The organism is Fusobacterium perfoetens (assembly GCF_021531595.1).
Classification (GTDB): Bacteria; Fusobacteriota; Fusobacteriia; order Fusobacteriales; family Fusobacteriaceae; genus Fusobacterium_B.
In genome coordinates, this window is the sequence record NZ_JADYUD010000001.1 from 173,015 (window position 1) to 230,685 (window position 57,671).

The following is a 57,671-nucleotide window of genomic DNA, read 5'->3' on the forward strand; positions in this document are numbered from 1 at the left end:
AAGGATAAAATTGTTTTTCTTTTTCTGTAATAACACCTTCTGCCAAAATACTTAGTGAATCACTTTTTTTAAAAAAAGTAATATTATCTTTTGTTTTTTGTTTTGTAAAAAGGCTTTCTCCTTTTTCCCATGTTTTAAAAAATGCACGGGTTTTAAATTTTTTTATAATGTCATTTTTTTTATCAGTAGTTCTTTGTTGCATAATTAATAACCTCACAAAAATTTTTTACATTGTATTGTACCATAAATTATGTAATGATAAAATTATTTCAAAAAAAATTATTTCATTTTAAACAATGCATTAATTAAAAATTCATTCTAAAAAAATTATTTTAAAGAAAATAAAAAATATAAATATATATGATTTTGTTTCTGCATTAAAAAGTCAGAAAAAGTTATTGATTAATTAAAGAATATATGATATTCTTCATGAGTAACTATGAGTATTAGAAATAAAAAAAGCGCCAGAACTTAAAATATTAAGTTGACGAGGACTGAAGACATTCGAAAATTCGGCGGGTACTTCAGAGGGAGTTACACCCTGAGAAACTTTACAAAACCATGGAGCAATCTGTGGGACAAAAGAGTTTAAGTAACAATTCTCATAGTAAACACATGAACATTAAAAAAATAATATCAGGAGGTTTATTATGTGTGGAATTGTAGGTTATGTAGGTCATGGAGATACAAAAGAAATAATTTTACAGGGACTGAGAACTTTAGAATACAGAGGATATGACTCATCAGGAATGGCTCTTATGTCAGATGGCGAAATAATTGTAGAAAAAAAAGAAGGAAGAATACAAAATCTTGCTGACAGTCTAAAAGGAAAAGTTTTTTCTTCGGAAATAGGTATAGGACACACAAGATGGGCAACGCATGGAGTTCCTTCAGACAGAAACTCACACCCTCATTATAGTATGGATAAATCAGTAGCTGTAGTTCATAATGGAATTATAGAAAATTATCAGGTACTAAAAAAAGAGCTTGAAGAAAAAGGGTATGTTTTTTCTTCTGAAACAGATACAGAAGTAATTTCTCAATTGATACAGGATATGTATAATGGAGATATTTTAGATACAGTTATAAAAGTTCAGAAGAGATTAGAAGGAAGTTATGCTATAGGTGTTCTTCATAAAAATCATCCAGATGAGTTAGTTTGTGCAAGAGAACATAGTCCGCTAGTAATAGGAATAGGAGAAAAAGAAAATTTTATAGCTTCAGATGTATCAGCACTTTTAAAATATACAAAAGATGTTTATTATCTAGAAGATGGAGATACAGCAGTATTAAAATCAGGAGAAATAAAAATTTTTGATAAAAATGAAAATCTTGTACAGAGAGAAAAGAAATATATAGAATGGAATCTTGAACAGGCAACAAAATGTGGTTATCCTCATTTTATGCTAAAAGAAATTTTTGAACAGCCTCAGGCAGTTAAAGAAACTTTTAATAAAAGAGTTCATAATGGAAAAGCAGATTTTTCAGATGTTTTAAATTATAAAGATATAGAAAAGATAAATAAAATATATATAATTGCTTGTGGAACTGCTTATCATGCAGGTCTTCAAGGGCAATTTGCTCTTCAGAAAATAGCAAAACTTGATTCAGCTGCTGATATAGCCTCAGAATTTCGTTATAGTGATCCTTTTATAGATGATAAAACAATGGTAATTTTTGTAAGTCAGTCTGGAGAAACTTCAGATACTCTTGCAGCATTAAAAGAGGCTAAGAGTAAAGGAGCTCTTACAATAGCAATAACAAATGTTGTAGGATCAACAATATCAAGAGAGGCAGATAAAGTTATATATACAATGGCAGGTCCTGAAATTGCTGTAGCTTCAACAAAAGCATATACAACACAGGTTGCAATATTTTATCTTCTTGCTCTTTATATAGCAGAGCTTAGAGGTGTTATTTCTGAAGAAAAATATAAAGAGTATATTTCTGAAATAAAAGATATGCCTGAAAAGATTCAAAAAATATTAGATGACTGTGAAAAAATAAAACCAGCAGCAGAGTATTTTAAAAATAGAATAAATGGTTTTTATATAGGAAGAGGGCTTGATTATAAAGTTGCTGTTGAAGGTTCTTTGAAAATCAAAGAAGTTTCATATATTCATACTGAAGCATTTGCATCAGGAGAACTTAAGCATGGAACAATAGCACTTATAGAAGAAGGAACACCAGTAATTGTAATAGCAACGCAAAGAAATCTTATTGATAAATCTGTTTCAAATATTAAAGAGGTAAAAGCAAGAGGAGCATATATTATTACAATAGGATTTAAAAATGAAGAGAATTTAAAAAATGTTTCAGATATTTTTATAGGAATACCTGAATGCAATGATTTATTTGCAGGATTTTTATCAATAATTCCTCTTCAGCTTCTTGCATATTATACATCAGAGGCTAAAGGAATAGATGTGGATAAACCAAGAAACCTTGCAAAATCAGTAACTGTTGAATAAATTAAATAGTAATAAATAAAATGGGGATTTTATAAGATCCCCATTTTAATATAATTATTTTTTACAATATTAAAGTAAAATTTTACTTTACAGATTTTTTACTGCTATGTCTTTTGTGCTTTTTTTCTTCTTCTTTATGATTATGTCTTTTTGCTCTTTCAGCTTTTAGAGTTTCATATTCAAGATTTCTTTCAAGTTTTTTTCTAAGGCAAAGATATGAACCACCTATAAGCATATATCCTAAAGAGACAGCATAAACAGATTCTCTTCCATGAAAATCATACATTATTTTGCTTGCAACACCACCGAAGAAAAATGAAAATAAACTTAGAGTATAATAGAATATTTTCCATGTATCAAATTGTTTTCCTCTTAAAAGATAGCCTATATAAACTCCAAGGTCACTTATTGCTCCTGTAAGATGTGATGTTCTTACAAGTATTCCTTTATAAGTTATGAAAAGACCATTTTGAATTCCAACAGCAATAGAAAGAAGATAAGCAAAAGATTTGTCTCCATGTGCTAAATGGAAAAGAATAGCAATAAGAGTTCCAAGAATAATAAAAATCATTCCATATCTTTTTCTGAAAGAGAAATGTCTTTCTCCTATAAAAAGTCCAGCTAAAATATTTCCAAGTATAAAGAAAAATAATGCAACTGCCAATTGAAAGACTTCTTTATCAATTCTTATTTCCCAACCTTCCATTGCCAGTTTTGCCACACTTCCTGTAAAATGTGTCAGGGGAAATGCAACAGTTATTAAACCATATACATCAACATAACCCCCTATAAAAGAAAGCATACAAATCCAGATAAGCATTATCCTGCTGCCCATTATTTTTTCTCACCTCTAAAGTTTAATTATATTTCTTTTACAATAGTTCCAGATATTCCTACTTTTGCAGGAGTAACCATAAGTTTTCTTGTTACTCTATTTTTAATTTCCTCAACATGGGTAATAATTCCTACAGTCATTCCCTCTGCTCTTAAATTTTCCAGTACACTGAAAACTATTTCTAAAAGCTCTGAATCTAAAGTTCCAAATCCTTCATCTAAAAAGAAAAATTCAAGTTTTGATTTTCCTCTAAGCTGAATTTGATTTGCAAGAGCAAGAGCAAGACATAAAGAAACCATAAATGTTTCTCCCCCTGATAAAGATTGAGGTTTTCTTATTGCACTGTTAAAATTATCTATAATAGAGAAATCTGATTTCTCATCAACATTTATTCTGTAGCGTCCATTTGTTATTTTTTGAAGAGTGTCAGATGCAATTCTAGTAATGCTTTGAAGTTTTCCGGCTGAAAGAAAGTCTAAGAATTTGCGTCCTTTTAAAAGTTCTACCATTTCTTTTGCAGGGTCAAGTTTTTTTTCTGTGTTTTCTTTTTCTTTTAAAATTTCTTCAGCTCTTTTTTTATTAGCGTTGAAAATTTCAATACTTTTTGTAACTTCCCCTATTGCCTTAATGTTTAGCTCTAAGGACACATCTACTATTTTACCACATTCTGATAAATTTTCAAACTTTTCTTTTGAAAAACTTCTGTTTCCAAGTTGCTCTTTATAATCAAGAATCATATTTAATATAGAGATGCTGTTATTTTTATATTTCTCTATTTCATCTTTCATTTCTTCTATTTTATTTATTGAATTTTCAATAATATTTATATATTGAAGGTCTGAAATTTTATTTTCTAAAAGTACATTATTTATCTCTTCAGAAAGTTTAAGATGTTCTGAAGCAATATTTTTATATGTTTCTTTTTTTTGTATAAGCTTAGTTTCAAAAATTTTAATTTTCTCTGTCCAAACAGTTATTTTTTCGTCGTATATTTCTTTTTTTCTCTTTCTTATTTCATTTAACTTTTTATCAGCAGCAGAAGATTTTTCACTGGCTATTTTTAAAGCTTCAAGATTTTTCTGAAGTTCTTCTAAAGAAAAAGGAGATATAGAAATAGATTCTAAGCTTTTTTTAAGTTCGTTTAAAGAAAGATTTTTAATAGAAACTTCACTTTCATTTTTTCCATAAGAAACTTCGTATTTACTTAAAATAGAACTTTTTTCTTTTAATTCTTTTTCAAAATAAGATACCTGTGACTTGTTTTTTTGATTTAATTTATTTAAATTTTCTTTTTTATCTTTCAGAATATTAATTTCATTTTTTATTTGGTTTATTGAAGAAATTTCAGCTGAAATATTTTTTAAATCAGTATTATAATTTTTAATTTTTTCTTCTGAAATTTCAAGGCTGCTTTTTAAAGTTCTTATGTTTTTTTGAATGTTTTCAAACTCTTCTTCATTAAAAGATATATTTTCTGTAAAAGAATTATGTCTGTGGTAAATCCCATTACAAACAGGGCATTTATCTCCTTCGTGAAGTTCTTTTTCAAGTTCATGTATAAAATAATTTTTTCTATCAGCAGTATAAGTTTTTTCAGCATTTTCAAGTTCATAAAGTTTTTCTTTTTTTTCAGCAATAGAGTTGTTTAAAAGTTTTATATCTGAAGTAATTTTTTCCCATTCTTTTTTTCTTAATTCAAGATTTTTTAATATATTTTCTTTTTCAATAAGACTTTTTTCTATATTTATAATTTCATCTTGAGAAATTTCTTTTATTGATTCTTTTTCTGATTCTAATTTTTTTATAATAATTTTAAGTTCTTCTGTTTTATCTGAAATATTTTTTTTATCTTTATTTAAAATTTCTAGTTCAGAATTTAAAGTATTAATTTTTTCATTAAGTTCTTTTCTCCTCAAAGAATTTCTATATTCATCAGAAACTTTTAGTATCTCTTCTTGAGAAATATGATTTTCTTCTTTTTCTTTTTCAAGAATAGATTCCTCTTTTTCAAGATTAGAATACAGAATTTTTTCTTTTTCAAGCATCATTTTTCCTTGCTCAAATTTATTATTATCTTCACTTATTTCATCATTAAGAATTTTTAGATTTTCTTCATAATCATTTTTTTTATGAATTTTTTCTATAACAGGGATAAATTTTTCAGCCATATTTTTTTTGATTTCAAGATTTTTAATATATTCAGCTTGGTTATCAAGTTTATTTTTTTGTATATTTAATTCAGAAAGTTTTATTTCAAGTCTTTTAGTTTCTTCCATATCCTGAAGACTAGCTTTTATCGTTTTTTCTTCTTGTTTTAATTTAATATTCTCTTTTTTTAAGTTTTCAAGTTCTATAGTTTTATTTTTAAGTTCATCTTGATTAAAACCTATGGCAGTTAGTTCAATATTTAAATTTTTTAATTTTGCTTCAAGCTCATATTTATGGGCATTTGCTTTTTTTGAGAGCATTTCTCCGTATTTTTCAAGATTAAAGATTCTTTCAAGCATATCTCTTTTTTCATTTCCACTTAATTTTAAAAATTGGCTGAAATTTCCTTGAGGAAGGACAACTGATCTTGTAAAATCTTCAAGTGTAAGTCCAAGAATATTTTCTTTAACTTCACGATATATATCTTTATAATTCTCTGCCAGTTTAATTTCTTGATTGTTATCTATTTTAAATAAAATGGCAGTTTTTGTGACTTTTCCACTTTTTTTCCCTATCTTATAGTTTCTTTCAACTCTGTAAATATTTTCTCCCACTTTAAATTTAAAATTTACTTTTGCTTGATCAGAATTTTTATTTATAGCTTCTGCATCAAAAAAATCTCTGTTTTCATTGTCTTTATTTGTTTTAAATCTTATTATATTTCCATAAAGTGCAAGAGTCATTCCATCAATTATTGTAGATTTTCCACTTCCAGTAGGTCCGAAAATCCCAAATAATCCGTCTCTTCCTATTTTTTCAAAATCTATTTCTTGTTTTTCCTGAAAACTTTGAAGTCCTTCTATGCTTAAAAATAAAGGTTTCATTATACTTCTTCTCCTTTAGTATTTTCTTCTTCTGTAATAAGTTTTTCAAAAAGATTAAGAATTTCTTTGCTTGGTTCTATTTCAGCATTATTCTTTGAAAATTTATAGTATTTTATAAATGCTTCTTCTATATTTTTTTCCATAGAGTCATCAAGAATTTCTTCTGATTCATAGGAGCTTCCTTTAAGTTTAAGATAAATATCTACAACATTTTTATTTTCCTTTATTTTTTTTACTTCTCCTGCCACAAGAGTTTTATCAGATTCAATTTCAAGATAAATCCATTCGTTGCTTTTTGATTTTTGCTGAGACAACTCAATAGCCTCTTCAATACTTTTGCAAATATATCTGTTTATCGGCTTATAATTAGTGATGTCAATTTCGTTAAATTTTAAATTTTCTCTTTCTACATCTGCAATTATTATTTTTTTGCTGTATCTATTTTCTGAAACACGGTATTCTATAGGAGAGCCACTGTAAAAAGCATTGTATTTTAAAAATTTCATAGGTTTATGAATGTGTCCAAGAGCGGTATAGTCGCTATTTGGTAAATCTGAAAGTTTCACTGTGTAAGCTCCTCCAAATTCAAGTCCATTTTCGCTTTCGTCAACCTCATTGTTTGATACAAAAATATGTCCCAAAGCAATATATGGAATTTTTTTGTTCCAATTTTTTTCTTTAAATTTATAAATATATTTTATTTTTTCACTGTATGTCATAGAAGTAATATCAATTTCTTCATTATTGTTTTCTGAAAAGTTTTTTACTATAGTTTCAGCTTCAATTTCACTTATGTAAGGAAGAAAAGAAATAAAAGCTTTTTTCCCATTTGTTTCAATTTCAAAACTTCCCTCATAAGAATTTGAAATAATGGCAGTTCCATATTGTCCCTGATCTAAAATTTCAGATGGAGACTCAAGAATTATAACCCCATAATCTCTTTCAATATTTCTTGTAACAGTAAGTCTTTTTCCACTGTCGTGATTTCCTGCTATAAAAATAGCAGTACATTTGTTTAAATTTCCAAGTTTTTTAATGAAGTCATAGTAAAGTCTTTCAGCTTCAATTGGAGGATTTGGACTGTCGTAAATATCTCCTGCTGTTATAAGCAGATCAATATTATTATTTTCTATTATATTTAATAAGTCAGAAAGAAATTTTCTTTGTTCGTCAATTCTTTCATAACCATCAAGTTTTTTTCCAAGATGCCAGTCTGATGTATGAAGTATTTTCATATTATATTCTCCTAAAAAATTATTGATAATATTATTATATCATGTTTTTTTACCCTTAAACAGTTGCGAATTTTTAATAAACACTATTGCTTATAAAAATTATTTATGCTATATTTATATTACAAATGTATATTGTTTGGCTGCTAGGGGAGCTTTTTGCTGAGATTTTACCCTTAGAACCTGCTTCTGGATAATACCAGCGAAGGGAAGTGGCAAAAAGTTGTTTTTTTTATGTCATTTTCGTTTTAGAAAATGACTTTTTTTTATTCTTGAAATAATTGTATTAATACAATTATCTTTTAAAAGCTTTGAAAATTTTCTACAGGATAGTATACTTATATTGTGGAAAGGCAAAAATAAAAGCTTAAAGATAAACTGTATGATATGATTTTTCTAAGATACTTAAGGAGGAATTTATATGTTTACAGATGAACTTTACGAAAGTGTAAAGGATCTTTGGACAAGTTTTTATTCTCATCCATTTGTAGATGGTATAGGAAGTGGAAAACTTGACAAAGAAAAATTTAAGTTTTACATGATTCAAGACTATCTTTATCTGCTTGATTATGCTAAGGTTTATTCTCTTGGTGTTGTAAAAAGTACAGATGAAGAAACAATGGCAAAATTTTCAAGCCTTGCTGATGGGATCTTAAATACTGAGATGTCTATTCACAGAAATTATATGAAAAAACTGGGAATAACAAATGAAGAAATAGAAAATACAAAGATGTCTCTTCATAATGCTTCATACACTCATTATATGCTTGCAGTTTCTTATGCAGGTGGAGTTCCTGAAATTGCAGTTTCTTTACTTTCATGTTTATGGAGCTATGAGTTTATAGGAAAACATCTTTACAACAAATATGGAATACAAGACAATTTCTATGCTGACTGGATTAAAGGATACATTTCTGAAGAGTATCATGAAATGAATGAATGGCTTCTAGAACTTGTAAACAAATATTCAGAAAATCTTTCAAAAAGAGAGAAAGAAAAACTTACAGAAATTTTTGTAAATACAAGCAGATATGAGGGATTGTTCTGGGATATGGCTTATAAAGGAGAAATGTAGATGAAAGTTTTGGAACTGGAAGATATTTCTTTTTCATATGATGGAGGAATTCCTCTTTTAAAAGATATATCTTTCTCATTGGAAAAAAATGAATTTCTGTCAATAGTCGGAAGCAGCGGCTGTGGGAAATCAACTATTATAAAACTTATAGCAGGAATAGAGAAGGCTGACAAAGGAATAATCAAAGGACTTTCAACAGGATATATGCCTCAAAGAGACCTGCTTCTTCCATGGAGAACAGTTCTTGAAAATATTATGCTTCCTGTTGAACTTAATAAAAAAAACAGAGAAGAAGGGAAAAAGAAAGCAGTAACTTACTTAAAAAAACTTCATCTTGATGAATATCAGGATAAGCTTCCTCAGGAACTTTCAGGGGGAATGAGACAGAGAGTTTCTTTTTTAAGAACTCTTCTTACAGAAGCTGATATTCTTCTTCTTGATGAACCTTTCAGTGCTCTTGATGCAATAACAAAAGAGTATCTTCAAAAATGGCTTCTTGATACTCTTAAAGAGTTTGACAAAAGTATAATATTTATAACACATGATATAAATGAAGCTCTCTTCCTTTCAGATAGGATTCTTGTCTGCAAAGATAAACCTCTTGATTCTTTTGCTGAATTTGTAGTTCCAAAAGATAAAGAAAATAATGTTGAAAAAATAGCAGAAATGAAAAAAGAGATTTTACATATTATAAGAGGTGACAACTAATGAAGAGACCTTCCCCAGCTTTAATGTCAACAATTATATTTTTTCTGATTTGGGAAATCGGAGCAAGATATTTAGGAATGCTTTTTATACTTCCATGGCCTACAGCTATTTTGAAAAAGATATGGGATTTAAGAGTACCTCTTTTTAAATATCATCTTCCAGCTACACTGGAAATAGCAGTAATTTCAATCCTTCTTTCTTTAATATTGGGAGCTTTTCTTGCAATTATTATGGACAGAAGCCAATATATAGAAGAATGTATTTATCCTATTATAGTAACAACACAGACTATACCAATAACAGCACTTGCACCTATATTTATTTTGTGGTTTGGATATACAATATGGAGTAAAATTTTAGTTTCAGTTATAATAGCTTTTTTCCCTGTGACAATAACTCTTCACGACGGATTAAAGGCTACAAAGCAGGATTACATAGAACTTTTTAAAAGTATGAATGCTTCAGACTGGGATATTTTTATGAAATTAAAAGTACCTTCAAGCATACCTTATTTTTTCTCTTCTTTAAAAATAGCAATTCCTCTTGTACTTATAGGAGCAGCTATAGGAGAATGGCTTGGAGCAAATGCAGGGCTTGGATATTTCAGCAAAAGAATGATGACACAGCTTGACGGAGCAGGTGTATTTGCACCTATAGTTCTTATCTCTGTTATTGCCATTATTTTTGTACAGCTGATTACTATCATAGAAAAGAAAATACTTGTGTGGAGGAAGGATTAATTATGGAAAGACTTATGAGATTGAAAGTTCTGTTTGTATCACTTTTAGCTTTTGTTTTCTTAGTAGGATGTACATCTGAAAAAGAGCCAGTAAAAGAAGAGAAACCTCTTGAGACTGTAGATGTTGTTCTTGATTGGTATCCAAATGCTCTTTACAGTTTTATTTATGTTGCTATGGAAAAAGGATATTTTGAAGAAGAAGGAATAAAAGTAAATATACATTTTCCTGCAAATGCTTCAGATCCATTAGCTCTTACAGCAGCTAAAAAAGCTGACATAGGATTTTATTTCCTTCATCATCTTGTAATGGCAAGAGCAAATGAGAATATTCCTGTAAAAGCAATAGGGGTTGTAGTAAAAAAACCACTTACAGTTGTTATGTCTCTTAAAGAAAACAATATTACAAGACCAAAAGATTTAGAAGGAAAACTTGTAGGATATTCAGGAGGACCTTTAACAGAAGGGACTTTGGATACAATGGTTTTAAAAGATGGAGGAGATCCTTCTAAAGTTGAAGTTTTAGATATAGGATTTGAACTTCTTACTGGAATGATAACTAAAAAGGTTGATGCAACAATAGGAGGACTTATCAATCACGAAGTCCCTGTAATGCTTGAAAAAGGATTTGAAATTAATTATTTCTATCCAAGTGAGTATGGAGTTCCTGATTATTATGAAAATCTTCTTGTTGCCAATGATGAGCTTATAGAAGAAAGAAAAGATGTTTATACAAAATTTTTAAAAGCCTGTGCAAGAGGAGCAGAGGATATGAAAAACAATCCTGAAGAATCTCTTGATATACTTCTTTCAAAACAGGCAGCAGAACAGTTCCCTTTAAGCAGAAGTGTAGAAAAACAAAGTACAGATATACTTTTATCTTTTATGTTTAACGGAGACACTCCTTTCTTGTATCAAGAGAAGGAAGTGTGGGAAAAAAATATAGACTGGCTTTATGACCAGAAAATTATAAAAAGAAAAATAGATGCAGAGGAGATGTTTGTAAATCTTTTGCCTCTTAATGAGTGAGAAAACGGAGGAAATAATAAAAAATGACTTTTAAAAAAATAAAATATGCAGTGCTTATGCTTTTAATGTTAATCATTGTAGGTTGTGGTGGAACAAAAGAAAAAGCTGAGAAAAAACTTGATACAGTAGATGTTGTTCTTGACTGGTATCCAAATGCAATTCATTGTTTCTTATATAATGCTATTGAAAAAGGATATTTTGAAGAAGAGGGAATAAAAGTAAATATACATTTTCCATCAAATGCTTCAGATCCAATGGCTCTTCCAGCAGCTAAAAAAGCTGATATAGGTATATATTATCTTCATCATCTTGTAATGGCAAGAGCAAATGAAAATATTCCTATAACTTCAATAGGAGCTATTACTCAGAAACCTTTAAATGTTATTATTGCTCTTAAAGAAAATAATATTAAAAGAGCTAAAGATTTAGAAAGAAAAACTATAGGATATTCTGGTGGACCTCTTAGTGAAGAAAGTTTAAAAGCTATGGTTGAATATGACGGAGGAGATGCATCTAAAGTAAAAGTAATAGATGTAGGATTTGAACTTCTTACTTCAATGATAACTAAACAGGTTGATGCAACAATAGGAGGACTTGTAAATCACGAAGTTCCTGTTATGGAAGAGAAAGGACTTCCTGTAGATTATTTTTATTGTACAGAATATGGAATGCCTAACTACTATGAAGAACTTTTTGTTGCTAATGATGATTTAATAAAAGAAAGAAAAGATGTATATGTAAGATTTTTAAAAGCAGCTAATAAAGGATTTAATGATATGATGAATAATCCTGAAGAATCTTTAGATATCCTTCTTGCAAAACAAGAAGCAGATCAGTTCCCTTTAAGTAGAAATGTTGAAACACAAAGTATAAATATTCTTCTTCCTATAATGAAAGAAGAGGGAGTACCATTCTTACATCAAGATGCAGAAGTGTGGCAAGAAAATATAAATTGGTTATACGATCATAAAATTATAGATAAAAAAGTAGATGCTAATGAGATGTTTATAAATCTTTATGAAGAAAAATAAAAAATAATTTTTAAGTAAAAATGAGCAGGAAATAATTCTTTAAAAAAGTATTGTTTCCTGTTTTTTTATTTTTATATATTTTTCAGAAATAATACAAAATCACGAAAATATCCTTTTGGGAATGAAAATAGTTAGGCAGTTTACTATTTTTTTGGTAAAATATGAAGATGAATATTAAATATTTATTTTACATTTTGGAGAGAACGGAGGAAATAAAATAATGTTGGACAACAAAACAAAGGGAATAATTTTTATGCTTATATCGTCGTTAGGATTTAGTTTTATGGCAGTAAGCATTAAATATGTAGGTGATATTCCCCTTTTTGAAAAAATATTTTTCAGAAATTTAGTAAGTCTTTTTGTTGCCCTTTGGGGTTTAAGAAAAGTTGGAAATTTTAGTGTGCTTTTGGGACAGAAAGGAAACAGAGGCTATCTTATAGGAAGAGCAGTAGCAGGTCTTTTAGGGGTGGTGGCAAATTTTTATGCAATAGCCTATCTTCCTCTTGCAAATGCAAATATTCTTAATAAACTTTCACCATTTGTAGTACTTTTTTTATCTGCATATTTTTTAAAAGAAAAACTTAGAAAAATACAAATAGCAGGATTTTTTATTAGTTTTTTTGGTGTTATTCTTATAATAAAACCTACTATGGACTTTAATATTCTTCCAAGTCTTTCAGCACTTGCTTCAGCTGTATTTGCTGGAATAGCTTATACAATTGTAAGAGTACTTGGGAATAGAAAAGAAAATCCTAATACTATAGTATTTGTATTTTCACTTATTTCTGTTTTAGGGATTTTTCCATTTATGATGATGGATTATGTACAGCCTTCTTTTAAAGAACTTATGATTTTATTGAGCATAGGAGTTTTTGCTACTTTTGGACAATTTGGACTTACTTATGCTTATAAATATTCAAAGGCATCAGAAGTATCAATTTATACATATTCAAGTATAATTTTTACTGTTATTTTAGGATTCTTTTTCTTTGGAGAAATACCAGATGTGCTTACAGTAATAGGTGGTATAATTGTAACAGCAGTTGCTGTGAAATTATATTTTGTTTTTAAAGAAAAAGAATAATTAAAAAATGTTCGCCTGTAGAGAACAAAAAGCTAAAAATTGTGTAATATTCTTTACAAATGAAGGGTAATATACTATAATTATTGAAAAGAAAGTATTAAAAATTTGGTTGTACAAAGGAAATAAAATGAAACTTAAAAAGAAGAAAAGAACCCTTATAGGGTGGGTTTATATAATAGTAGTCGCAGCAGCAGTGATTTTCCTTATGAAAGGTTTACTGCTTTTTGGTATGAAAAAATTAAATGTTTTAATTCTTCCTGTACAGAGCAAAATTTATATGACAACACAAGGTATCAGAGAAAATTTTAATACTATTTTAAAATATAAAGATTTCTTTTATGAAAATAGAGAATTAAAATCTAAAATAACTTCTCAGGAATATAAAGATGAGCTTATAGCTGATCTTACAGATGAAAATATAAGACTTAGAAAACTTTTGGACCTGAAAGGGCAGATGGAATATAAAACAAAAGTTGTAAAAGTAAGTTTTCAGCATGTTCAGGATACTTATGAAGATTTTATAATAAAAGCTGGATCTGTAGATGGAATGGAGATTAATATGCCTGTACTTTCAGGAAGACAGCTTATAGGAAAGATAACAGATGTCTATGAAAATTATTCTGTTGTAAAAATGATAACAGGTGAAAATAGTTATGTGAGTGTTTTATGTAAAGATGTTATAGGGATAGTAAGTGGAGAACGGGAAAAAGACTTATATTTTAGACCTACTTCTTCTCTTGAAGAAGAAATAAAAATAGGAGAAGAACTTTATACATCAGGAATAAGTGATGTGTATCCTAAAGGACTTTATGTAGGAAAAGTTTCAGAAATTGTATCAGCAGATAATAAGCTTGAAAAAATATACAGGGTAAAGATAGATACAAATATTTATGATTTCCAGGAAGCAATAGTACTGATGGGAGATGTATAATTATGAAAAAAATTATATTAGCTATATTCTTTGCATTATGTTCATTTAGTTTTGCTGAGGTAAAAAATATAAGTGAAATAAAAAGTTTGGACCTTATTGTAATGGAAAAAACTTTTATAAATAAAAGAAGCGAAGAAAAAGTATACAATATAAAATATGTTGTGCCTAATCTTTTAAGAAAAGAGATGCTTGAACCACAGTCTCACAGAGGAGAAGTTTTTGTTTATGCAGATGATACAAAAAAAACTTATCTTCCTGTTTTTGACGAGGTAACAGAAGACAAAGCTGTTCCAGAAGAAAATCTTGTAATTGATACAATAGTTCTTCTGCAGAATAAAGATAGAAAAGATGAAAAATTTAGAAAACTTTATAACAGTGGAAAACTTGTTCGGATAAGGAATGATAATGTTATAATAGAGCCTCAAAAAATGGAACTTATAGATAATTATTATATACCTGTTTTTATAAAAATTTTTGATGGAGATATTCTTGTTGCTGAACTAAAAATAGAAGATGTAAAAATTAATTCAGAAATCAGCAGAAAAGAGTTTGAGTTATAATGACAAATCTTTTAAAAGTTGAAGGTATAATAATAAATAAAAAGGATATAGGCGATTTTGATAGAATTGTCACTATGTTTACAGGAAGTTTTGGAAAAATAGATGTTCTTATTAAAGGCATTAGGAAAAGTAAAAAAAGAGATAAGATAGGAGCAGATATTCTTTCTTTTTCTAGAATGGTAGTGTACAAAAAAGAAAACAGTTATATTGGAACAACTGTTGAATCTGTAAAAAATTATAATAATATAAGAGAAGATATGAAAAAAATCGGAATAGTCCTTTATATGTTCCATGTACTTAACAATATTCTGACTGAAAATGAAAGAAAAAGTATTCTTTATGATTTGACTTTAAAAAGTCTTGATTATATTGAAAAAGAAAAAAATAGTATGAATTATACCATTTTATTGGTATACTATTTACATAAGATAATTATAGAAGAAGGATTAAAATATACAGTCAAAAATGGAAGGAATTTTTCTATAAAATCCTCTGTAATATCTGAAGAGTTTTTACAAGACAGTATAAAATTAAACGAGGAAGAATACAAAATTATTGAAATGATATATTTCAATAAAGTAAGGGAACTTCTTAAAGAAAATATAAGAGTTCAAAGTTTATATTCGGTTTTAGGTATATATGAAAAATACCTAAATTATCATATGGAAATATACTTAGATTTAAAAAATTATATTTTGGAGGCATAAAATGTTAAATATAGTTAAAATTACGGACTATATGTCAAAAGATTTAATAACATTGGATTTAAAAAGTAGGACAAAGGACGCTGTGCTAGAAGAATTGTCAGTTTTAATGTCAAAATCTCCTAATATACAGGATAAAAATATTATAAAAAAAGCTTTAATGGAAAGAGAAGAATTAGGAAGTACAGGAATAGGAAAAGGAATAGCAATTCCTCATGCTAAGACTGATACAGCTTCAAAACTTACAGTAGCATTTGGAATAAGTAAAGAAAAAATAGATTTTAATTCTTTAGATAAAGAAGGTGTGAATATATTTTTTGTATTTGCATCTCCAATAGAAGACAGTCAAATTTATCTTAAAGTTCTAGCAAGAATTTCAAGACTTATAAGAAATGAAAGTTTCAGAAATAAACTTATGAATTGTCAAACACCTGAAGAAGTAATCAAATATATAGATGAAGAAGAAGCCGTTTAAGGCAGGAGGAATATATGAATTGCCCATTTTGTAATAACAGTGACACAAGGGTTGTGGACAGCAGATTATTTATTAACGGGAACTCTATAAAAAGAAGAAGAGAGTGCACAACCTGTAAAAAAAGATTTACAACATATGAAAAAGTAGAGGAGAGGGCAATCTATGTTGTAAAAAAAGATAAGAGCAGGGAAAAATTTGATAAGGAAAAATTGATGAGAGGGCTTTCAATAGCAACAATAAAAAGAAATATAAGCAGGGATACTCTTGAAGAGTTTGTACTTGAAATAGAAAGAAGTCTTCAGAACTCACTTGATAGTGAAATAAGTACAAGTGATTTAGGAGAAATTGTTTTAAAAAAATTGAAAGAACTTGATGAAGTGGCATATGTAAGATTTGCTTCTGTATATAAAGAGTTTAATGATATAAAATCTTTTATAGAAATAGTTGAAAATATAGAAAAGGATAAGAAATAAAATTCTTAGACAGAATAGGAGATTAAAAATTAATGAGAATATTATTTATGGGAACACCTGAATTTGCTGTGCCATGTTTAGATGCAATGAACAAGGAACACGAAGTTATAGGGATATATACTAAAGTAGATAAAGTTAACAAAAGAGGAGGAAAGATAACTTATCTTCCTGTTAAGCAATATGGAATAGATCACAATATTCCTGTTTATCAGCCTTCAACTTTAAAAGATGGAACAGTTGAAAAAGAGATAAGAGAACTTAATCCAGATTTAATCGTTGTAGTTGCTTATGGGAAAATTATTCCTCAAAGTATAATAGATATACCTAAATACGGAATAATAAATGTGCATTCATCACTTCTTCCTAAGTACAGAGGAGCTGCACCAATAAATGCTGCAATAATAAATGGCGAAGAAAAAACAGGTGTAACTATAATGTACATAGCAGAAGAACTAGATGCAGGAGATATAATTCTTACAAAAGAAACAGAGATTACAGAGGAAGAGACATTTCTTACACTTCATGATAAACTGAAAGACATAGGAGCAGAAGCTTTATCAGAAGCAGTAAAAATGATTTTTGCAGGAACAAATCCAAGAATAGTTCAGAACCATTCTGAAGCCACTTTTGTAAAGCCATTTAAAAAAGAAGATTTAAAAGTAGATTGGAATAAAACAGAAAAAGAAATTTATAATTTTGTAAGAGGAATAAATCCTTTTCCTTGTGCTTTTACAACTCTTAACGATAAAATGTTAAAAGTATACGGAGTAAAGAAAAATCAAAGAGTATATGAAAATGGAGAAATCGGAGAGGTTGTTGATAAAGTAAAAGGACAAGGACCTGTTGTAAAAGTAGGTGACGGATCAGTAATAATCACTCTTGCAAAACCTGAAAGTAAAAAAATATTGTCAGGAGCTGATCTTTTAAATGGAAACTTTATAAAAATAGGTGAAAAATTATTATAGGAGATACTTGAGAGGAGAACTGATTTATGATAATTGACGGGAAAAAGTGTTCAGAGGAAATTTTGGAAAATCTTAAAAAAGAAGTTTCAGAATATAAAGAAAGGATAGGAAAAATTCCAGGTCTTGCAGTTATAATTTTAGGAGATAATCCTGCTTCAAAGATATATGTCAGATCTAAAATAAGAGCTTGTGAAAAAGTAGGAATATACAGTAAAGAGATTGTATTGTCTGATAAAATTTCTGAGGCAGAACTTATAAAAGAAATAGAAAAATTAAACAGCGATAAAGATATAAATGGAATTCTTGTACAGCTTCCTCTACCTGAACATATTAATGAGAAAAAAATATGTGATGCAATAAGTATAAGAAAAGATGTTGATGGATTTAAACAAGAGAGCTTAGGAAAAATTGTACTAGGCGATGAAGATGGATTTATATCATGTACACCTCAAGGAATAATATATCTTATTGATCAGTTAAATATGGATTTAAATGGAAAAAATGCTGTAGTTGTTGGAAGAAGCAATATAGTAGGAAAGCCGACAGCTTCTCTTCTTATAAATAAAGGTGCAACAACGACAGTATGTAACAGTAAAACTAAAGATTTAACAGGAATTTTAAAAAGAGCTGATATCATAGTGGTTGCTGTGGGGAAAGCAGGATTTTTGAAAAAAGATATGGTAAAAGAAGGTGCTGTTGTAATTGATGTGGGAATTAACAGAGAAGGAGGAAAAATCTGCGGAGATGTAGATTTTGAAGGTGTAAGCCAGATAGCCTCTCATATAACTCCTGTTCCAGGAGGAGTAGGACCAATGACAATAGCTATGCTATTAAAAAATACTGTGAAAGCTTTTTGCAAGGAGGAGTTAGTAAATGGCAAATAGAAGAAGAAGGAAGGCAGAAACAGAGGAAAAAAGAGAATACTTTATAGTAGACAGAAGAATTCTGCCTACATCAATTCAGAATGTAATCAAAGTAAATGATCTTATTCAGCAGGAGAAAATTTCTAAATATGAAGCTATAAGAAGGGTTGGACTTAGCAGAAGTACTTATTATAAATATAAAGATTATATAAAGCCTTTCTTTGAAAGTGGAAAAGAAAAAGTATTCAGCATTCATCTTGCACTTGTTGATGAGCCTGGAATACTTGCAAGAATACTTGATGTAATAGCTTCACATGATATGAATATACTTACAATTATTCAAAATATAGCTATTGATGGAATAGGAAGAGCTACTATATCAGTTCAGACAACAGAAAATATTCTTAGAAAAATAGAAGGAATGCTTGAACTTATAAGTGAAATTGAGGGAGTAAAAGAGCTTAGAATAATAGGAAGCAATTAATAATAAAGGCATAAAATTTTGAATTATATAAAATTGGGAGAAAATAATGAAAAACATTGATTTAGAATTAATAGAAAAACTGGCAGAAAATATGAATGAACATTCGCTTACAGAGATATCTCTTGAAACAGGAGATCAAAAACTTGTTTTAAAAAAAGAGAAGAAGACAGCTGAAATAGTGACAGCTGCTGCACCTCAAAAAGTGGCAAGACCTGTTGAAAAAGTAGAAAAGAAAGAAAAACAATCAGCAGAAGGATTATCAGGAAATATAATTACTTCTCCTATGGTTGGAACTTTCTATCGTTCTCCTGCTCCAGGTGCAGAAGTTTTTGTTCAGGAAGGACAGAATATAAAAGCTGGAGATCCTGTTTGTATTATTGAAGCAATGAAAATGATGAATGAAGTAAATTCACAATTTTCAGGGAAGGTAGTAAGAATTTTAGTTGAAGATGGAGTTGTAGTTCAAAAAGGTGATAAATTATTCATAATAGAATAAAGAAATAAAAATTTATAAGTACAGCAGATTTGGAGGTATGTTATGAAAAAAGTAAAAGATGTAGTGAACAGAAATTTAGTAACAGTCAGCCCAAACAGCAGTTTTGAAGAAGTAATTAATATAATGAAAAAAGGAATAGGAAAAGTTCCTGTACTTGAAAACGAAAAGGTTGTAGGGATAATAACAAGAGATGACATTCTTGTGAAAGAAGGTAAATTCCCTCTGCCACCTGTACTTGCATTTTGGGAAGTGATGATAACTCTTCCTGGAAATAAAGAGTATCAGGAAAAGCTTAACAAATTTTCTTCTTATAAGGTAGAAGATATAATGTCAAAAGTAAAAATGGTTTCTTCTCTTGAAGATGACCTTGAAAATGTGGTAACAGAGATGCTTGATAAAAAAATAAGCTATACTTTGGTACTTGAAAATGAAAAACTTGTAGGAATAGTAACAAAAAGCGATTTAATAAAACATTTTTAACTTTTTAAATTTTAAGGAAGGTGCATTTGTCAATTGGACACGTATCATTATTTGTTTTTATTAGTAATATTAATTTTATTGTCAGGTATGTTTTCAGCATCAGAAACAGCTCTTACATCATTTAGAAGCATTCATCTTGAAGATATAACAGAAAAAAATCCAAGAAAAGGAGAACTTTTAAAGTATTGGCTTAAAAAACCAAATGAGATGCTGACAGCACTCCTACTGGGAAATAATATAGTAAATATTCTTGCAACATCACTGGCAACAGCTTTTATTACAAGTTATTTAAGTGACAAGGGAATGGGAAATTCTCAAAATATGTCTGTTTTTATATCAACAGTTGTGATGACTGTGGTTATTTTGATTTTTGGAGAAATTACACCAAAGGTAATAGCAAAAAATAATTCAACAGAAATTTCAAAATCAGTTATAATTCCAATTTATTGTCTAACAAAACTTACAACTCCAGTAATATGGATTCTTACAGGGATTTCAAAATTTATTGGAAGAATTATAGGTGTGGACATAAAAGATGAAGCAATTATGATAACAGAACAAGATATTCTTTCTTATGTAAATGTAGGAGAGGCTGAAGGTGTTATTGAAGCAGAAGAAAAAGATATGATAGAGTCTATGGTTACATTTGGAGAAACTTGTGCAAGAGAAGTAATGACTCCAAGAACTTCTGTGTTTGCAATAGAAGGAAATAAATCTGTAAATGATGTGTGGAATGATATAACAACACTTGGATATTCAAGAATACCAGTTTATAAAGATGTTATGGATGAAATAATAGGTATTCTTTATATAAAAGATCTTTTAAATGCAGTTAAAGATGGAAAATGTGATATGCCTGTAAAAGAATTTGTAAGAAAGGCTTATTTTGTTCCTGAAACAAAATCAATAATAAAAATACTTGAAGACTTTAAAACTCAGAAAGTGCATATGGCAATAGTCATAGATGAGTATGGAGGAACAGTTGGAGTAGTTACAATAGAAGATCTTATAGAAGAAATATTCGGTGAAATAAGAGATGAATATGATAAAGAAGATGAGGAAACAATAAAAGAAAAAGGTCCTAATACTTATGAAGTAGATGCCATGCTTGATATAGAAACAATAAATAAAGAACTTGATATAGAACTTCCTGAGTCTGAAGACTATGAAAGTTTAGGAGGACTTATAATGAATGAGCTAGATAAAATAGCTGAAGTAGGAGATACAGTTCATATAAGTGGAGTTGAACTTAAAGTTCTTGAAATACAAAAAATGAGAATATTAAAAGTACTTATCAAAAAGGAAAGTGAAGCAGAAATATGCGAAAAGGAATAAGAGGGCATTTTTATGCAGGCCTTATTGTTATTCTACCATTATTTTTAACAATATTTATTATTAACTGGATGGTAAACTTTATTGTAGCAGTTACAAAGGAGTCATTTTTTACAACTCTTATAAATAATGCAATCATATTCTTTGGAATAGAAAATAATATCCATTTAGTTACAGTTGTATATATCCTTTATCTGTTAAGTATACTCATATTTATAACTTTTATTGGATATATAGCTAAAAATATTGTTGGGAAAAAGATAACAAGATTTATTAATAAAATTATTGGAAGGCTTCCAATAGTAAAGCATATCTATACTACAATAAATCAGATTGTAAGTCTTGTATCATCGGAAAAAGGAAATACTTATAAAAAAGCAATAGCAGTTGAATATCCAAGAAAAGGAATTTACAGTATAGGATTTCTTACTTCTGAAGAAAATGCAATACTGTCAGGAAAAGCAGGGAAAGAATTATGTAATGTATTTATACCTACTTCTCCAAATCCTACATCAGGAATGTTTATTTGTGTTGCAAAGGAAGATATAATTTTCCTTGATATGAAGATAGATGATGCAGTTAAGCTTATAATTTCCGGAGGAGTAATTGTTCCGGGAATGGAGAAAGAAGAAGATGAAGAAGAGAGTGAAAAAGAATAGTATAATCTTTTTTATAATTATTTTGATTTTTACAGCATGCACATCTTCTGAAGTGAAAAGTACCCATAAAGAAGGCACTAAAGAAGAATACTATATATTAAAAGGTATAAATTATGTAAGAGAAGGAAATTATACTAAAGCTCTTAAAGAATATGAAAAAGCTTATCAGAAAAATGAAGATAATATAATAACTCTTAAAGAAATAGCAAGAACATATGTAAAGCTAGGAGATTATGACAGAGGAATTTATTATTATTCAAGAGCACTTAAAATTGATGGAAAAGATCAGGAGAGTCTAAGAAATACAGGATATATTTATTTCCTAAAAGGAGATTTAAAAAAATCTTTAGTATATCTTAATAAAGTTTCTCCTGAAGGAATAAATGCAGAAACTATTAAATTAAAAGCATATCTTCTTTATAAAGAAAGAGATTTAAAAAATGCTTATAAGAATTTTAAACAAGTTTTTAGTCAGGAAAAACAACTGGATTTAGTTTATTATAAAATATATTCAGAACTTCTTAATGATATGGGAAAAAAAGAAGAACTAAGAGTTTTTCTTGAAAAAGGAATGGGAAAATATAATTCAGACAGAGATTTTGTAATATTTTATTCTTATGCAGTAGGTGAATATTTTGGAGAATATGCTTTAGGTGAAAAAGAAATAAAAAGATACATTGTTTCATACGGAGGAAGTGATTCTCTGTATATGACTCTTGCATATATGATTTATAATCAAAAAGAATATGCACAGGCTGAATCAGCACTGAAACTTGTATCATATAGAGAAAGATATAATAAAGATTATTTAGAATTAGAGGAGAGGCTGAGAGAAAAGATATGAATTATAAAGACTATATAACATCAATAGAAGGATTTCCAAAAGAAGGAATAACATTTAGAGACATAACATCATTCATAGGGCATGGAGATGCTTTTAAAGCATCTGTTAAAGAATTTTCAGATTTTGCTAGAGAAAAAGGAGCAGAAGTAATTGTAGGACCAGAATCAAGAGGTTTTATATTTGGAGCACCTGTTGCTTATGATTTAGGTATCGGATTTGTTCCTGTAAGAAAACCTGGAAAACTTCCAAGAGAAGTTGTATCATGTAGTTATGAACTTGAATATGGAACTAACACAATAGAAATTCATAAAGATGCTATAAAAAAAGGACAAAAAGTTGTAATAATAGATGATCTTCTTGCAACAGGTGGAACTACTGAGGCAGCAGTAAAACTTATTGAAAGCCTTGGGGGAGAAGTTGTAGGAATAGGATTTTTAATTGAATTGGCAGACGAATTTGACGGAAGAGGAAAACTTAAGAATTATCCTGTACTGTCACTAATAAAATATTAAAAAATAGGGCTTATCAAAGAAAGGGTAATTTATGGAATATTGGCAAGAGATATTGGATAGTATAAAAAAGAATAATTTAAATGTTGATATTGAGAAGATAAAGTTAGCATACTCTTTTGCCGAAGAATCTCATCAGGGACAATTCAGGCAGTCAGGGGACAAATATATTCTTCATCCTACTGAAGTAGCTAAGATTTTAATTGATATGAAAATGGATACAGATTCCATTGTAGCAGGAATACTTCATGATATTGTAGAAGATACTTTTATAACCCTTGCAGATATTGAATATAATTTTGGTGAAAGTGCTGCACATCTTGTTGATGGGGTTACGAAGCTTAAAAATCTTCCAAATGGAACAAAGCAGCAAGATGAGAGCATAAGAAAAATGATGCTTGCAATGTCAAAAGACTTGAGAGTTATAATTATAAAGCTTGCAGACAGATTACACAATATGAGAACTCTTAAATTTGTTCCTCCTGAAAAACAGGTGAGAATATCAAAAGAAACATTGGCTATTTATGCTCCTTTGGCTCATAGACTTGGTATGGCAAAAATAAAGTCAGAGCTTGAAGATAGAGCTTTTCATTATATTATGCCTGAAATATATCTTGAAATTAAAACTCTTGTAGATGAAACAAGAGGAGAAAGAAGTGACTATATAGAGTCTGTTGTTGAAATAATAAAAAAAATACTGGCTGAAGCAGAAATTAAATGTCAGGTAAATGGAAGATTCAAGCATTTTTATAGTATTTACAAAAAAATATATGAAAAACATAGAAATTTTGATGACATCTATGACCTTGCAGGAATAAGAATAATAGTTGACAGTGTGGTAACATGTTATCATACTCTTGGAGTTATCCATGAACATTTCAGTCCAGTGCCAGGAAGATTTAAAGACTATATTGCTGTACCTAAATCAAATAACTATCAATCAATTCATACTACAATAGTAGGGCCTGAAGGAAAATTTGTTGAAATTCAGATAAGAACTGAAGAAATGGATAGAATTGCAGAAGAAGGGGTTGCAGCTCACTGGAGTTATAAAGAAAAATCAAAGGTAACAAAAAAAGATAAAGTTTACAGCTGGCTTAGAGACATTATAGAAGTAAATAAAGAAGCTGATAATGCTAAAGACTTTGTAAGCACAATAACAGGGGATATAATAGAAGATACAATTTTTGTATTTTCTCCTAAAGGGGATATATCTGAGCTGAAAAAAGGTTCTACTCCAATAGATTTTGCTTTTGCTATTCATACAGAAGTAGGATGTAAATGTATAGGTGCTAAAGTAAATGGAGAAATTGTTCCTTTGGATTATAAATTAAAAAGTGGTGACAGAGTTGAGATAATTACTTCTAAAAGTGCTAAAGGGCCAGGAAATGACTGGCTTGATATAGTTGTTACTCAAGGAGCAAAAAATAAAATCAGAAAATGGCTTAAAGATAAAAAATGGGAAGAAACTATTAAAGCTGGTAAAGATATAATTGAGAAAGAAATTTCTAAACTTCCTGTTCCAATGTCATTGAAAGATTTTGAAGAATCTCCAGTTGTAAAAAAACACATGGAAAAACATAATGTTCCTACTTACGATGATCTTTATTTCATAATGGGAGAAAAGAGAAGTAAGGTAGATATTATTGTAGATAAACTTAGAGGAGATATTGAAGCACATAGACCTCTTGAGCCTGGAGAAATAGTAAAAACTCCAGCTGTTCAGAAAAGTAAATCAGGAAAGAAAAATGATTATGGAATTATAGTTGAGGGTGTTGACAATACTCTTATAAGATTTGCAAAATGCTGTACTCCTCTTCCTGGAGATGAGATAGGAGGATATGTAACTAAACTTACAGGTATAGCAATTCATAGAAAAGATTGTAAAAACTTTGAGAATATGGTTCAGCATGATCCAGATAGAGTAATTCATGTTGAATGGGACGAAGAAGTAATAAATAAAAAAGTAAATAAATATCAATTTAAATTCTCTGTAATAACAAACAGCAATAAAAATATTCTTATGGAGATAGTAAATCTTATTGCAAATCATAAAATAGTTCTTACAGATATCAACTCAAGTACAATAAAAAGAAATAATAAAGATTTTAATAAAATAAAAGTTGCTATTGAAATAAGCAACAAAAGAGACTACAATCTTCTTCTTGAAAATATTAAGAAGATAAAAGATGTAGTAGCTGTAGAAAGATAGGAGAACAAATGCAGAAATTACCTGTAACATATGAATTAATAAAAAAGACTGGTAATGCCAGAGCAGGTGTAATAACTACACCTCATGGAACAGTAGAGACACCAGTGTTTATGCCTGTAGGAACACAGGGAACAGTAAAAGGAATGACTAAAGAAGAACTGGTTGAACTTGGTTCTGAAATAATACTTGGAAATACTTATCATCTTCACTTAAGACCAGGGGATGATATTGTAGCAAAATTTGGAGGACTTCATGGATTTTCAAAATGGGAGAAACCTATCCTTACAGATAGTGGAGGATTTCAAGTATTCAGTCTAGGTCATTTAAGAAAAATAACAGAAGAAGGAGTAGCTTTCAGTTCACATCTTGATGGTTCAAAGCGTTTTCTATCTCCTGAAAAATCAATAGAGATACAAAATAATTTAGGTTCAGATATAGTAATGCTTTTTGATGAATGTCCACCAGGAATGTCATCAAGACAGTATTTAGTTCCTTCAATAGAAAGAACTGCAAGATGGGCAAAAAGATGTATAGATGCTCATAAAAGACCTGAAGAACAAGGACTTTTTGCAATTGTTCAAGGTGGGATATATGAAGATTTAAGAGAAAAAAGCTTAGAATCTCTTCTTGAAATGGATGAAAGTTTTTCAGGATATGCAATGGGTGGTCTTGCTGTAGGAGAACCTAGAGAGGATATGTATAGAATTCTAGAAAAAATAACTCCTAAATTTCCAGAAAATAAACCAAGATATTTAATGGGAGTAGGAGAGCCTTTAGATATGCTTGAGGCTGTTGAATCTGGAATAGATATGATGGACTGTGTTCAGCCTACAAGAATAGGAAGACATGGAACTGTATTTACAAAATATGGAAGACTTGTTGTAAAAAATGCAGGTTATGCAGAAGATGACAGACCTCTTGATGAAGGATGTAACTGTTATGTATGCAGAAATTATTCAAGAGGATATATAAGACATCTTTTAAAAGCTGGTGAAATTTTAGGACAAAGACTTACAACTTATCATAACTTATATTTTCTTGTACATTTGATGAAAAATGCAAGAAAAGCAATACTTGAAGATAGATTTCCTGAATTTAAAGAAGAATTTATAAAGAATTATCAAATGGGAAATAATTCTGAATGGATAAAACCTAGAAAAATAAAATAAAAAGTAATATAAAAAACCCTGCTTTGAAATTTCTTAGCAGGGTTAATTTTTTATTTACTAATCATTATCTTTTTCTTCATCTATTTTCATTTGAATATAATCATCATAAGTCATTAATTTATCAATAATTTTTCCATCAGGAAGAATTTCAATAATTCTGTTTGCAACTGTTTGAATAAATTCGTGGTCGTGTCCAGCAAATAAAATAGTTCCAGGGAATTTTATAAGTGCTTTGTTAAGTGATGTAATAGATTCAAGATCTAAGTGGTCTGTAGGGTTATCAAATAAAAGTGCATTTGCTCCAGACATCATCATTCTTGAAAGCATACATCTTACTTTTTCTCCTCCAGATAAAACTTTTGCTTTTTTAAGAGATTCTTCACCAGTGAAAAGCATTCTTCCTAAGAAACCTCTTACAAAAGAATCGTGCTGATCAGGTGAATATGGTCTTAACCAGTCAACAAGATCTAAGTCAACACCTTCAAAGAAAGCAGAATTATCTTTAGGCATATAAGCATGTGTTACAGTAACTCCCCATGTAATTGTTCCTGAATCAGGTTCTAAATCTCCTGCAAGAAGAGAAAGAAGAGTTGTTTTAACAATATCGCTTTCAGAAAGGAAAACAACTTTATCTTTAGTATTTATTGTAAATGAAAGATTATCAATTACTTTAACACCATTTATAGATTTAGTAAGGTTTTCAACTTTAAGCATGTTATTTCCTGCTTCTCTGTCAGGTTTAAATTCAATGAATGGATATTTTCTGTTAGAAACTTGCATATCTTCAAGCTGTAATTTTTCAAGTTGTTTTTTTCTTGATGTAGCTTGTTTAGATTTAGCTGCATTGGCACTGAATCTTGCAATGAATTCTTGAAGTTCTTGTCTTTTTTGTTCAAGTTTTTTATTTTTATTAGAAATTAATGATAACATAAGTTGACTTGATTCATACCAGAAGTCATAGTTACCTACGAACATTTTAATTTTTCCATAATCAATGTCAGCAATGTGTGTACATACTTTATTTAAAAAGTGTCTGTCGTGAGATACAACTATAACAGTTGTGTTTTCAAGATCCATAAGGAAATTTTCAAGCCATGCAACAGCTTTTATATCAAGTCCGTTTGTAGGCTCGTCAAGAAGAAGTACATCAGGATTTCCAAAAAGACATTGAGCTAAAAGAACTTTAATTTTTTGTGGCTCGTTAAGTTCTTTCATAAGCATTTCGTGATATTTTGCTCTTAAACCAAGTCCTGTAAGAAGTGTGCTTGCTTCTGATTCAGCTTCCCAACCATTAAGTTCAGCAAATTCACCTTCAAGGTCTGCAGCTCTCATACCATCTTCTTCAGTAAAGTCTTCTTTAGCATAGATAGCATTTTTTTCAACCATTATATCCCAAAGTTTTTTATGCCCCATAAGAACAACATCTAAAACTTTAACATCTTCATATGCAAAGTGGTTTTGTGATAAAACTGCCATTCTTTTATTTTTATCTAATATTACTTCTCCTTCAGTTGGAGTTATTACTCCTGAAAGTATTTTTACAAAAGTAGATTTTCCTGCACCATTGGCACCGATAAGTCCATAACAGTTTCCCGGAGTAAATTTAATATTTACATCTTCAAAAAGTTTTTTATCAGGAAATCTCATACTAAGATTACTTGTTGATATCATTTAATTATTTTCCTCCTCAATTTTTTAAACATACACATTATTATATCATAGAAATAATTTTTTTAAAACAGAATAAAATTTTATTCTAAATAAAGATTTATTAAGATAAAAAATATGTGATTATATTTTATGAAACACCAAAAGATAGAATCTTAAAAACCATAAAATAAAAAAGCAGCACATAACTATGCTGCTTTAGAAATTAAATTTTTGAATATAAATTTAATTATAAGATTCCATTTTCAAATTTTAAACCTGTTATTAAAAGCTGAGCAGCTCTTTCATTAGTCGCCATTGGTATATTGTGTACATCACAAAGTCTTCCTAATGCTCTGATATCAGGTTCATGAGGCTGACTAGTAAGGGGATCTTGGAAAAAGAAAACAGCATCAATTAAACCATTTGCTACATCAGCTCCGATTTGCTGGTCTCCTCCTAGAGGTCCTGAAAGATATCTTTTTATATTAAGACCAGTTGCCTCCATTATTCTCCCTCCTGTAGTTCCTGTTGCTACAAGTTCATAATTTCTGAAAAACTCAACATGTTCTTTGACAAATTTAACAAGATCGTCTTTCTTTTTGTCATGTGCAATCAATGCAATTCTTTTTTTCATTAGTATCCTCCAATAAAATAAATTTGTATTTTCCGCTGCTCTATAATTTATTATATAATATTTTATTATTTCAGGAAAGTGTGATAAAATACAAGAGAGATTTTTTTCTCTTGGTTATCATATTTTTAATAATTATATAATAAAGAAAGTAAAAAATCTATAAAAATAAAGTAAAATTAAAAATCTAATATTGGGAGCAGAAATGGAATTTAAGCAAATAGAATATATTAATAGAAGCACAGACAAAATTGAAATAGAAAAAGTTCCCGGAGAAAACTTTTTAAAATTTTTATATTACAACCCTTTTGGAAAGCTTGCTCTTGAAGCTACAGTAAAAAGAAAGTTTCTTTCAAAATGGTATGGAAAAAAAATGGATAGTCCTGAATCATGTAAGATGATAGAAAAGTTTGCTAAGGACAATGGGATAAACCTTAATGAATCTAAAAAAAGTTTAAAAGAATTTAAATCTTTTAACGATTTTTTCATAAGGGAGTTAAAAAATGGAGCAAGAAAAATAGATTATGATGAAGATACTTTAGTCTCTCCTGCAGATGGGAAAATTCTTGTTATAGAAAATCTTCATGACAGCAGTAAGTTCTTTTTAAAAGGAGAAGAATTTACACTGAATGAGTTTTTTAAAGATGAAGTCCTTGCAGAAAAATATCAGGGAGGAATAATGGTAATAGTAAGACTTGCCCCTGTAGATTATCATAGATTCCATTTTCCAGCAGATGGAAAAATATCAGAAAGTAAAGAGATAAAGGGATATTATTATTCAGTATCTCCTCATGCTATAAGAAAAAATTTCAGAATTTTCTGTGAAAATAAAAGAGAATATTCCGTTCTCTCAACAGAAAAATATGGTGATATATGTATGTGTGAAATAGGAGCTACAATGGTAGGAGGAATAAAACAGACATATAAGCCTGAAACATTTGTGAAAAAAGGAGAGGAAAAAGGATACTTCTATTTTGGAGGTTCAACTGTTATAATGTTCCTTGAAAAAGACAGGGTTGAAATTGACAGAGATATTCTTGAAAACAGCATAAATGGAATAGAAACAAAAATATTTATGGGTGAAGGAATAGGAAAAAAATTCTAATTATAAAAATATGAATTCTTTAATTAAGGAGAAAACATTGAAAAGAAAGCCATGTTATTTTAAAAAGGGAGACATTATTATTTATTTGTTTCTTTTCGTATTTTTCTTTTGTGCTGTTAAATATGTTATTGGAATAGAAGCAGTAAAAGGGAATAAAATAGAAATATATGTAGATAACCAGCTTAAATATGTATATCCTCTTCAAGAAAAAAGACAAGATTATTTTATAAATACAAACCTTGGAGGAGTAAATGTTCAGGTTGAAAAAATGAAGGTAAGGGTTACTTCTTCAAATTCACCTTTAAAAATATGTGTGAAACAAGGCTGGATTTCAAATGCAGGAGATGCGATAATAGGTATTCCTGACAGACTTCTTATAAAAATTGTTGGAGAGAAAAAAGACGGTACAGAGGAACTGGATAGTATAGCCAGATAAATATAACAAAAGGTGGTACTTTGATGAAATACAAACATTTATTTATAAAAGCTTTAATAGTAGGAACTCTACTTATTCTTATTCAGACAATGTTTCAGAATATGAATGGTTTTTTAAGCATTTTAAATGGACTTTCTAAATATCTTCGTCCTTTTATATATGCTATGTTTATAGCAGTGCTACTTAATCCTATGGTAGAATTTACAGAAAAAAAACTAAATTTTAAAAGAGGAATGGCAATAGCCTTATCTCTTGTAGCTCTTGTGGTATTTTTAACTGCAACACTTCTATGGTTTATACCAAATCTTATAGAAAGTTTTGAAGAAATTATAGAAAAATTTCCAGCTTTTCAAGAGAATTTTAATAAATACTTAGAACAAGTATTCCAGTTTTTAAGAGAAAAAAATCTTTTGTTTATGGATGGAGAAGAAATAAAGCAAGCTATACAAGATTTCTTTGTGAAAAATATGAATAATATAAGAGCTCTTCTAATTTCACTAGGTCTTAATGTAATTGATTGGATAGTAGAGATATTTATAATTTTTCTTGGTGGTTTTTTAGCTCTTTATTTTATTTATAACAGAGAATATTTTATGCAGTATATAAAAAATATGATATTTATTTTTTATGGAGAAAAAGAAGCTGATGAAGGGCTTTCATTTCTTATAGAATGTAAAAATATTTTTCTTAATTATATGGCAGGAAGAATAATAATATCGGTTATAGTAGGAATTATAGCTTTTGCTGTTATGAAAATAGCAGGAGTTCCTTATGCACTTTTAAATGCAGTTATGATAGGTGTTGGAAATATGATTCCATATTTTGGTTCAATAGCTGCAGGAATCATAGCATTTATTCTTGTTCTTTTATCAAATCCTGTCAAATGTTTTTATCTTCTTCTAGCAATAATAATTGCTCAGAATGTTGATGGATATATAATAGGTCCAAAAATTTTAGGAAAAAGTGTGGGAATAAGTTCTTTCTGGATAATAGCTTCCGTCATAATTATGGGAAATATTATGGGAACTTTAGGAATGTTTTTAGGTGTTCCTATATTTGCAATAATAAAACTTATTTATATAAGAATATTAAAAAATAAAAAAGAAAAATTAAAGATTGAGGAGAAACAAAACTAATGAAAGATTTTACAATAATTGCATCATCAACTATGGGACTTGAAAGCATAGTAAGAGATGAATGTGTTGAACTTGGATTTAAAGATGTGCATGCTTTTAATGGAAAAGTTGAATTTAAAGGAAATTTTAAAGATGTAGTAAAAGCTAATATTCACCTTAGATGTGCAGATAGAATATTTATAAAAATGGGAGAATTTAAAGCTCTTACTTTTGAAGAACTTTTTCAAAATGTAAAAAAAATAAAATGGAGTGAAATAATAGAGAAAAATGGAGAATTCCCTATAAGTTGGGTAAGTTCTGTTAAATCTAAATTATTTTCTAAATCTGATATTCAGAAAATAGCTAAAAAAGCTATAGTTGAAAATATGAAAGAAATTTATGATATAGAAAAATTCCCTGAGAATGGAGCTCTTTTCAGAATAAAGATTCAAGGAAATAAAGATATTTTTACAATAATGATAGACACAAGTGGTGATGCTCTTCATAAAAGAGGATACAGAAATCTAATAAATGAAGCTCCTCTTAAGGAAACTATGGCAGCAGCTCTTGTAAAATTAAGCCGTTGGAAAGGTGGAGACAGACCTTTTGTTGATCCTATGTGTGGAACAGGTACTATTGCCATTGAAGCTGCAATGATAGGAAGAAATATTGCTCCAGGAGTAAACAGAAATTTTGCTGCTGAAGAATGGAAAGTTATCCCTAAAGATTATTGGATAGATTTAAGAGATGAAGCTTTTTCTCAGGAAGATTATGAAAATAAAGTTATGGTTTATGCTTCTGATATAGATGCAGAAACTATAAAAATAGCAGAAGAAAATGCAGAGAGAGCAGGAGTTGAAGAGGATATTCTTTTTGAATGTAAAAACTTCCTTGATCTTGAACCTACAGCAGAAAAAGGTTGTCTTGTAACAAATCCTCCTTATGGAGAAAGACTTTTAAATGATGAAAAAGTTGAGAGACTTTACAGACTTCTTGGTGATGTATGTAAAACAAGATTTCCTAAGTGGTCTTATTATATAATTACTTCTTATCCTGAATTTGAAAAATATTTTGATAAGAAGTCAACTAAAAATAGAAAACTTTATAATGGTGGAATAGAATGTCACTATTATCAATATTATGGTGAGAGATAAAATGAATAAGAAAGATTTTAAAGATTACAACACAGAAGTAATGCTGCAAATATTAAGAAATGCAGAAGTAAATTTAAGAACAGCAGAAAAAGAAAATGATAATGAAAAAATAAAATTTATAAAAGAAGAAATAATACCTAAATATGAGAAGTTATATCTTGCATTGGCAGAACTTGATATAAGAGATAAATCAGAAGAAGAAATAAAAACTTTTAAAGAAACAGTTGATAAAATAGCTGAAACAAATGGACTTACAGAAGAATATATAAAAAATTGTATTTCTGTAAGAGAAGAATTAAAAGGAAAATCAGGTTCAGAAGTAACAAAAAGAATGTTTGAATATGCAGTAAAAGATCTTAAAAAGAAAAAAAGAATTCTTCTTGAAAGAATGGATGTACTTTTAAAAGAAGAAGCACAACTTGAAGCTGATTTAAAAGAATGTATTCAATATGATGCTGAAATGGAGATATCAGGAAAAATTGTTGATGTAAGAGAAAAAAAGAGAGATTTAAAAGAAATTTTAGATGCAAATGATATAGAAATTGCAAGAATAGAAAATGATATAAAATCAAGATGGAAATATGAAATATATGGAACAATATCAAGAGATGAACTGAAAAAAGCAGCAGAGGGAGAATAATATGATAAAAACTCTTATACTTTTCATAGTTGTAATATTTTTAGTTACAATAGGAAGAAATAAACTTGCAGGAACTCCTGTAAGAAAAAATATAAAAATATTAGAAAATAAAGCGGAGGTATCAATGTCAGATTTAGTATTAAATGCAAAAATAGTTACAGATAAAGGGGATATAAATTTAAAACTTTTCCCTGAAGTAGCACCACTTACAGTTTTAAATTTCACACATTTAGCTAAAAGAGGATATTATGACAATCTTAAATTTCATAGAGTTATAGCTGATTTTATGATTCAAGGAGGAGATCCAACAGGAACTGGAGCAGGAGGACCTGGATATCAATTTGGAGATGAATTTAAAGAAGGACTTGTATTTGACAGAAAAGGGCTTCTTGCAATGGCAAATGCAGGAAAAAATACAAATGGATCACAATTTTTTATAACTCATGTGGAAACTCCATGGCTTAACTATCATCATACAATTTTTGGAGAAGTTGTTTCTGATGCAGATCAAGAAGTTGTAAATAAAATAGCTCAGGGAGATATAATAAAAACAATAGAGATTACAGGAGATTTTGATAAATTCTTAACAGAAGAAAATAAAAAAATGACTGAACAAATGGATGAAATGCTTGATAGTCAGTTTCCAAATTTAAAAAAATATTAATATAAAAAGAGAGCAAAATTGCTCTCTTTTTTTGTGGATTTATCAGTAGTTTTGAAATTCTCTAATATAAAATTATTATAATAGAAAACTTCTTAAAATGTAAAGTTAATACTTAAGTATATCTAATTATATTAGGTTATAAATAAATATATTTATCTTAAATCTTTTCATAGAAAATATTTATATCAAAATTACTGAAGGAGAAAGATTCCTTAGAAATAATACTTATAATTAATTTATCATCTGTGAAAATATAATTTTTAGATGTATATGAAATAGTTGTAAAAATAGAATTACTATTTTTTAAATCCTTTTCTATAATATAAGTTTTACTTTGAGCATCTTCTGAACTATTATATACATCAAGTTTAAATTCAGCAGAAGTTTGACAGCTGTCTTTTAAACATATATTGTGAATATCAATATCAATTTTCACAAGATCATCTGCAGACACTTTTTTAGGAAGAGTAATTTCATAGGAAAAATTCTCTGAATACTTATCATTTGTAAAAGCATAGTTGCATTGGCTTATAGATTGTTCTCCTGCAAGGCTCATCATCATTTTTTGTTTAATTTCTTCCATAGAAATATTTTTTCCAAGAAGATACATAAGTTTTGTTACAGCAGCTTCAGGAGTAAGATCACTTCCACTTATAACACCAGCCTGAATAAGACGGCTGCTTGCTTCATAAAGTCCCATTTTAACCATTCCTGTTGTGCATTGAGAAATATTTACAACAATTATTCCTTTAGAATTAAGATATTCAATAACTTCTATAAATTCATCAGAAGTAGGAGCATTTCCGTTTCCATATGTCTTAAGAACAACTCCCTTTAATTCTGTCATGTTTGTAAAAAGATTCTTTAAAAATGAAGGCTTAATTCCTGGAAAAAGTTCAAGGATAAGAACATTATTATCAAAACATGGTTCTATAAAAAAAGGTTTCTTAGGAAGAGGAGAAATATTTCTTGATATTTTTATTTCTGCTCCCACTTCTCCAAGAGGTTGAAAATTTGGAGAAGAAAAACCAAAATAATTTGTAGCATCATTTTTTCTGGCTCTGTTTCCTCTTATAAGAGAATCTCTGAAAAAAATAGCAACTTCAGGTACAAGAGGGATGTCATAAAGTGAATGTCCTGCAATTTCAATAGATGTAATAAGATTTTGAAGAGCATCACTTCTTACAGATTGAAGTGGCTTTTGAGAACCTGTAAGAATTACAGGTTTTGAAAGGTTTCTAAGCACAAAAGAAAGAGCAGAAGCAGTGTATGCCATTGTATCTGTTCCATGCAGAATAACAAAACCTCTGTATTTATTATAGTTTTCGTAAATAATGTGAGCTATTTTTATCCATGCTTCAGGTGACATGTTTGATGAATCTATAAGAGGACTAAGCTGACAGTAATCTATAGGAAAACTATTAAGCACAGGAAAATCTTTTGAAACTTCTTCCCAGTTGTTTGCAGGTCTTAAAGGACTGTAAGGATTTCCTTTTTCTTGATGAACCATACAAATAGTTCCCCCTGTATTTATAATTAAAATTTTATCTTCTATTTTTATCAACTCCTTTTGGAAAACTAAAATCATATCACATTATAATATAAATACTACAAAAATAAAAATAAATTATATATTTTTAATCAATGTAAAAATATTGTATGAATAAAACAGAAGGTATGATATACTCTAAAATGAGAGGTGAAAATATGAAAGATAATATTGCTCTGATTGGATTTATGGGCAGTGGAAAAACGACAATAGGAAGGCTTTTGGCAAAAGCTCTTGATATGAAATATATAGATATTGACCGGGAAATAGAAAGAATAGAACAAAGACCTGTTACTGAAATCTATAAAGAAAAGGGAGAAAATTATTTTAAAGATTTAGAAAGAAAAATAATTGCCAGAGAATCTCTTGAAAATAATATAGTTATATCAACAGGAGGAGATTCAATAGTAGATAATAAAAATATAAAGAGTTTAAAAGAAACATCTTTTGTGGTATACTTAAATTGTAGCATAGATTGCATATATGAAAGAGTAAAAGATAAAACACACAGACCTCTTTTAAATGTGGAAAATGTCTATGAGACAATAGTTGAACTTTATAATAAACGAAGAATACTTTATCAAATTTCATGTGATTTCATTGTGGATATAGATACGAATACTAATATGTATGATACAGTTGACAAGATAAAAGAAAAGTATATATTAAGTTAAATTAGGAGGGAAGTTTCTATGGAAAGCAGATTAACAGGAAAAGTAGTATTAATCACAGGAGCAACAGCAGGAATTGGAAGAAGTACAGCCTTTGGTTTTGCTAAAATGGGGTGCAGACTTGTTCTTCTTGTAAGAAATGCAGAAAAAGGTGAAGCACTTAAGAAAGAGATACAAGAAAAATATGATGTAGAAATCAAACTTTTAATAGTTGATGTAAGAGATGCAAAAGGTATTGAAGCAGCAATTTTAGGTCTTCCAGAAGAATGGAAAAAAATAAGTATTCTTGTAAATAATGCAGGTCTTGCTTATGGACTTGATAAAGTTTATAAAGCAGAAATAGATGATATTGATACTGTAATAGATACAAATATCAAAGGAATGCTTTATGTAACAAGAGTAGTTGTACCTTTAATGCTTGAATATAAAATGGAAGGTCATGTAATTAACCTTGGTTCAATAGCAGCTGTTTCAGCTTATGCAGGTGGAGCAATTTATTGTGCTACAAAAGCAGCTATAAAACTTTTAAGTGATGGATTAAGAATAGACCTTGTTGATACTCCAATAAAAGTTACTAATATTCAGCCAGGTGTTGTAGAAACAGGATTCAGCCTTGTAAGATTTAAAGGAGATAAAGAAAGAGCAGATGCTGTTTATAGAGGAATAGAAGCTCTTACTCCAGATGATGTTGCTGATACTATTGTTTATGCTGCAAATATTCCACATAATGTTCAATTAACTGAAATCACAATGACTCCTTGCCATCAAGCTGATGGAAGATGTATTCATAAAGAAGTAAAATAGTTGAAAAAATTATATAAGAGATTAAAGAGAGGGTATTTTATCCTCTCTTTTTTTATAAAATAAATAATTAAAAATTTTGATATAAAGTTATAACTTTAATTTAATAATTTGAATATAATTTAGCTTAAATATATGTTAAAATAGACCTAAGATATAATGAAGAAGATAAGACTTATATTTTTGGGGTGATTATATGGCTACAAACTTTGAATTTTAAAAAAAAGATTGGAGTATATTGGCTCAAATAGGAGAGATGGCAGAGTATACACTGCATAAAGATCCAAATACTGCAATTATAAAAATAAGACAATTAGGGGAATATATAGCCAAGTTAATGATAAAGGTAGAAAGACTTCCTGAAGTTGAAAACCAGATAGACAGAATTAGAGTTTTAAAAGACTATGATTTAATACCAGAAGATATAGATAAAATTTTTCATAAAATAAGAAAAGCTGGAAACATAGCTGTACATGATATGAAAGGTGAAATGGCAGAGGCAGAAGCTCTGCTTTCACTTGTTGTAAAACTTTGCGGCTGGTTTAATGAAGTTTATGGAAGTGACTGCACTTTTAATTCAGAAGATATAGAATATAAAACACCTGAATATATTGATTATAAAGAAAAATATGAGGCTCTTCTTTCTGAAGTTGAAATTAAGTCTAAAGAGTTTCAGGCTTTAAAATCTGAAGATATAACACATAAAACACCTGAAGAAAGAAAGAGAATAATAAGAAGTAAAAAGCCAATAGAACTTACAGAAGCAGAAACAAGAGTTCTTATAGATGAGCAGTTAAGAGAAGCGGGTTGGGAAGTTGATACTAATTCTTTAAATTATAAATTAAATAAAACTCTTCCTGAAAAAGGAAAGGCAATGGCAATAGCAGAGTGGCTGTGTATCAAAGAAGATGGAGAAAAAGGATATGTAGACTATGCTCTTTTTTATAAAAATACTCTATATGGTGTGATTGAAGCTAAAAGATATGGTGTAGATATTACTTCTGCACTTAATAGAGATGCAAGAATGTATGCTAAAGGTATATTTATTCCTGAAGATATTAAACTTTGTGATGGAGCTCCATACAGTAAATATAAAGTTCCTTTTATGTTTGCAAGCAATGGAAGAGAATATAATAAAGATTTAATTGAAAAATCAGGTATCTGGTTTTTAGATGGAAGAAAAGAAAATAATGTTTCAAAGCCTCTGAAAGGATTTTATTCTCCTGAAAACTTAGAGAAATTGATGGAAAAAGATGATGATTTAGCAAATAAAAGACTTGCTGAAAATTCAATAGAATATTTAAAGTCACCAGATGGATTAAATTTAAGATATTATCAGGCTGAGGCAATAGAAGCTGTAGAAAATGCTCTTATAAGTGGAAAACATAAAGTTCTTCTTACAATGGCAACAGGAACAGGTAAAACAAGAGTTGCCCTTGGAATAATATACAGACTGATAAAAAGCAAGAAATATAATAGAATCTTATTTGTTGTTGACAGAGCAAGTCTTGGAGAACAGGCAAATGATACATTTAAAAACACAAAAATAGAAGACCAATATACACTGTCACAGCTTTACGATATAAAAGATTTAGAGAGCAAGTTCCCTGAACATGATACAAAAGTACATATTGTAACAGTTCAAGGACTTATTAAAAGAGTTTTATTCCCAAATGATGAGAATTATCTTTCAGTAGGAGATTATGACTGTATTATCGTTGATGAAGCTCACAGAGGATATATTTTAGATAGAGTTCCAACAGAGGAAGAAGCTCTTATAAGAGATGAAAAAGAATATCAAAGTAAATATAGAAATGTTATAGAATATTTTGATGCAGATAAAATAGCTCTTACAGCAACACCTGCTCTTCATACTTATGAAATATTTGGAAACCCTGTTTATGAATATTCATACAGACAAGCTGTACTTGACGGTTACCTTGTAGATTTTGAGCCACCATATAAAATAGTTACAAAGCTTGGAAAAGATGGGATACATTATGAAAAAGGCAGTGAGATAAAGGTTTATGATACATCTACACAGGAAGTAAAGATAGTTGAAAACTTGGAGGATGAACTTGATTTTGATATTACAAAATTCAATACTAAAGTTATAACAGAGGGATTTAACAGAGCTGTATGTCAGGCTCTTGTAAATGAAATAAGCCCAGAGGGAGAAGAAAAAACTCTTATCTTTGCAGCAAATGATGAGCATGCAGATATGGTTGTAAGAATTTTAAGAGAAGAGTTTGAAAATCTTGGAGCTTACCAGATGAATAATGACATGATAACTAAGATAACAGGCTCTGTAAAAGATGTTGATAAACTTATAAGAAAGTTTAAAAATGATAATTACCCTACAATAGCTGTTACAGTTGACCTGCTTACAACAGGAATAGATGTTCCAAAAATTTGCAATCTTGTGTTTTTAAGAAAAGTAAAAAGCAGAATTTTATATGAACAGATGATAGGAAGAGCAACTAGACTTTGTCCTTCAATAAATAAAGAATGCTTCAAAATATATGATGCAGTTGATATTTATAAGGATTTGGAAAAATACTCAGATATGAAACCTGTTGTTACAAGTCCTAAAACTTCTATAGAAGATTTATTTAAAAATTTTGACGATATAAAAGAAGATGAGAAATCTGTATCATATTTTATGGAACAGATTGTTGCAAGACTTCAGAGAAAGAAAAATGTTATTAAAAAAGAAAATGAAAATCGTATCAAAGTTCTATCAAAAGAAATGAGAGGGGAAGAGATAACAGATATAGATAAATATTTTTCTGATTTAAAAAATGCAGAGGATAGTAAAAAAATTGAAGTTTTAGAAAAAGAAAAAGAGTTTTTAATATATCTTGATAAAATTAGAATAGAAAATAATAATTATAAGGTTATATCACATGAAAGTGATGAAGTTCTTTCAATAGAGCAAGATTATGGAGAAAATAAGACTCCTGAAGATTATCTTGAAAGTTTTAAAAAATATGTAAAAGAGAATGAAGATAAAATTGAGGCTCTAAAAATACTTAAGACATCTCCAAAGGCTTTTACTAAGGAAGATTTAAAAGAGATAAAAAAATCTCTTGATGCCTATGGATATAGTGAAACAAACCTTAATACAGCTTATAAGACTGTAAAAAATGAAGATATTTTAATAGATATTATTTCTTTTGTTAAATATGCAATTACAGAAGATAAAAATGAGCTTATAAGCAAAGATGAAAAAATAAGAAAAGTTATGGAAAAAATAAGAAAACTTAATACTAAATGGAGCAAACCTCAAGAACAGCTTCTTAAAAGAATAGAAGCTATGTTAAGAGGCGATGAATATATTACAAAAGAAGATTTTAATGATGGACAATTTAAAAAAACTTATGGAGGAGCTGAAAGAATAGATAAAATTTTACAAGGAAAACTTGATGAAATTATGGAAATAATATATGATGGCATTCTGCTAAATTAATAAATTGAGAGGATAAGAAAATGACTAATAACGAAATTGTACAAAAATTATGGAATTTATGTAATGTTTTAAGAGATGACGGGATAACTTACCATGAATATGTAACTGAGCTTACATATATTTTATTTTTAAGAATAGCAAATGAGCTTGGAACAGAAGATAAAATAGGAATCCCTGAAGAATATAGATGGGAAGAACTTGCAAAACTTGATGGGACAGACCTTAGAAATAAATATCAAGAAGCTCTTTTAAGACTTGGTAAAAATTCATCAACACTTGGAACTATATACAGAAATGCTCAGACAAGAATTGCAGAGCCAGCAAACCTAAAGAAAATATTTACTGAAATCAATAAAATAGAATGGTATTCAGAAGATAAAGAAAATCTTGGAGATTTATATGAGGGACTTTTAGAAAAAAATGCCTCTGAAAAAAAATCAGGAGCAGGGCAATATTTCACACCAAGAGTTTTAATTGATTCAATGGTAAGAGTTATAAAACCTGAATTAGGAGAAAGAATATGTGATCCTGCAGGAGGAACTTTTGGATTTATAATAGCAGCTGACAAATATTTAAAAGAAAAATATGATGATTATTTTGGAACTGATGAAAGACCTATTACAGATGAAGAAAGAGAATATCAAGAAACAAAAGCTTTTTCAGCTTGTGAGTTAGTACCTGATACACATAGATTAGGGCTTATGAATGCTATTCTTCATGAAATTGGAGGAAATTTCATTCAGGGGGATACATTATCAGAGTTTGGAAAACAGCTTAACGGTTTTGATATAGTCCTATCAAATCCACCATTTGGAACTAAAAAAGGAGGAGAAAGAGCAACAAGAGATGACCTTATTTATGATACATCAAACAAACAGCTTAACTTCTTACAAGTGATATATAATTCTTTAAGAACTTCTGGAAAAGCTAGAGCAGCAATAGTTCTTCCTGATAATGTTTTATTTGAAGGTGGAGTTGGAAAAGATATTCGTATAGATTTAATGAATAAATGTAATCTTCATACAATACTAAGACTTCCAACAGGAATATTCTATGCTCAGGGAGTAAAAACAAATGTATTATTTTTCACAAGAGGAAAATCAAATGAAAATAATACAAAAGAGATTTGGTACTATGATTTAAGAAGCAATATGCCAAACTTTGGAAAGACAAATCCATTAACAAAAGAACATTTTGAAGAATTTGAAAGAACTTTTGACAATGCTGAAGAAAAAGAAAAACTTGAAAGATGGACAAAAGTAACTCTTGAAGAAATTGAAAAGAAAGATTACTCACTTGATATGGGACTTTTAAAAGTGGAAGATAATGCAGAAGAACTTCAAAATCCTATTGAAAACGGTGAAGAATGTATAGAAAAATTAGAAGAAGCTCTTGATTTATTAAAAGGAATCTTAAAAGAGCTAGATCTTTGCGGGGTGAAAAAAGATGCTTAAGAAAAAAGATAATCTTTTACCAGAAGAAAGATTAATAAAAGCAGTAATTCCCAAAGAAGAAGAGCCTTATAAAGTTCCAGATAATTGGGTATGGACAAGATTAGGAAATATTTTAGAGTTAAAAAATGGAGTTGCCGTAAATAGTAATGAATATGGAACGGGAAATACTCCATTAATTAGGATTTCAAATATTCAAAATAACAGAGTAGATTTAACAGAAGCAGCAAGAATAAAGTTACAAGAGAAATATAAAAAATATTTATTAGAAAAAAATGATTTGCTTTTGGCCATGTCTGGTGCAACAACTGGAAAAATAGGAATTTTTAATGAAGATATAATTTGTGTTCAGAATCAACGTGTAGGAAATTTAAAAATAAAATATGGCATGACTCATGGTTATAGAAATTACTATTTTCAAAAAATGCAAGAAGAATTATTAAGACTAGCCTATGGAGGAGCACAGCCTAATATAAGTGGGAATATTATAGAAAATTTATTACTTCCATTATCGCCACTTGAGGAACAAAAAAGAATAGTTGAAAAGTTAGATTCTTTGTTTGAAAAAATAGGAAAGATAAAAGAAATTATTGAAGAGATAAAAGAAAAAACATCTTTAAGGAGAGAAGCTGTTCTTTCAAAAGCATTTACAGGAGAATTGACAGAAAAATGGAGAGCAGAAAATAAAACTGAAAATGCAAAAGAACTTCTTTTAAAAATCAATGAAGAAAAATTAAAAAACAATCTTAAGGCAAAAATAAAAGATGTTTCTGAAATGCTTGTTAATGAAGATGAAGTTCCTTATAAAGTTCCTGAAAATTGGGTATGGACAAGATTAGGAGATATAACAGAGATTAATCCTAAAAAGAAAGTTCTTGACTTTAACGAAGATGAAGAAGTGTCATTTGTTCCTATGAAATCTGTTTCAGAAGAAACAGGAAGAATTGAAAAAATAGAATATGAAAAATATTCTAAATTAAAAAAAGGTTACACACAATTTATTGAAGAAGATGTACTTTTTGCCAAAATAACTCCTTGTATGGAAAATGGAAAATGTGCTATAGCAGAAAATTTAAAAAATAATATTGGATACGGTACAACTGAATTTCATGTTTTGAGATGTTATCAAGGAGTAATTAATAGTTTATTACACAAATTTTTAAGACAGGAAAATTTTAGAAAAGAAGCAGAATATAATATGACAGGAAGTGTTGGTTTTAGAAGAGTACCTGTTGATTTCTTAAAAAGTACATTATTCCCTTTACCTCCACTTGATGAGCAAAAAGAAATAGTAAGAATTTTAGATAAAGTTTTTGAGGAGGAAAATAAAATTTCTGAACTTATCTCACTGGAAGAAAAGGTAGAAATTTTAGAAAAAACTATTCTTGATAAAGCATTCCGTGGAGAGCTTGGAACAGGAAATTCTGACGATGAACCTGCAATAGAATTATTAAAAAGAGCACTAGAAAAGAATAAATAAAAAGATTAATCTTTGAAAAGATACTAGAAAAACATAATATAGATTTAGTATTAGGAACAAAAGATTTTATTTTCTTAAATATAGAGACAGAAAATAGTGAAATATAAAGTAAATTTAGAAAGGATATAATATGGAAATAAAAATATGTCTTGATTGGATAGACTTTTATATGGAATTAGCAGATAAACTTCTACCATATAAAAATGATAGGAAAACATTAATAGAAAAAATAAAAAATATTTATTTCAATATTAATATGCGTTTGCCAAAATTAGAAAAAGATAATAATCTTGTTGATATTGATCCATTTACAATTTTTGGACTTTTTAATAAAGGAATTACAAAAACAAACAGAATATCTATTTTACAAGGTTTTGCTCAAGAATTTTCTATAAAAGCACCTGTTCCTAATTTTTTTGATGGGATACCTGTTTTAAATAATATGGCAGCTACTTTTTATTATTTTATTGGAGATCGTCAAGAAAATGATATTGAAAACTTATGGAAAATATTTGCATTAGCTCTAGAATATGCAGATACTAATTCAGATAACAATAAAAAAGAATTTATAACAATTTATGATACTGTGTCTCAGCAAAAAGGAATTAGATGGAATTTAACAATGGCTCTTTATTGGATTCGTCCATATAAATATATCAATTTAGATTCTCGTAATCGTTGGTATATTTCTAATCCTGAAAATATGCCAGCTGACTATATTAAAAGCATTGGATCTTTTGAAACTGTTCCTACTGGTGAAGAGTATCTTAGTATCATTGATAAAAGTTCTTCTGCTCTTGAAAAAGGTAATTATCATTATAAAAATTTTCCTGAACTATCTTGTTATGCATGGGTTATTTCAGAAAAAGTAAATCAGGAAATTCGTGCAGCAGAAGTTGAAAAATCAAGAACAAACATAGGAGAAGCTATTGGAGATAAAGATATTCAGACAGTACATTATTGGATTTATTCTCCAGGAAATAATGCATATATGTGGGATGATTTTTATGATGATGGTATTATGGCTATTGGTTGGGGAGAAATTGGTAATCTGACTAATTTCACTACTAAAGATGCAATGAAACAAAAAATGAAAGAGTGTTTTGATCCTACTCTTTCCTATAAAAATGCTGCTCATGCTACATGGCAATTTGTTAATGAAATGAAGCCTGGAGATATTGTTTTTGTAAAAAAAGGAATGCATCGTATTATTGGAAAAGGTGTAGTTACTTCTGACTATATATTTGATTCTTCTCGTAAAGATGATTATAAAAATATTCGTCAGATTAACTGGACTCACAAAGGTGATTGGGAACATCCTGGACAAGCAGTTTTGAAAGCATTAACAGATATTACTCCTTACACTGATTATGTTGAACAATTAAATGCAATATTTGAAGATGAAGTGATTGAAGAAACAGAAGAAACAGAAATTCAATTCCCTATTTATACCAAAGATGATTTTTTAAATGAAGTATATATGAGTGAAGCAAACTATTGTCTTCTAGTTAATTTACTCAGAAATAAAAAAAATATTATTATGCAGGGAGCACCAGGTGTGGGAAAAACATTTGCTGCTAAAAGATTAGCATATTCTATGATGAAAGTTAAAGATCCTAGTAGAGTAATGATGATACAATTTCATCAAAGTTACAGCTATGAAGATTTTATTATGGGATTTAGACCTGCAGCAACTGGTTTTGAATTAAAAAAAGGACCATTTTATAATTTTTGTAAAAAAGCAGAACTTGATCTTGAAAATGACTATTACTTTATCATTGATGAAATTAATCGTGGTAATTTAAGTAAAATTTTTGGTGAGCTTTTTATGCTTATTGAAAGTGATAAGCGTGGTGTAGCTTTACAACTACTTTACTCAGATGAAAAGTTTTCTGTGCCTGAAAATGTTTATATTATTGGTATGATGAATACTGCAGATCGTAGCCTTGCAATGTTAGACTATGCTCTTAGACGCCGTTTTGCATTTTTTGAATTTTCTCCAGCATTTGAAACAGTTGGTTTTCATCAGTATCGTCAAGAAAAAAATAATAAAAAATTTGATAATCTTATTGTAGTTATTGAAAAATTAAATATAGCTATTGAAAATGATGAATCTCTTGGCAGAGGTTTCCGTATAGGACATAGCTATTTCTGTACAGATAAAGATATTAATGATATGTGGTTAAATGCTGTAATTACATATGAAATTATTCCTCTTCTAAATGAATATTGGTTTGATGAACCAAGTAAAGTTCAAGAATGGAAATTTATACTATATGAGGCAATTAGATGATAAAAATTCAAAATATTTACTATATGCTTACATATGCTTTTCAAGTTCTAAAAGAACAAGGGTATGCAAGTTGTGCTATAGAAGAATTTGAAAATACTGCAGATTTATTATCTGCTATCCTTGTAAAAGGAGTAACAGTACAAATAAAACGAGGTCTCAATCGTGCATATACTGAAAAAACTGAATCGTTAAGCTGTCTACGAGGTAAGATTAATGTTACAGAATCTATTAGGCAACAAACTATCATTAAACAGCAATTAGTTTGTATTTATGATGAATTTTCAGCTAATTCTTATATGAATCATATTTTAAAAACTACAATGGAATTACTTTTAAGGTATGATATTCCAAAGGTAAGAAAAAAAGAATTAAAAAAGTTACTTCCTTATTTTAAGGATATAGAAACAATAGATATTTACAATATAAATTGGAAATTTAGATTTCATCGTAACAATCAAAGCTATCAAATGTTGATGTCTGTTTGCTATCTTATTATTAAAGGATTATTACAGACAACTGCTGATGGTTCTGTTAAGTTAATGCAATTTTTAGACGAACAAAGAATGTGTCGGTTATATGAAAAATTTATTCTTGAATATTATAGAAAAGAACACCCTGAAATTAAAGCAAGTGCTTCTCAAATTTCTTGGCAATTAGATGATGAATTTAGTTTCATGTTGCCTATTATGCAGACAGATATTATGTTATCTAAAGGAAATACTATTTTAATTATTGATGCAAAATATTATACTCACACTACACAAAAACAATATAGCAGTAATACTCTTCATTCTAGTAATTTATATCAAATATTTACATATGTAAAAAATAAAGATGCTGAATATGGAGAAGTTCCACACATTGTATCTGGAATGTTGTTGTATGCTCAAACTGATGAAACCATTCAACCAAATCAAACTTATCATATGAGTGGTAATAAAATTAGTGTTCGTACTCTTAATTTAAATTGCTCATTTGAAGAAATTGCAAATCAATTAGATGATATAGTAAAAGAACATTTTTAAAAAGTTATTTTATAATTATGGAGAGATTATATGGAACTTATATTAAAATCCTTTAATGAATTAACTATAGTTGAACTTTATGAGATATTAAAAGTTCGTGTAAAAATATTTGTAGTTGAACAGAAATGTGCATATCAGGAAATAGATGATATTGATTATAAAAGTTTACATGTTTTTTATAAATGCAATGATAATGTAACTGCTTATCTTAGAATATTTGAAAAAGAAAAAGGAATAATACAAATAGGAAGAGTTTTAACAGCAGAACATGGGAAAGGACTTGGAGGGAAAATTTTAAAAGAAGCTGTTTCTTTAATAAAAGAACAGATGAAACCAAAAAAAATTTATCTTGAAGCCCAGTGTTATGCAATTGGTTTTTATGAAAAAGAAGGATTTAAGGTTTGTTCAAAAGAGTTTTTAGAAGATGGAATACCTCATGTTGAAATGACTTTAAATTTAGAATAAAACTATGATACTTTTATGATTGAAAAAGGAGAGCACTATGAAAGCAGTAGTATTTAAAGATATCATTAATTTAACATTTGAAGAGAGAGAAAACCCTAAAATAGAAAATGAATCTGATGTTATTTTAGAAGTTACATTAACTACTATTTGTTCAAGTGATATTCATATTAAAAAAGGTTTTGTACCAAGAGCAAAAAAGGAAACTGTACTTGGACATGAATTTGTAGGAGTGATAAAAGAAAAAGGTAAAAATGTAAAAAAATTTAATATTGGTGATAGAGTGGCTGTTAACTGTGAAACATTTTGTGGAGAATGTTTTTACTGTAAAAAAGGATATGTAAATAACTGCACTGATAAAAATGGTGGTTGGGCTTTAGGATGTAGAATAGATGGAGGACAGGGAGAATTTGTCCGTATTCCTTTTGCTGATAATTGTCTTACGAAAATACCTGATAATGTCACAGATGAAGAAGCTCTTTTTACAGGAGATTTACTTTCAACAGGATATTGGGCTTGTAAAATAGGGGAAATTTCAAAAGAAGATACAATAGTTATAATAGGAGCAGGACCTACAGGTCTTTGTACAATGATGTGTGCAAAACTTTTTGAACCAAAAAGAATTATAGCAGTAGATATAGATGAAAGAAGACTCAATCTAGCAAAAGAAAATAAATATGCAGATATTATAATAAATTCAGCAAAAGAAAATGTAAAAGATGAAATTCTAAAATATACTGATATGAGAGGTGCAGATAAAGTTTTTGAAGTGGCAGGTGGAAAAGATACTTTTTCTATGGCAATGGATATAGCAAGACCAAATGCTACAATTATTTTAGTCGCAATGTATGAGGAAAATCAAGTTCTAGCTCTTCTAGAAATGTATGGAAAAAATCTTACAATAAAATTTGGTGGTGTTGATGGAATTTATTGTGAAGATATAATGGAAAATATAGAAAATAAAAAAATAGATGCTACACCTCTTATAACTCACAGATTAAATTTTGAAAATATAATGAGAGGTTATGATATTTTTGAAAATAAAAAAGATGGAGTTATAAAAATTGCTGTAAAAGTAAAATAATAAATTAAAAATATATAGATGAAAATTTAATAAAAATTAAATTAATGATGAAGAGAAAGCAGAGGCACGGTTTAACCGTGCTTTTTATATTAAAGTTATTTCTAAAAATATATTTTTTAAAAGAAATTTTCGTATGAAATGAATCATAAAATATTTATACAATTATCATTGAATAAAAATATAACAAAAATATAAACAAATTGTATTTTTTTATGGTATAATGTTATTATATAAATCATAAATTATAAAATCTTAAAAATGTAATTAAGTACCATTAAAAAAAGGAGGTATATTTTATGGAATTGGAAAAATTAATTTATACTGTAGAAGATGGTATTGGAATTGTTACAATGAATTATTTAAAAAATCTTAATGCAATTGATGAGAAAATGGCTGATGAATTAATGTATGTTGTAGATGCAGCTGAAAAAGATCCTGAAGTAAAAGTTCTTGTTATAAAAAGTGCAGGAAAAGCATTTTCAGCAGGAGGGGACATTGGTTATTTTTACAAATTGATTCAAGCCGGAGGAGAAGTAAACATGGATGGTCTGATTGCTAAAGTTGGTATTGTTGCTGATGGCATGAAGAAAATGAGTAAAATGGTTATTACTTCTGTATCTGGTGCAGCTGCTGGTGCTGGTGTAAGTCTTGCACTTGGAGGAGATTTTATGATTTGTGCTGATAATGCAAAATTCATTTTAGCATTTGTTAATCTAGGACTTGTTCCAGATACAGGAGCAACTTATCTTCTTTCTAAGGCTATAGGAGTACCTCGTACAATGGAACTGGCAGCAACAGGAAGACCTGTATCAGCAGAGGAAGCTAAAGAACTTGGATTAGCATATAAAGTTACGACTGTTGAAGAATTAGAAGAGGTAACTATGAAATTTGCAAAAAAATTAGCTGCAGGTCCACTTATTTCTTACAAAAATATTAAAAAGCAAATTTATGATGCTAATTATTCTGATTATAAGAAGTGGCTTGATGAAACTGAAATCCCTACTCAAAGAGAATGTGCTGCTTCAATGGATTTCCAAGAAGGCTGCAAGGCATTTATGGAAAAAAGAAAAGCTGTTTTTAAAGGTAAGTAATTAATCATATAAAGAAAGGTGGGGATGAAATTGTTATCAAAAGTATTCTCAAAAGAAGAAATTCTTAAAAAATTTCATGATGGTCAGACTATAATGTTTGGAGATTGGCATGGAGAATTTGCAGCAGATGATATTATTGAAGGAATGTTGGAAAAAGGTGTTAAAGATATTCATGCAATAGCAGTATCTGCAGGAATGCCAGATCTTGGTGTAGGTAAACTGATTAACTCTAAAAGAGTAAAGAGTCTTATCACAACACATATTGCATTTAATCCCATAGCAAGAGATCAGATGTTTGCAGGAGAACTTGATATTGAATTCAGTCCTCAGGGAACATTTTCTGAAAGAATTCGTTGTGGAGGATATGGTTTAGGAGGTTGTTTGACGCCTACTGGACTTGGAACAGAAGTAGAAGAAGGAAAACAAAAATTAGAAATAAATGGAAAAGAATATTTATTAGAGCTACCATTAAGAGCTGATATAACTCTTATAAAAGCAACTAAGGCTGATAAAGCAGGAAATATTTCTTTCAGAATGAATTCAAGAGCAATAAGTACAGAAATGGCTTTTGCAGGAGATTTAGTTATAGTAGAAGCTGAAGAATTAGTTGAAATAGGAGAATTGAAACCTAATGAAATAGATGTGCCAGCTCCATTAGTTGATATGATATATGTAAGAGAAGGTAACACAAGACATATGTGTCCTTATTGGCAAAGACTAAAACAAAAAGCACAAGAAGGAGGTAGATAGTGATGGCTGAATTAAAAGGGCGTGCATTAATTGCTTCTCGTTGTGCAAAATTTTTTAAAGATGGAGACTTTGTAAATTTAGGAATAGGAGTTCCTTTAATGTGTGTAAACTATCTTCCAAAAGGTGTAGATTTATGGCTTGAAGCTGAAATTGGTACAGTAGGAAGTGGACCTTCTCCAAGTTGGGATGATGCAGATATTGATACAATTGATGCTGGAGGTATGCCTGCTTCTTTGATTCCTGGAGGAAGTGTTCATGATCATACAACAAGTTTTGGATTTATTCGTGGTGGTCATATTGATATAGCAGTTCTTGGTACTCTTCAAGTTGATCAGGAAGGAAATATTGCAAATTGGAAAATTCCTGGAAAATTACTTCCTGGAATGGGAGGAGCAATGGATTTATGTTCTGGGGTAAAAAGAATAATAGTTGCAACAGAACATTGTGAAAAAAATGGTTCTTCAAAAATTTTAAAGAAATGTACATTACCACTTACAGGAAAAAGCTGTGTAACTGACATTGTAACAGAAAGATGTTATTTTAAAGTGACACCTGAAGGACTTGTTCTTAAAGAAATTGCTCCTGGATATACTGTAGATGATATTCTTGCAGCTACAGAAGCTGATGTTATAGTTCCTGATGAAATTGGAGTTATGGAATAATTTGTTATAAATAAAGAGGCTGTGGTTTTACAGCCTCTTTTCTTTTGTGATTATTGATATAAAATATCTCTTATTCCTTTTTTATATTTACTATCATGTTCAAGTTGTATTTTATTATTTTTAAGAAGGAATTTTTTACTTCCTTTTTCAGCAATAAGACCAGAAAAAGGATCTAAATCTTGATAATAAAGTTTTCCGTTTGCAACAAGATTATCAATATATTCAAAACGGCTTGGAGTATAATAACCATTATCAATAATTTTTTTATAAAATTCTTTCCATACAGGTGCAGCTAAAGCTCCTCCAGTAGTATTTCCCATTTTAGAGTTGTCATCATAACCAAGATATACTGTTGTTACAAGCTCAGGAGTAAATCCTGCATACCATACTGTACGGGCATCATTTGTTGTACCTGTTTTACCTGCTTGTTCAATAGTTTTTCCATATTTAGTTTTAACTTGGGCAGAACGACTTGTACCTGTTTTTGTAGAGCTTATTAAAAGATTTGTCATAAGAGCAATATCTTCAGAATCAAAAGTTTTTTCTATTACAGGTGTGTATTTGTAAAGAGTATTATCATTTTTATCTCTTACTTCTAAAAGAAATACAGGTTCAACAGCATAACCTCCATTTGAGAAAACAGCATATGCTTTTGCAAGTTCCATTGGTGTTCCTACAAGAGAACCAAGAGAAGCTGTTAAATCATTAGGTGGATTAAGATTAGTTTTTGTTTTTTTGATAGTTTCTTTTAGTTTTTCATGTCCTAAATCTCTAAGAAGCTTTATAGAAATCATATTTACAGATTTATCAAGTCCTTCTAAAAGAGTTGAATTTTTTCTATAAAGAGTACCAACATTTTTAGGGGCCCATTTTCCAAAGATAACTCTTGAATCTTCTACAATAGTATTTTCACTTTTTCCATCTATAATTGCAGAAAGATATACAAAAGGCTTGAATGCTGAACCAATCTGACGCTTTGCATCAAGGGCTCTGTTAAAGTTTCCAGGCTGGAAGTTTTTTCCTCCTATTATAGAGATAACATGTCCGTTTGAAGAGTTAATAGTAATCATACCTCCTTGAAGATTCTCATCTTTTACAAGAGGTTCATAATTATTAAAAACTTCTTCTGCAGTTTTTTGGATATCAAAATCTAAAGTAGTATAAACTTTAAGCCCTCCATTATATATTGTTTCCTCATCAAAATTTTTCATAAGCATTTCTTGAACTGTGTCAGTAAAGCTTGGCACTTTAGATTTATTCACAAATCCTTTTTTATATACAACGGTGACTGCATCTTTATCTATTTTTGTAAAATCATAATCAGAAGGAAGATTTTCTTCCAGAATAAATTTATGAGCAAGAGCCTTATCATATTCTTCTTTTGTAATCATATCATATTTAAGCATTTGTCCAAGAACAACATGAGTTCTTCCAAGAGAAAGTTTTAAATTCCTTCTTGGGTTGTATGCTCCTGGTCTGTTTGGCATACCAGCAAGCATAGCACTTTCAGCAAGATTAAGATCTTTAGGTTCTTTTTTAAATAGTGACTGTGAAGCACTTCTTATACCATAATCTCCTTCACCAAAATAAATTTCATTAAGATATTTTTCAAAAATTTCATCTTTTGTATATCTTTTTTCTATTTCAATAGTGATTATAGCTTCTTTTATTTTTCTTGAAAGTTTTCTCTCATGAGAAAGAAAAGCATTTCTTGAAAGCTGCTGTGTAAATGAGCTTGCTCCCTGTCTTGCTCTTCCAGAACTCATATTTATAAACAGAGCTCTTAAAAGTCCTACAGGATCAATACCATAATGACTATAAAATCTTCTGTCCTCAATAGAAAGAAAGGCATCTTTTACAACCTGAGGGACATTTTCAAATTTAACAGGAACTCTTGATTCCTTATAAATTATATCTATTACTTTTCCATTTCTGTCATATATTTGTGTGGGAATAGAGGGAGTATAAGACTCTACAAGCTCTGCTATATTTGGTATTTCTTTTTTATAGTGGTTAACTATAAGAAATACAGCAACAGTACCTGTAATTCCCGCTGCAATAATAATACCGGCAGTGATTTTCAATATTTTTTTCCACATATTAATCTCCAGATTTATTGTAAAATATTATTTTGCATTTCTTTGTCTCAATTGACCACATGCACCATCAATATCAGTACCTTTTTCTCCTCTTATAACAACATTTACTTTTCTGTCATTTTTAAGAATATTATAGAATTTTTCAATTTTCTTTTGACTAGGTCTTTCAAAATCATTTTCTACAACTGGATTATAAGGAATAAGATTTAATGTGTGATCAAATTCATGCATGAAATCTGCAAGGACATTTGCATCTGTATCTGAAACATTAAATTCTTTTATAAGAATATATTCAAAAGTTATTCTACGATTTGTAATTCTTTGGTATTCTTTTAAAACTGTGAAAAGATCTTCTAACGGAAATCTTTTGTTTATAGGAATAAGCTGGTCTCTTTTTTCATTGAATACAGCATGAAGAGATACAGCAAGTTCAACAGGAAGTTTTTCTTCAAGAAGTTTTTCAATTCCTGGAACGATACCAGATGTAGATATTGTTATTTTTCTTTTTGAAATGTTTAGTCCATTTTCATGTGATAAAAGAATTATAGCTTTCATTAAATTATTAATATTTAAAAGTGGTTCTCCCATTCCCATGAAAACGATGTTATTTACACTTTCACCTTTATTTCTAAGTCTTCTTTCAATAGTATAAACTTGGTTTATTATTTCGTGAACATCTAAATTTCTTTCAAATCCTGAAGCTCCTGTTGCACAGAAAGCACATTTTACAGGACAACCTACTTGTGTTGAAACACAAAGAGTATTTCTTGTTTTATGTTTTAAAAGTACAGTTTCTATTGTATTTCCATCTTCAAGTTTAAAAAGAAATTTTTCAGTTCCATCAATTTTAGAAACTTTATGGTCCATAAGATTAAAAAGAGGGATATAAGTTTTTTCAAAAAGCATTTCCCTGTCTTTTAAAGATATATTTGACATATCATTTATATTTCTTATTAATTTTCCATGAAGCCAGTTGAAAATTTGTTTTCCATAGAATTTTTTCATACCTGAAGCAAGGATATAGTCAGTTAATTCCTTTTCATCAAGGTTTAATAAATTTAATTTAAAATCTTCCATTTTTCCTCCGAATGTAATTAAAGTTTAAGCCATATTATATCAGATAAGCAGTAAAAAAACAATCAGATAAAATTATACAATCTTTTTAAAACTCTCAATTATAATATTTTCATCTGTAATGCCTTTTATATTTCCTTGTTTTGCTCCTCCTCCACCTTTAACAGAACTGTCAGCATTTAAAATTTCTTTTATAAGAAGAGAGCAGTTTATATCTTCTCCAGCAATAAGAGCAGAATCTTCGTATAATCCAATAAAGGTAAGTTTATCTTCTGCAAGAACTTTTTTTAGTTCATTTACAAGTTCTTTTTCTCCATGAAATACAACAACTTTATGAGAGTTTATCTCTATAGCATTTTTAAGGATATCTTCTTTAAGAGATAAAGCATAGTTATGAAGAAGAAGGTTATAAGATTTTTTTAAATCTTCATGTTCTTTTTTGAAGTTTTCAATTTTTTCTATTATTTCATTATCACGACAACTGAATTTATGATTAAGAGATTTTATAATTTCAGATTTATTTTCATAATCTTTAATGGCTCTGTCTCCAGCAATGAAAGTAAATCTTGTATATTTTCCTTTTATTCTTTCGTGTGATAAAATTTTAAAAACTCTTATATCTTTAATATCATTTACATGAAATCCTGCACAGGCACAAAGATCATAGTCTTCTATTTTTATAAGTCTTATATATTCATCAGTAATTTTAGGACTTATTTTTTTTCTTAGTCCTGAAATTGTATCTGCTTCATATCTCATTATAGTTGTTCCAAGAACTTTTGCACCTTTTAAAATAGCTTCATTTACTTTATCAGAAAGTTCTTTAACAGTTTCTTCTGAAATTGAGTCGCTATCTAAATCAATAGTAGAAACCTCTTCTCCCATTCTGAATCCTACATTATGCAAGTTATAATCTTTTAATGCAATCCCTGAGAAAAGATGTTCTGCAGTATGCTGCATAGCAATATCTTTTCTTCTGTTTGTATCTATATAATATTCATATTCACCTTTTTCAATTTTTTCTGCAATTATAATTTTATCTTCTTTAGCTTCTAAAATAGGAATATTATTAATATGTCCTCTGTCTCCAAGTTGTCCGCCTTTTCCATCAGGGTAAATTTTTGTTGAAAACAGATCAATATATTCTACTTCTACAGCATAATTATCTTTATATTTTTCACAGTTTTTAATTCCTATGAGCATGATATCCTCCTGTTAAATTAAAATTTGCTTTCAGTTAACATTATACAATATATTAAAAAATATTCCAAAATTAATTGATGTTTTTTAATATAAAAATTTATTGACAATAAAATAAAAATAGGATATTATATTTTAGTATGATAAATTGCCTTATGCAAGGAAATATAATAAAAAAGCCTGGATGGTGAAATTGGTAAACACGATGGACTCAAAATCCATTGGTAGCAATACCCTGCGGGTTCGAGTCCCGCTCCAGGCACCACTTTAAAGAGTAAAACCATATAATTTTATATGGTTTTTTTATTTTATAAAATAAAAAACAGCATTTAATATTAAAATACTAAATGCTGTCTAAAAAATTATTATTTTTATTATTTATAACGCTTAGAAAGTTCAGTGAAGTCTTTTATAAATTCTTCTACATGTTCTTTTTTAGTAGCCCAAGAAGTAACAAAACGGATAACACTGTTATTATCATCATATTTTTCAATGAAAGTATATTTGTATTTTAGGCTAAGATCTTGTATAAGTTTATTAGGAAGTATAGGGAACTGCTGATTACTGTATGAATCAGTAGCAAATCCAAATCCATTATCAGAGAAACATTTTTTAAGCATATCTGCCATCTTATTTGAATGTTCACCAATTTCGTAATATAAATTATCTTTGAAAAGTTCTCCAAATTGAAGTCCAAGAAGTCTTCCTTTTGCAAGAAGTGCTCCTCTTTGTTTTATAGCATATTGGAAACCATCAAATATATCTTTATTTACAAATACAGCAACTTCTCCAAATAAAGCTCCACATTTAGTTCCACCAATATAGAAAACATCAGTTAATTTAGGATAATCTGTAAGAGCTATATCATTATATTCAGATGTAAGAGCAGAAGCAAGTCTTGCTCCGTCCATGAATAGATAAAGTCCATGTTCTTTACAGCAACTATACAGTGCTTCAAGTTCAGCTTTTTTATAAAGAGTTCCTATTTCTGTAGGGTTTGAAATATATACCATTTTAGGTTCAACATTATGTGCATCAGTGTGAAGGCTTAAAACTTTTTCTACAAGTGCAGGAGTAAGTTTTCCTTCAGGAGCAGGAATAAGTTCAACTTTATGTCCTGTAGCTTCAATAGCTCCTGTTTCATGTCCGTTTATATGTCCTGTTTCAGCTGATATAACTGATTGGTGTGGACGAAGAATTTGAGAAATAACAAGAAGGTTTGTTTGAGTTCCTCCAACAATAAAACGAATATTACAATCATCACATTGGATTTTTTCTTTTATTATTTTATACGCTTCAAGAGTATATGGATCTTCTCCATATCCATCTGTCTGCTCTAAATTTGTTCTTAATAAAGTTTCAAGTACACGAGGATGAGCTCCTTCACTGTAATCATTTTTAAAACTAATCATGCCTGACCCCCCTTAATAATTTTATTCTGTTTTTTATTATACTTTATATTATAAAGTATAATCTGTTTGTAGAGATTTGTAAAGAAATATATGTAAATGAATTAAAAAAATAAAAAATGTTAAATATAAAAACATATAGAAAGTAATATTTTAAATATCATATAGCTTAATCAAAAAATAAGATGGTTTTGTAGTAGAAAATTTAAGGAAATGATACTATAATATATAAAATTATTTTTTATGGAGAGTGGTGGTTTTGACTAGAGAAGAAATTTTAAATCTTGAGGGAAAAATTATAGAAAAAGAACTTTTTCAGCTTATGTTTGAAAGTGAATGTGTAATGAATTTTCAAAATTGTGGAATGAGTGGATTAAAAAAAGGATATAATTGGTTTATAGTAACTCTTATAGACGGAACAGAAGTAAATTTATACTGCATAGAGTAAATCTTTTACAGTAAATATCTAAAGGCTGTTGCATTTTCTAATTTATAAAAATAAAATTTTATTTTTATAGATTTACAACAGCCCTTTTTTATAGTATTAAATGTACTCTTGTTCAAAGATTATAAAACTTATTTCAAGTTCTATTTGTTTTTTCAATTTTTCATTTGAAAGGATAAAATCTTTATATTCAATAAACTTTTCTTTCCACTCTTCAATAGAATTTATATCTTTAAATTCACTTCTTATAGAATCATAATTTCCATCTATATATAAACTTTCTCCTTCAAGGAAAGAATATTCAATTCCATTTCTTGAAAGATTTTTTAAATCATTATAATTCAGATTAAAAGCCTCCACAGCTTTAACATATTCTAATGTTATATTGCTTCTGCTTACAGCCTCATCATCAGTGCATATAATCATAGGAACATTATATTTTTTATAAAGTGAGAAAGGATGATTTTTTTCTTTTATTCCTAAAATAATATCGTTACTTGAAAGACATATTTCAACAGCAATTTTATTTGTGTTCATAAAATTTAAGAGAGCCTTACAGTTTTCTTCCCATGGAATGCTGACTCCATGTCCTATTCTTTTTGCAGCAGGAAATTTTTGCTCATTCTTATTTCTTGTAAGAAAGATAGTACTACATATTCTGTCGTTCATATCTTCTAAAGGTGAACGGAGAAGATTAAGTTCTCCTGCATGAAGTGTAAGATTTATTTTCTTTTGTGAACTAATGTATTTTTCAGAAAGATATTTATAGATAAATTTTAAAATTTTTAGATGATTTTCAAAATTTTCTCTGGAAGGGATAGCATCTTCAGGTTCTACAATGTTGACTCCTGCAATTCTTTTTTCCTTTATGC

Annotated in this window: 53 protein-coding genes, 1 tRNA gene, 1 pseudogene and 1 riboswitch (2 of these 56 running past the window's edge); of the genes and pseudogenes, 43 read left to right on the forward strand and 12 right to left on the reverse strand. The window is 28.9% G+C overall.

What is annotated here, in order from left to right; all coding sequences use genetic code 11:
• Positions 1–202, reverse strand: partial view of an SNF2-related protein gene (locus I6E17_RS00750; protein WP_235234924.1) — the beginning only. 2,831 nt of this gene lie to the left of the window's left edge; 202 of the gene's 3,033 nt are visible here — the first part of the coding sequence; it begins with the start codon at positions 200–202; the stop codon falls past the left edge of the window.
• 448 nt (positions 203–650) lie between these two features.
• Here I6E17_RS00750 and glmS point away from each other — a divergent pair, with 448 nt between their 5' ends.
• Positions 651–2,471, forward strand: coding sequence for a glutamine--fructose-6-phosphate transaminase (isomerizing) (glmS, locus tag I6E17_RS00755; protein WP_235234926.1), 1,821 nt, complete (start codon positions 651–653; stop codon positions 2,469–2,471).
• A gap of 82 nt (positions 2,472–2,553) precedes the next feature.
• Here glmS and I6E17_RS00760 read toward each other — a convergent pair whose 3' ends face one another.
• From I6E17_RS00760 to I6E17_RS00770, 3 genes are read right to left on the reverse strand one after another with little or no spacing between them, the layout of a single operon-like run.
• Entirely contained in the window at positions 2,554–3,306 is a 753-nt protein-coding gene (locus tag I6E17_RS00760) for a YoaK family protein (RefSeq protein WP_235234927.1), read from the reverse strand.
• Between the two features lie 26 nt (positions 3,307–3,332).
• Positions 3,333–6,338 (reverse strand): AAA family ATPase, encoded by a 3,006-nt coding sequence (locus tag I6E17_RS00765; RefSeq protein WP_235234928.1) that lies wholly within the window; start codon positions 6,336–6,338, stop codon positions 3,333–3,335.
• The gene (locus tag I6E17_RS00770; RefSeq protein WP_235234929.1) at positions 6,338–7,573 is read right to left on the reverse strand and encodes a metallophosphoesterase family protein; all 1,236 of its coding nucleotides are present in this window, start codon (positions 7,571–7,573) and stop codon (positions 6,338–6,340) included. The genes I6E17_RS00765 and I6E17_RS00770 overlap by 1 nt, the downstream gene beginning before the upstream one ends.
• A gap of 135 nt (positions 7,574–7,708) precedes the next feature.
• Positions 7,709–7,798: riboswitch (TPP riboswitch) on the forward strand.
• 193 nt (positions 7,799–7,991) lie between these two features.
• Here I6E17_RS00770 and tenA point away from each other — a divergent pair.
• From tenA to tgt, 22 genes are all read left to right on the forward strand, one after another.
• Positions 7,992–8,645: a thiaminase II gene (gene tenA / locus I6E17_RS00775; protein WP_235234930.1), complete on the forward strand. Its 654-nt coding sequence runs from the start codon at positions 7,992–7,994 to the stop codon at positions 8,643–8,645.
• Positions 8,646–9,353: an ABC transporter ATP-binding protein gene (locus I6E17_RS00780; protein WP_235234931.1), complete on the forward strand. Its 708-nt coding sequence runs from the start codon at positions 8,646–8,648 to the stop codon at positions 9,351–9,353. It begins immediately after the preceding gene.
• Entirely contained in the window at positions 9,353–10,093 is a 741-nt protein-coding gene (locus I6E17_RS00785; protein WP_235234932.1) for an ABC transporter permease, read from the forward strand. Before I6E17_RS00780 ends, I6E17_RS00785 begins: the two co-directional genes overlap by 1 nt.
• 2 nt (positions 10,094–10,095) lie before the next feature.
• Positions 10,096–11,118: an ABC transporter substrate-binding protein gene (locus tag I6E17_RS00790; protein ID WP_235234933.1), complete on the forward strand. Its 1,023-nt coding sequence runs from the start codon at positions 10,096–10,098 to the stop codon at positions 11,116–11,118.
• A gap of 23 nt (positions 11,119–11,141) precedes the next feature.
• Positions 11,142–12,149: an ABC transporter substrate-binding protein gene (locus I6E17_RS00795; protein ID WP_235234934.1), complete on the forward strand. Its 1,008-nt coding sequence runs from the start codon at positions 11,142–11,144 to the stop codon at positions 12,147–12,149.
• Positions 12,150–12,369: 220 nt separating this feature from the next.
• Entirely contained in the window at positions 12,370–13,233 is an 864-nt protein-coding gene (locus I6E17_RS00800; RefSeq protein ID WP_328225373.1) for a DMT family transporter, read from the forward strand.
• Between the two features lie 127 nt (positions 13,234–13,360).
• Entirely contained in the window at positions 13,361–14,164 is an 804-nt protein-coding gene (mreC, locus tag I6E17_RS00805; RefSeq protein ID WP_235234935.1) for a rod shape-determining protein MreC, read from the forward strand.
• Between the two features lie 2 nt (positions 14,165–14,166).
• Positions 14,167–14,724 (forward strand): hypothetical protein, encoded by a 558-nt coding sequence (locus I6E17_RS00810; protein ID WP_235234936.1) that lies wholly within the window; start codon positions 14,167–14,169, stop codon positions 14,722–14,724.
• On the forward strand, positions 14,724–15,431 hold the full coding sequence (recO, locus tag I6E17_RS00815; protein ID WP_235234939.1) for a DNA repair protein RecO: 708 nt from the start codon (positions 14,724–14,726) through the stop codon (positions 15,429–15,431). The genes I6E17_RS00810 and recO overlap by 1 nt, the downstream gene beginning before the upstream one ends.
• 1 nt (position 15,432) lies before the next feature.
• Entirely contained in the window at positions 15,433–15,903 is a 471-nt protein-coding gene (locus I6E17_RS00820; protein ID WP_235234940.1) for a PTS sugar transporter subunit IIA, read from the forward strand.
• 14 nt (positions 15,904–15,917) lie between these two features.
• The gene (nrdR, locus tag I6E17_RS00825) at positions 15,918–16,376 is read left to right on the forward strand and encodes a transcriptional regulator NrdR (RefSeq protein WP_235234941.1); all 459 of its coding nucleotides are present in this window, start codon (positions 15,918–15,920) and stop codon (positions 16,374–16,376) included.
• Positions 16,377–16,408: 32 nt separating this feature from the next.
• On the forward strand, positions 16,409–17,341 hold the full coding sequence (gene fmt, locus I6E17_RS00830) for a methionyl-tRNA formyltransferase (RefSeq protein WP_235234942.1): 933 nt from the start codon (positions 16,409–16,411) through the stop codon (positions 17,339–17,341).
• Between the two features lie 26 nt (positions 17,342–17,367).
• Positions 17,368–18,225: a bifunctional methylenetetrahydrofolate dehydrogenase/methenyltetrahydrofolate cyclohydrolase FolD gene (folD, locus tag I6E17_RS00835; protein WP_235234943.1), complete on the forward strand. Its 858-nt coding sequence runs from the start codon at positions 17,368–17,370 to the stop codon at positions 18,223–18,225.
• Complete coding sequence (locus tag I6E17_RS00840) at positions 18,215–18,688, forward strand: ACT domain-containing protein (RefSeq protein WP_235234944.1); 474 nt, start codon at positions 18,215–18,217, stop codon at positions 18,686–18,688. Before folD ends, I6E17_RS00840 begins: the two co-directional genes overlap by 11 nt.
• A 46-nt stretch (positions 18,689–18,734) precedes the next feature.
• The gene (accB, locus tag I6E17_RS00845) at positions 18,735–19,184 is read left to right on the forward strand and encodes an acetyl-CoA carboxylase biotin carboxyl carrier protein (RefSeq protein ID WP_235234945.1); all 450 of its coding nucleotides are present in this window, start codon (positions 18,735–18,737) and stop codon (positions 19,182–19,184) included.
• Between the two features lie 42 nt (positions 19,185–19,226).
• On the forward strand, positions 19,227–19,664 hold the full coding sequence (locus tag I6E17_RS00850) for a CBS domain-containing protein (RefSeq protein WP_235234946.1): 438 nt from the start codon (positions 19,227–19,229) through the stop codon (positions 19,662–19,664).
• A gap of 33 nt (positions 19,665–19,697) precedes the next feature.
• Positions 19,698–20,999, forward strand: a complete 1,302-nt coding sequence (locus I6E17_RS00855) for a hemolysin family protein (protein WP_235234948.1) — start codon at positions 19,698–19,700, stop codon at positions 20,997–20,999.
• On the forward strand, positions 20,984–21,655 hold the full coding sequence (locus I6E17_RS00860; RefSeq protein WP_235234949.1) for a DUF502 domain-containing protein: 672 nt from the start codon (positions 20,984–20,986) through the stop codon (positions 21,653–21,655). The genes I6E17_RS00855 and I6E17_RS00860 overlap by 16 nt, the downstream gene beginning before the upstream one ends.
• The gene (locus I6E17_RS00865; protein WP_235234950.1) at positions 21,642–22,499 is read left to right on the forward strand and encodes a tetratricopeptide repeat protein; all 858 of its coding nucleotides are present in this window, start codon (positions 21,642–21,644) and stop codon (positions 22,497–22,499) included. Before I6E17_RS00860 ends, I6E17_RS00865 begins: the two co-directional genes overlap by 14 nt.
• Positions 22,496–23,011: an adenine phosphoribosyltransferase gene (locus tag I6E17_RS00870; RefSeq protein ID WP_235234951.1), complete on the forward strand. Its 516-nt coding sequence runs from the start codon at positions 22,496–22,498 to the stop codon at positions 23,009–23,011. Before I6E17_RS00865 ends, I6E17_RS00870 begins: the two co-directional genes overlap by 4 nt.
• 31 nt (positions 23,012–23,042) lie before the next feature.
• A complete protein-coding gene (locus tag I6E17_RS00875) occupies positions 23,043–25,220 on the forward strand; it encodes a RelA/SpoT family protein (protein WP_235234952.1) in 2,178 nt (725 codons plus the stop codon).
• Positions 25,221–25,228: 8 nt separating this feature from the next.
• The gene (gene tgt / locus I6E17_RS00880) at positions 25,229–26,389 is read left to right on the forward strand and encodes a tRNA guanosine(34) transglycosylase Tgt (protein ID WP_235234953.1); all 1,161 of its coding nucleotides are present in this window, start codon (positions 25,229–25,231) and stop codon (positions 26,387–26,389) included.
• Positions 26,390–26,446: 57 nt separating this feature from the next.
• On the opposite strand, the gene I6E17_RS00885 is transcribed toward tgt, so the two are convergent.
• Together I6E17_RS00885 and mgsA are read right to left on the reverse strand one after the other, a co-directional pair.
• Positions 26,447–28,060, reverse strand: a complete 1,614-nt coding sequence (locus I6E17_RS00885; protein WP_235234954.1) for an ABC-F family ATP-binding cassette domain-containing protein — start codon at positions 28,058–28,060, stop codon at positions 26,447–26,449.
• Between the two features lie 226 nt (positions 28,061–28,286).
• The gene (gene mgsA, locus I6E17_RS00890; protein WP_235234956.1) at positions 28,287–28,673 is read right to left on the reverse strand and encodes a methylglyoxal synthase; all 387 of its coding nucleotides are present in this window, start codon (positions 28,671–28,673) and stop codon (positions 28,287–28,289) included.
• A 202-nt stretch (positions 28,674–28,875) separates the two neighbouring features.
• Between mgsA and I6E17_RS00895 the strand changes: the two genes are divergently transcribed.
• The 6 genes from I6E17_RS00895 (at position 28,876) to I6E17_RS00920 (ending at position 33,784) form a co-directional block, all read left to right on the forward strand.
• On the forward strand, positions 28,876–29,775 hold the full coding sequence (locus I6E17_RS00895; RefSeq protein WP_235234958.1) for a phosphatidylserine decarboxylase: 900 nt from the start codon (positions 28,876–28,878) through the stop codon (positions 29,773–29,775).
• 10 nt (positions 29,776–29,785) lie between these two features.
• Positions 29,786–30,211 carry a NusG domain II-containing protein gene (locus I6E17_RS00900; protein ID WP_235234960.1) on the forward strand — a complete coding sequence of 142 codons (426 nt, stop codon included), beginning with the start codon at positions 29,786–29,788 and terminating at the stop codon, positions 30,209–30,211.
• 23 nt (positions 30,212–30,234) lie between these two features.
• Positions 30,235–31,347 carry an AI-2E family transporter gene (locus I6E17_RS00905; protein WP_235234962.1) on the forward strand — a complete coding sequence of 371 codons (1,113 nt, stop codon included), beginning with the start codon at positions 30,235–30,237 and terminating at the stop codon, positions 31,345–31,347.
• Positions 31,347–32,480, forward strand: a complete 1,134-nt coding sequence (locus tag I6E17_RS00910; RefSeq protein WP_235234963.1) for a THUMP domain-containing class I SAM-dependent RNA methyltransferase — start codon at positions 31,347–31,349, stop codon at positions 32,478–32,480. Before I6E17_RS00905 ends, I6E17_RS00910 begins: the two co-directional genes overlap by 1 nt.
• A gap of 1 nt (position 32,481) precedes the next feature.
• Positions 32,482–33,120 (forward strand): hypothetical protein, encoded by a 639-nt coding sequence (locus I6E17_RS00915; RefSeq protein WP_235234964.1) that lies wholly within the window; start codon positions 32,482–32,484, stop codon positions 33,118–33,120.
• 124 nt (positions 33,121–33,244) lie between these two features.
• Positions 33,245–33,784 (forward strand): peptidylprolyl isomerase, encoded by a 540-nt coding sequence (locus I6E17_RS00920; protein ID WP_235235016.1) that lies wholly within the window; start codon positions 33,245–33,247, stop codon positions 33,782–33,784.
• Between the two features lie 529 nt (positions 33,785–34,313).
• On the opposite strand, the pseudogene I6E17_RS00925 reads toward I6E17_RS00920, so the two are convergent.
• Positions 34,314–35,339 (reverse strand): annotated as a pseudogene (locus I6E17_RS00925) (asparaginase); the annotation flags it as partial.
• Positions 35,340–35,491: 152 nt separating this feature from the next.
• On the opposite strand from I6E17_RS00925, the gene I6E17_RS00930 reads away from it, so the two are divergent.
• From I6E17_RS00930 to I6E17_RS00985, 12 genes are all read left to right on the forward strand, one after another.
• Positions 35,492–36,007 carry a shikimate kinase gene (locus I6E17_RS00930; protein ID WP_235234966.1) on the forward strand — a complete coding sequence of 172 codons (516 nt, stop codon included), beginning with the start codon at positions 35,492–35,494 and terminating at the stop codon, positions 36,005–36,007.
• A gap of 18 nt (positions 36,008–36,025) precedes the next feature.
• On the forward strand, positions 36,026–36,808 hold the full coding sequence (locus I6E17_RS00935; protein WP_235234967.1) for an SDR family NAD(P)-dependent oxidoreductase: 783 nt from the start codon (positions 36,026–36,028) through the stop codon (positions 36,806–36,808).
• 253 nt (positions 36,809–37,061) lie between these two features.
• Entirely contained in the window at positions 37,062–40,274 is a 3,213-nt protein-coding gene (gene hsdR / locus I6E17_RS00940) for a type I restriction-modification system endonuclease (RefSeq protein ID WP_235234968.1), read from the forward strand.
• Between the two features lie 20 nt (positions 40,275–40,294).
• Positions 40,295–41,728, forward strand: coding sequence for an N-6 DNA methylase (locus I6E17_RS00945; protein WP_235234970.1), 1,434 nt, complete (start codon positions 40,295–40,297; stop codon positions 41,726–41,728).
• Positions 41,721–43,205: a restriction endonuclease subunit S gene (locus I6E17_RS00950; protein ID WP_235234971.1), complete on the forward strand. Its 1,485-nt coding sequence runs from the start codon at positions 41,721–41,723 to the stop codon at positions 43,203–43,205. Before I6E17_RS00945 ends, I6E17_RS00950 begins: the two co-directional genes overlap by 8 nt.
• A 130-nt stretch (positions 43,206–43,335) precedes the next feature.
• Entirely contained in the window at positions 43,336–45,498 is a 2,163-nt protein-coding gene (locus tag I6E17_RS00955; protein WP_235234972.1) for an AAA family ATPase, read from the forward strand.
• Complete coding sequence (gene mcrC, locus I6E17_RS00960; protein ID WP_235234973.1) at positions 45,495–46,523, forward strand: 5-methylcytosine-specific restriction endonuclease system specificity protein McrC; 1,029 nt, start codon at positions 45,495–45,497, stop codon at positions 46,521–46,523. The genes I6E17_RS00955 and mcrC overlap by 4 nt, the downstream gene beginning before the upstream one ends.
• A 30-nt stretch (positions 46,524–46,553) precedes the next feature.
• The gene (locus I6E17_RS00965) at positions 46,554–46,988 is read left to right on the forward strand and encodes a GNAT family N-acetyltransferase (RefSeq protein WP_235234974.1); all 435 of its coding nucleotides are present in this window, start codon (positions 46,554–46,556) and stop codon (positions 46,986–46,988) included.
• A gap of 37 nt (positions 46,989–47,025) precedes the next feature.
• Positions 47,026–48,069 (forward strand): alcohol dehydrogenase, encoded by a 1,044-nt coding sequence (locus I6E17_RS00970; protein WP_235234975.1) that lies wholly within the window; start codon positions 47,026–47,028, stop codon positions 48,067–48,069.
• 296 nt (positions 48,070–48,365) lie between these two features.
• Positions 48,366–49,160, forward strand: coding sequence for an enoyl-CoA hydratase/isomerase family protein (locus tag I6E17_RS00975; RefSeq protein WP_235234976.1), 795 nt, complete (start codon positions 48,366–48,368; stop codon positions 49,158–49,160).
• Positions 49,161–49,184: 24 nt separating this feature from the next.
• Positions 49,185–49,910: a CoA transferase subunit A gene (locus I6E17_RS00980; protein WP_235234977.1), complete on the forward strand. Its 726-nt coding sequence runs from the start codon at positions 49,185–49,187 to the stop codon at positions 49,908–49,910.
• Between the two features lie 2 nt (positions 49,911–49,912).
• On the forward strand, positions 49,913–50,572 hold the full coding sequence (locus I6E17_RS00985; protein ID WP_235234978.1) for a 3-oxoacid CoA-transferase subunit B: 660 nt from the start codon (positions 49,913–49,915) through the stop codon (positions 50,570–50,572).
• 50 nt (positions 50,573–50,622) lie between these two features.
• Here I6E17_RS00985 and I6E17_RS00990 read toward each other — a convergent pair whose 3' ends face one another.
• The 3 genes from I6E17_RS00990 to I6E17_RS01000 all read right to left on the reverse strand — a co-directional run bounded on the left by I6E17_RS00990 (position 50,623) and on the right by I6E17_RS01000 (position 54,948).
• Positions 50,623–52,671, reverse strand: a complete 2,049-nt coding sequence (locus I6E17_RS00990; protein ID WP_235234979.1) for a transglycosylase domain-containing protein — start codon at positions 52,669–52,671, stop codon at positions 50,623–50,625.
• Positions 52,672–52,698: 27 nt separating this feature from the next.
• Positions 52,699–53,748 carry a 23S rRNA (adenine(2503)-C(2))-methyltransferase RlmN gene (gene rlmN, locus I6E17_RS00995; protein ID WP_235234981.1) on the reverse strand — a complete coding sequence of 350 codons (1,050 nt, stop codon included), beginning with the start codon at positions 53,746–53,748 and terminating at the stop codon, positions 52,699–52,701.
• A 72-nt stretch (positions 53,749–53,820) separates the two neighbouring features.
• Positions 53,821–54,948, reverse strand: coding sequence for an alanyl-tRNA editing protein (locus I6E17_RS01000; RefSeq protein ID WP_235234982.1), 1,128 nt, complete (start codon positions 54,946–54,948; stop codon positions 53,821–53,823).
• A 175-nt stretch (positions 54,949–55,123) separates the two neighbouring features.
• Between I6E17_RS01000 and I6E17_RS01005 the strand changes: the two genes are divergently transcribed.
• Positions 55,124–55,210: transfer RNA gene (locus I6E17_RS01005), tRNA-Leu, on the forward strand.
• 109 nt (positions 55,211–55,319) lie between these two features.
• Here I6E17_RS01005 and I6E17_RS01010 read toward each other — a convergent pair.
• Entirely contained in the window at positions 55,320–56,357 is a 1,038-nt protein-coding gene (locus tag I6E17_RS01010) for a threonine aldolase family protein (RefSeq protein WP_235234983.1), read from the reverse strand.
• 256 nt (positions 56,358–56,613) lie between these two features.
• Here I6E17_RS01010 and I6E17_RS01015 point away from each other — a divergent pair, with 256 nt between their 5' ends.
• On the forward strand, positions 56,614–56,802 hold the full coding sequence (locus tag I6E17_RS01015; protein WP_235234984.1) for a hypothetical protein: 189 nt from the start codon (positions 56,614–56,616) through the stop codon (positions 56,800–56,802).
• A gap of 96 nt (positions 56,803–56,898) precedes the next feature.
• On the opposite strand, the gene I6E17_RS01020 is transcribed toward I6E17_RS01015, so the two are convergent.
• Positions 56,899–57,671 carry the 3' portion of a hypothetical protein gene (locus I6E17_RS01020; protein ID WP_235234985.1) on the reverse strand. Its footprint extends 721 nt past the window's final position, so 773 of the gene's 1,494 nt are visible here — the last part of the coding sequence; the start codon falls outside the window, past its right edge; its stop codon occupies positions 56,899–56,901.

What these genes read in the sequence shown, in the direction of transcription:
- I6E17_RS00935 (WP_235234967.1), top strand. Translation starts at nt 36,026, where the DNA reads ATGGAAAGCAGATTAACAGGAAAAGTAGTATTAATCACAGGAGCAACA.
- tenA (WP_235234930.1), top strand. Translation starts at nt 7,992, where the DNA reads ATGTTTACAGATGAACTTTACGAAAGTGTAAAGGATCTTTGGACAAGT.
- fmt (WP_235234942.1), top strand. Translation starts at nt 16,409, where the DNA reads ATGAGAATATTATTTATGGGAACACCTGAATTTGCTGTGCCATGTTTA.
- tgt (WP_235234953.1), top strand. Translation starts at nt 25,229, where the DNA reads ATGCAGAAATTACCTGTAACATATGAATTAATAAAAAAGACTGGTAAT.
- I6E17_RS00860 (WP_235234949.1), top strand. Translation starts at nt 20,984, where the DNA reads ATGCGAAAAGGAATAAGAGGGCATTTTTATGCAGGCCTTATTGTTATT.
- I6E17_RS00875 (WP_235234952.1), top strand. Translation starts at nt 23,043, where the DNA reads ATGGAATATTGGCAAGAGATATTGGATAGTATAAAAAAGAATAATTTA.
- I6E17_RS00965 (WP_235234974.1), top strand. Translation starts at nt 46,554, where the DNA reads ATGGAACTTATATTAAAATCCTTTAATGAATTAACTATAGTTGAACTT.
- I6E17_RS00975 (WP_235234976.1), top strand. Translation starts at nt 48,366, where the DNA reads ATGGAATTGGAAAAATTAATTTATACTGTAGAAGATGGTATTGGAATT.
- glmS (WP_235234926.1), top strand. Translation starts at nt 651, where the DNA reads ATGTGTGGAATTGTAGGTTATGTAGGTCATGGAGATACAAAAGAAATA.
- mreC (WP_235234935.1), top strand. Translation starts at nt 13,361, where the DNA reads ATGAAACTTAAAAAGAAGAAAAGAACCCTTATAGGGTGGGTTTATATA.
- I6E17_RS00980 (WP_235234977.1), top strand. Translation starts at nt 49,185, where the DNA reads ATGAAATTGTTATCAAAAGTATTCTCAAAAGAAGAAATTCTTAAAAAA.
- rlmN (WP_235234981.1), bottom strand. Translation starts at nt 53,748, where the DNA reads ATGGAAGATTTTAAATTAAATTTATTAAACCTTGATGAAAAGGAATTA.
- I6E17_RS00760 (WP_235234927.1), bottom strand. Translation starts at nt 3,306, where the DNA reads ATGGGCAGCAGGATAATGCTTATCTGGATTTGTATGCTTTCTTTTATA.
- hsdR (WP_235234968.1), top strand. Translation starts at nt 37,062, where the DNA reads ATGGCAGAGTATACACTGCATAAAGATCCAAATACTGCAATTATAAAA.
- accB (WP_235234945.1), top strand. Translation starts at nt 18,735, where the DNA reads ATGAAAAACATTGATTTAGAATTAATAGAAAAACTGGCAGAAAATATG.
- I6E17_RS00950 (WP_235234971.1), top strand. Translation starts at nt 41,721, where the DNA reads ATGCTTAAGAAAAAAGATAATCTTTTACCAGAAGAAAGATTAATAAAA.
- I6E17_RS00780 (WP_235234931.1), top strand. Translation starts at nt 8,646, where the DNA reads ATGAAAGTTTTGGAACTGGAAGATATTTCTTTTTCATATGATGGAGGA.
- I6E17_RS00840 (WP_235234944.1), top strand. Translation starts at nt 18,215, where the DNA reads ATGGCAAATAGAAGAAGAAGGAAGGCAGAAACAGAGGAAAAAAGAGAA.
- I6E17_RS00905 (WP_235234962.1), top strand. Translation starts at nt 30,235, where the DNA reads ATGAAATACAAACATTTATTTATAAAAGCTTTAATAGTAGGAACTCTA.
- I6E17_RS00895 (WP_235234958.1), top strand. Translation starts at nt 28,876, where the DNA reads ATGGAATTTAAGCAAATAGAATATATTAATAGAAGCACAGACAAAATT.
- I6E17_RS00800 (WP_328225373.1), top strand. Translation starts at nt 12,370, where the DNA reads ATGTTGGACAACAAAACAAAGGGAATAATTTTTATGCTTATATCGTCG.
- I6E17_RS00765 (WP_235234928.1), bottom strand. Translation starts at nt 6,338, where the DNA reads ATGAAACCTTTATTTTTAAGCATAGAAGGACTTCAAAGTTTTCAGGAA.
- I6E17_RS00955 (WP_235234972.1), top strand. Translation starts at nt 43,336, where the DNA reads ATGGAAATAAAAATATGTCTTGATTGGATAGACTTTTATATGGAATTA.
- nrdR (WP_235234941.1), top strand. Translation starts at nt 15,918, where the DNA reads ATGAATTGCCCATTTTGTAATAACAGTGACACAAGGGTTGTGGACAGC.
- recO (WP_235234939.1), top strand. Translation starts at nt 14,724, where the DNA reads ATGACAAATCTTTTAAAAGTTGAAGGTATAATAATAAATAAAAAGGAT.
- I6E17_RS00920 (WP_235235016.1), top strand. Translation starts at nt 33,245, where the DNA reads ATGTCAGATTTAGTATTAAATGCAAAAATAGTTACAGATAAAGGGGAT.
- I6E17_RS00850 (WP_235234946.1), top strand. Translation starts at nt 19,227, where the DNA reads ATGAAAAAAGTAAAAGATGTAGTGAACAGAAATTTAGTAACAGTCAGC.
- I6E17_RS00910 (WP_235234963.1), top strand. Translation starts at nt 31,347, where the DNA reads ATGAAAGATTTTACAATAATTGCATCATCAACTATGGGACTTGAAAGC.
- I6E17_RS00810 (WP_235234936.1), top strand. Translation starts at nt 14,167, where the DNA reads ATGAAAAAAATTATATTAGCTATATTCTTTGCATTATGTTCATTTAGT.
- I6E17_RS00770 (WP_235234929.1), bottom strand. Translation starts at nt 7,573, where the DNA reads ATGAAAATACTTCATACATCAGACTGGCATCTTGGAAAAAAACTTGAT.
- I6E17_RS00820 (WP_235234940.1), top strand. Translation starts at nt 15,433, where the DNA reads ATGTTAAATATAGTTAAAATTACGGACTATATGTCAAAAGATTTAATA.
- I6E17_RS00900 (WP_235234960.1), top strand. Translation starts at nt 29,786, where the DNA reads ATGAATTCTTTAATTAAGGAGAAAACATTGAAAAGAAAGCCATGTTAT.
- I6E17_RS00795 (WP_235234934.1), top strand. Translation starts at nt 11,142, where the DNA reads ATGACTTTTAAAAAAATAAAATATGCAGTGCTTATGCTTTTAATGTTA.
- mgsA (WP_235234956.1), bottom strand. Translation starts at nt 28,673, where the DNA reads ATGAAAAAAAGAATTGCATTGATTGCACATGACAAAAAGAAAGACGAT.
- folD (WP_235234943.1), top strand. Translation starts at nt 17,368, where the DNA reads ATGATAATTGACGGGAAAAAGTGTTCAGAGGAAATTTTGGAAAATCTT.
- I6E17_RS00915 (WP_235234964.1), top strand. Translation starts at nt 32,482, where the DNA reads ATGAATAAGAAAGATTTTAAAGATTACAACACAGAAGTAATGCTGCAA.
- I6E17_RS01000 (WP_235234982.1), bottom strand. Translation starts at nt 54,948, where the DNA reads ATGCTCATAGGAATTAAAAACTGTGAAAAATATAAAGATAATTATGCT.
- I6E17_RS01010 (WP_235234983.1), bottom strand. Translation starts at nt 56,357, where the DNA reads ATGATTAGTTTTAAAAATGATTACAGTGAAGGAGCTCATCCTCGTGTA.
- I6E17_RS00870 (WP_235234951.1), top strand. Translation starts at nt 22,496, where the DNA reads ATGAATTATAAAGACTATATAACATCAATAGAAGGATTTCCAAAAGAA.
- I6E17_RS00985 (WP_235234978.1), top strand. Translation starts at nt 49,913, where the DNA reads ATGGCTGAATTAAAAGGGCGTGCATTAATTGCTTCTCGTTGTGCAAAA.
- I6E17_RS00885 (WP_235234954.1), bottom strand. Translation starts at nt 28,060, where the DNA reads ATGATATCAACAAGTAATCTTAGTATGAGATTTCCTGATAAAAAACTT.
- I6E17_RS00970 (WP_235234975.1), top strand. Translation starts at nt 47,026, where the DNA reads ATGAAAGCAGTAGTATTTAAAGATATCATTAATTTAACATTTGAAGAG.
- I6E17_RS00945 (WP_235234970.1), top strand. Translation starts at nt 40,295, where the DNA reads ATGACTAATAACGAAATTGTACAAAAATTATGGAATTTATGTAATGTT.
- I6E17_RS00790 (WP_235234933.1), top strand. Translation starts at nt 10,096, where the DNA reads ATGGAAAGACTTATGAGATTGAAAGTTCTGTTTGTATCACTTTTAGCT.
- I6E17_RS00990 (WP_235234979.1), bottom strand. Translation starts at nt 52,671, where the DNA reads ATGTGGAAAAAAATATTGAAAATCACTGCCGGTATTATTATTGCAGCG.
- mcrC (WP_235234973.1), top strand. Translation starts at nt 45,495, where the DNA reads ATGATAAAAATTCAAAATATTTACTATATGCTTACATATGCTTTTCAA.
- I6E17_RS00930 (WP_235234966.1), top strand. Translation starts at nt 35,492, where the DNA reads ATGAAAGATAATATTGCTCTGATTGGATTTATGGGCAGTGGAAAAACG.
- I6E17_RS00785 (WP_235234932.1), top strand. Translation starts at nt 9,353, where the DNA reads ATGAAGAGACCTTCCCCAGCTTTAATGTCAACAATTATATTTTTTCTG.